The sequence below is a fragment of the Actinosynnema sp. NPDC020468 genome (assembly GCF_040642015.1).
Lineage (GTDB): Bacteria > Actinomycetota > Actinomycetes > Mycobacteriales > Pseudonocardiaceae > Actinosynnema.
The window spans coordinates 1-54,947 of the sequence record NZ_JBFAEO010000051.1 but is presented as its reverse complement, the minus strand read 5'-3'; the positions used below and the strand labels follow the sequence as shown (position 1 = coordinate 54,947).

General features: G+C 73.3%; 56 protein-coding genes. 28 read left to right on the top strand and 28 right to left on the bottom strand.

Annotated elements, in window-relative coordinates; all coding sequences use genetic code 11:
• Positions 1-48: 48 nt before the first annotated feature.
• Complete coding sequence (locus AB0G50_RS29400; RefSeq protein WP_360114806.1) at positions 49-480, bottom strand: hypothetical protein; 432 nt, start codon at positions 478-480, stop codon at positions 49-51.
• A gap of 381 nt (positions 481-861) precedes the next feature.
• On the opposite strand from AB0G50_RS29400, the gene AB0G50_RS29395 reads away from it, so the two are divergent.
• Together AB0G50_RS29395 and AB0G50_RS29390 are read left to right on the top strand one after the other, a co-directional pair.
• Entirely contained in the window at positions 862-1,605 is a 744-nt protein-coding gene (locus tag AB0G50_RS29395) for a hypothetical protein (RefSeq protein WP_360114803.1), read from the top strand.
• Positions 1,606-1,626: 21 nt separating this feature from the next.
• Entirely contained in the window at positions 1,627-3,051 is a 1,425-nt protein-coding gene (locus tag AB0G50_RS29390) for a polysaccharide biosynthesis tyrosine autokinase (protein WP_360114800.1), read from the top strand.
• Between the two features lie 196 nt (positions 3,052-3,247).
• On the opposite strand, the gene AB0G50_RS29385 is transcribed toward AB0G50_RS29390, so the two are convergent.
• Complete coding sequence (locus AB0G50_RS29385) at positions 3,248-4,606, bottom strand: sugar transferase (RefSeq protein WP_360114797.1); 1,359 nt, start codon at positions 4,604-4,606, stop codon at positions 3,248-3,250.
• Between the two features lie 129 nt (positions 4,607-4,735).
• Between AB0G50_RS29385 and AB0G50_RS29380 the strand changes: the two genes are divergently transcribed.
• Positions 4,736-5,680 carry an LCP family protein gene (locus AB0G50_RS29380; protein WP_360114794.1) on the top strand — a complete coding sequence of 315 codons (945 nt, stop codon included), beginning with the start codon at positions 4,736-4,738 and terminating at the stop codon, positions 5,678-5,680.
• 113 nt (positions 5,681-5,793) lie between these two features.
• Here the strand turns inward: AB0G50_RS29380 and AB0G50_RS29375 are convergent, their stop codons facing one another.
• The 3 genes from AB0G50_RS29375 to AB0G50_RS29365 are packed head-to-tail and all read right to left on the bottom strand — an operon-like array spanning position 5,794 to position 8,506.
• Positions 5,794-6,363, bottom strand: a complete 570-nt coding sequence (locus AB0G50_RS29375) for a hypothetical protein (RefSeq protein WP_360114791.1) — start codon at positions 6,361-6,363, stop codon at positions 5,794-5,796.
• Positions 6,360-7,592, bottom strand: coding sequence for a glycosyltransferase (locus tag AB0G50_RS29370; protein WP_360114788.1), 1,233 nt, complete (start codon positions 7,590-7,592; stop codon positions 6,360-6,362). Before AB0G50_RS29370 ends, AB0G50_RS29375 begins: the two co-directional genes overlap by 4 nt.
• Positions 7,589-8,506: a GDP-L-fucose synthase gene (locus AB0G50_RS29365; RefSeq protein ID WP_360114812.1), complete on the bottom strand. Its 918-nt coding sequence runs from the start codon at positions 8,504-8,506 to the stop codon at positions 7,589-7,591. The genes AB0G50_RS29370 and AB0G50_RS29365 overlap by 4 nt, the downstream gene beginning before the upstream one ends.
• Before the next feature lie 165 nt (positions 8,507-8,671).
• Here AB0G50_RS29365 and gmd point away from each other — a divergent pair, with 165 nt between their 5' ends.
• The 5 genes from gmd to AB0G50_RS29340 are packed head-to-tail and all read left to right on the top strand — an operon-like array spanning position 8,672 to position 13,542.
• The gene (gene gmd / locus AB0G50_RS29360; protein ID WP_360114785.1) at positions 8,672-9,709 is read left to right on the top strand and encodes a GDP-mannose 4,6-dehydratase; all 1,038 of its coding nucleotides are present in this window, start codon (positions 8,672-8,674) and stop codon (positions 9,707-9,709) included.
• Positions 9,703-10,824 (top strand): glycosyltransferase, encoded by a 1,122-nt coding sequence (locus tag AB0G50_RS29355; RefSeq protein ID WP_360114782.1) that lies wholly within the window; start codon positions 9,703-9,705, stop codon positions 10,822-10,824. Before gmd ends, AB0G50_RS29355 begins: the two co-directional genes overlap by 7 nt.
• Complete coding sequence (locus AB0G50_RS29350) at positions 10,818-11,606, top strand: glycosyltransferase (protein ID WP_360114779.1); 789 nt, start codon at positions 10,818-10,820, stop codon at positions 11,604-11,606. The genes AB0G50_RS29355 and AB0G50_RS29350 overlap by 7 nt, the downstream gene beginning before the upstream one ends.
• Entirely contained in the window at positions 11,603-12,250 is a 648-nt protein-coding gene (locus tag AB0G50_RS29345) for a hypothetical protein (protein WP_360114776.1), read from the top strand. Before AB0G50_RS29350 ends, AB0G50_RS29345 begins: the two co-directional genes overlap by 4 nt.
• Positions 12,247-13,542: a hypothetical protein gene (locus AB0G50_RS29340; RefSeq protein WP_360114773.1), complete on the top strand. Its 1,296-nt coding sequence runs from the start codon at positions 12,247-12,249 to the stop codon at positions 13,540-13,542. Before AB0G50_RS29345 ends, AB0G50_RS29340 begins: the two co-directional genes overlap by 4 nt.
• Here the strand turns inward: AB0G50_RS29340 and AB0G50_RS29335 are convergent.
• Positions 13,462-14,916, bottom strand: a complete 1,455-nt coding sequence (locus tag AB0G50_RS29335) for a lipopolysaccharide biosynthesis protein (protein WP_360114770.1) — start codon at positions 14,914-14,916, stop codon at positions 13,462-13,464. The two genes, AB0G50_RS29340 and AB0G50_RS29335, sit on opposite strands and share 81 nt — an antisense overlap.
• 147 nt (positions 14,917-15,063) lie before the next feature.
• Between AB0G50_RS29335 and AB0G50_RS29330 the strand changes: the two genes are divergently transcribed.
• Positions 15,064-15,810 (top strand): FkbM family methyltransferase, encoded by a 747-nt coding sequence (locus AB0G50_RS29330; RefSeq protein ID WP_360114809.1) that lies wholly within the window; start codon positions 15,064-15,066, stop codon positions 15,808-15,810.
• Positions 15,807-16,640 carry an FkbM family methyltransferase gene (locus tag AB0G50_RS29325; protein WP_360114767.1) on the top strand — a complete coding sequence of 278 codons (834 nt, stop codon included), beginning with the start codon at positions 15,807-15,809 and terminating at the stop codon, positions 16,638-16,640. The genes AB0G50_RS29330 and AB0G50_RS29325 overlap by 4 nt, the downstream gene beginning before the upstream one ends.
• On the opposite strand, the gene AB0G50_RS29320 is transcribed toward AB0G50_RS29325, so the two are convergent.
• Positions 16,630-17,157 carry a serine acetyltransferase gene (locus tag AB0G50_RS29320; RefSeq protein ID WP_360114764.1) on the bottom strand — a complete coding sequence of 176 codons (528 nt, stop codon included), beginning with the start codon at positions 17,155-17,157 and terminating at the stop codon, positions 16,630-16,632. The two genes, AB0G50_RS29325 and AB0G50_RS29320, sit on opposite strands and share 11 nt — an antisense overlap.
• A 78-nt stretch (positions 17,158-17,235) precedes the next feature.
• Here AB0G50_RS29320 and AB0G50_RS29315 point away from each other — a divergent pair, with 78 nt between their 5' ends.
• Positions 17,236-17,949, top strand: coding sequence for a methyltransferase domain-containing protein (locus AB0G50_RS29315; RefSeq protein WP_360114761.1), 714 nt, complete (start codon positions 17,236-17,238; stop codon positions 17,947-17,949).
• On the opposite strand, the gene AB0G50_RS29310 is transcribed toward AB0G50_RS29315, so the two are convergent.
• A complete protein-coding gene (locus AB0G50_RS29310) occupies positions 17,940-18,353 on the bottom strand; it encodes a nucleoside deaminase (protein ID WP_360114758.1) in 414 nt (137 codons plus the stop codon). The genes AB0G50_RS29315 and AB0G50_RS29310 overlap by 10 nt on opposite strands.
• On the bottom strand, positions 18,350-19,150 hold the full coding sequence (locus tag AB0G50_RS29305; protein ID WP_360114755.1) for an LLM class flavin-dependent oxidoreductase: 801 nt from the start codon (positions 19,148-19,150) through the stop codon (positions 18,350-18,352). The genes AB0G50_RS29310 and AB0G50_RS29305 overlap by 4 nt, the downstream gene beginning before the upstream one ends.
• Positions 19,151-19,243: 93 nt before the next feature.
• Here AB0G50_RS29305 and AB0G50_RS29300 point away from each other — a divergent pair, with 93 nt between their 5' ends.
• On the top strand, positions 19,244-19,702 hold the full coding sequence (locus tag AB0G50_RS29300) for an Lrp/AsnC family transcriptional regulator (RefSeq protein ID WP_360114752.1): 459 nt from the start codon (positions 19,244-19,246) through the stop codon (positions 19,700-19,702).
• Here the strand turns inward: AB0G50_RS29300 and AB0G50_RS29295 are convergent.
• On the bottom strand, positions 19,679-20,623 hold the full coding sequence (locus AB0G50_RS29295; RefSeq protein WP_360114749.1) for an EamA family transporter: 945 nt from the start codon (positions 20,621-20,623) through the stop codon (positions 19,679-19,681). The two genes, AB0G50_RS29300 and AB0G50_RS29295, sit on opposite strands and share 24 nt — an antisense overlap.
• A gap of 65 nt (positions 20,624-20,688) precedes the next feature.
• Between AB0G50_RS29295 and AB0G50_RS29290 the strand changes: the two genes are divergently transcribed.
• Positions 20,689-21,180 carry a MarR family transcriptional regulator gene (locus AB0G50_RS29290; RefSeq protein WP_360114746.1) on the top strand — a complete coding sequence of 164 codons (492 nt, stop codon included), beginning with the start codon at positions 20,689-20,691 and terminating at the stop codon, positions 21,178-21,180.
• Between the two features lie 242 nt (positions 21,181-21,422).
• Here AB0G50_RS29290 and AB0G50_RS29285 read toward each other — a convergent pair whose 3' ends face one another.
• The gene (locus AB0G50_RS29285; protein ID WP_360114743.1) at positions 21,423-22,574 is read right to left on the bottom strand and encodes a helix-turn-helix domain-containing protein; all 1,152 of its coding nucleotides are present in this window, start codon (positions 22,572-22,574) and stop codon (positions 21,423-21,425) included.
• A gap of 72 nt (positions 22,575-22,646) precedes the next feature.
• On the opposite strand from AB0G50_RS29285, the gene AB0G50_RS29280 reads away from it, so the two are divergent.
• Positions 22,647-23,810: a cytochrome P450 gene (locus AB0G50_RS29280; RefSeq protein WP_360114740.1), complete on the top strand. Its 1,164-nt coding sequence runs from the start codon at positions 22,647-22,649 to the stop codon at positions 23,808-23,810.
• 1,002 nt (positions 23,811-24,812) lie between these two features.
• Here the strand turns inward: AB0G50_RS29280 and AB0G50_RS29275 are convergent.
• Positions 24,813-25,760, bottom strand: coding sequence for an ankyrin repeat domain-containing protein (locus AB0G50_RS29275; protein ID WP_360114737.1), 948 nt, complete (start codon positions 25,758-25,760; stop codon positions 24,813-24,815).
• A 294-nt stretch (positions 25,761-26,054) separates the two neighbouring features.
• On the opposite strand from AB0G50_RS29275, the gene AB0G50_RS29270 reads away from it, so the two are divergent.
• Entirely contained in the window at positions 26,055-26,765 is a 711-nt protein-coding gene (locus tag AB0G50_RS29270) for an MHYT domain-containing protein (RefSeq protein WP_360114734.1), read from the top strand.
• A 3-nt stretch (positions 26,766-26,768) separates the two neighbouring features.
• Here the strand turns inward: AB0G50_RS29270 and AB0G50_RS29265 are convergent, their stop codons facing one another.
• Positions 26,769-26,987, bottom strand: coding sequence for a transcriptional regulator (locus tag AB0G50_RS29265; protein WP_360114731.1), 219 nt, complete (start codon positions 26,985-26,987; stop codon positions 26,769-26,771).
• A gap of 215 nt (positions 26,988-27,202) precedes the next feature.
• Here AB0G50_RS29265 and AB0G50_RS29260 point away from each other — a divergent pair, with 215 nt between their 5' ends.
• Positions 27,203-27,529 carry a helix-turn-helix transcriptional regulator gene (locus tag AB0G50_RS29260; protein ID WP_360114728.1) on the top strand — a complete coding sequence of 109 codons (327 nt, stop codon included), beginning with the start codon at positions 27,203-27,205 and terminating at the stop codon, positions 27,527-27,529.
• 15 nt (positions 27,530-27,544) lie between these two features.
• On the opposite strand, the gene AB0G50_RS29255 is transcribed toward AB0G50_RS29260, so the two are convergent.
• Genes AB0G50_RS29255 through AB0G50_RS29245 form a run of 3 tightly spaced genes read right to left on the bottom strand, consistent with a single transcriptional unit; the run spans position 27,545 to position 29,988 of the window.
• A complete protein-coding gene (locus AB0G50_RS29255; RefSeq protein WP_360114725.1) occupies positions 27,545-29,029 on the bottom strand; it encodes a DUF6636 domain-containing protein in 1,485 nt (494 codons plus the stop codon).
• Positions 29,026-29,442 carry a hypothetical protein gene (locus AB0G50_RS29250; RefSeq protein ID WP_360114722.1) on the bottom strand — a complete coding sequence of 139 codons (417 nt, stop codon included), beginning with the start codon at positions 29,440-29,442 and terminating at the stop codon, positions 29,026-29,028. Before AB0G50_RS29250 ends, AB0G50_RS29255 begins: the two co-directional genes overlap by 4 nt.
• A 54-nt stretch (positions 29,443-29,496) precedes the next feature.
• A complete protein-coding gene (locus AB0G50_RS29245) occupies positions 29,497-29,988 on the bottom strand; it encodes a hypothetical protein (RefSeq protein WP_360114719.1) in 492 nt (163 codons plus the stop codon).
• A 101-nt stretch (positions 29,989-30,089) separates the two neighbouring features.
• On the opposite strand from AB0G50_RS29245, the gene AB0G50_RS29240 reads away from it, so the two are divergent.
• Together AB0G50_RS29240 and AB0G50_RS29235 are read left to right on the top strand one after the other, a co-directional pair.
• Positions 30,090-30,449: an STAS domain-containing protein gene (locus AB0G50_RS29240; RefSeq protein ID WP_360114717.1), complete on the top strand. Its 360-nt coding sequence runs from the start codon at positions 30,090-30,092 to the stop codon at positions 30,447-30,449.
• Between the two features lie 28 nt (positions 30,450-30,477).
• Positions 30,478-30,828: a hypothetical protein gene (locus AB0G50_RS29235; RefSeq protein ID WP_360114714.1), complete on the top strand. Its 351-nt coding sequence runs from the start codon at positions 30,478-30,480 to the stop codon at positions 30,826-30,828.
• 219 nt (positions 30,829-31,047) lie between these two features.
• Here AB0G50_RS29235 and AB0G50_RS29230 read toward each other — a convergent pair whose 3' ends face one another.
• Positions 31,048-31,527, bottom strand: coding sequence for a hypothetical protein (locus AB0G50_RS29230; RefSeq protein ID WP_360114712.1), 480 nt, complete (start codon positions 31,525-31,527; stop codon positions 31,048-31,050).
• A gap of 295 nt (positions 31,528-31,822) precedes the next feature.
• Between AB0G50_RS29230 and AB0G50_RS29225 the strand changes: the two genes are divergently transcribed.
• The gene (locus tag AB0G50_RS29225; protein WP_360114710.1) at positions 31,823-32,515 is read left to right on the top strand and encodes a protein phosphatase 2C domain-containing protein; all 693 of its coding nucleotides are present in this window, start codon (positions 31,823-31,825) and stop codon (positions 32,513-32,515) included.
• Here the strand turns inward: AB0G50_RS29225 and AB0G50_RS29220 are convergent.
• Together AB0G50_RS29220 and AB0G50_RS29215 are read right to left on the bottom strand one after the other, a co-directional pair.
• Positions 32,512-34,020, bottom strand: coding sequence for a PQQ-binding-like beta-propeller repeat protein (locus AB0G50_RS29220; RefSeq protein ID WP_360114707.1), 1,509 nt, complete (start codon positions 34,018-34,020; stop codon positions 32,512-32,514). The two genes, AB0G50_RS29225 and AB0G50_RS29220, sit on opposite strands and share 4 nt — an antisense overlap.
• Before the next feature lie 219 nt (positions 34,021-34,239).
• Positions 34,240-34,563 (bottom strand): hypothetical protein, encoded by a 324-nt coding sequence (locus AB0G50_RS29215; protein WP_360114704.1) that lies wholly within the window; start codon positions 34,561-34,563, stop codon positions 34,240-34,242.
• Positions 34,564-35,039: 476 nt separating this feature from the next.
• Between AB0G50_RS29215 and AB0G50_RS29210 the strand changes: the two genes are divergently transcribed.
• The gene (locus AB0G50_RS29210; protein WP_360114701.1) at positions 35,040-35,252 is read left to right on the top strand and encodes a hypothetical protein; all 213 of its coding nucleotides are present in this window, start codon (positions 35,040-35,042) and stop codon (positions 35,250-35,252) included.
• A gap of 183 nt (positions 35,253-35,435) precedes the next feature.
• On the opposite strand, the gene AB0G50_RS29205 is transcribed toward AB0G50_RS29210, so the two are convergent.
• Complete coding sequence (locus AB0G50_RS29205; RefSeq protein ID WP_360114698.1) at positions 35,436-36,098, bottom strand: response regulator transcription factor; 663 nt, start codon at positions 36,096-36,098, stop codon at positions 35,436-35,438.
• Positions 36,095-37,207: a sensor histidine kinase gene (locus AB0G50_RS29200; RefSeq protein WP_360114695.1), complete on the bottom strand. Its 1,113-nt coding sequence runs from the start codon at positions 37,205-37,207 to the stop codon at positions 36,095-36,097. The genes AB0G50_RS29205 and AB0G50_RS29200 overlap by 4 nt, the downstream gene beginning before the upstream one ends.
• Positions 37,208-37,293: 86 nt before the next feature.
• Between AB0G50_RS29200 and AB0G50_RS29195 the strand changes: the two genes are divergently transcribed.
• Together AB0G50_RS29195 and AB0G50_RS29190 are read left to right on the top strand one after the other, a co-directional pair.
• Positions 37,294-38,703: a serine hydrolase domain-containing protein gene (locus tag AB0G50_RS29195; protein WP_360114692.1), complete on the top strand. Its 1,410-nt coding sequence runs from the start codon at positions 37,294-37,296 to the stop codon at positions 38,701-38,703.
• 217 nt (positions 38,704-38,920) lie between these two features.
• A complete protein-coding gene (locus AB0G50_RS29190; RefSeq protein ID WP_360114689.1) occupies positions 38,921-40,111 on the top strand; it encodes a hypothetical protein in 1,191 nt (396 codons plus the stop codon).
• Here the strand turns inward: AB0G50_RS29190 and AB0G50_RS29185 are convergent.
• On the bottom strand, positions 40,104-40,994 hold the full coding sequence (locus AB0G50_RS29185) for a hypothetical protein (RefSeq protein ID WP_360114686.1): 891 nt from the start codon (positions 40,992-40,994) through the stop codon (positions 40,104-40,106). The two genes, AB0G50_RS29190 and AB0G50_RS29185, sit on opposite strands and share 8 nt — an antisense overlap.
• A gap of 259 nt (positions 40,995-41,253) precedes the next feature.
• On the opposite strand from AB0G50_RS29185, the gene AB0G50_RS29180 reads away from it, so the two are divergent.
• Both AB0G50_RS29180 and AB0G50_RS29175 read left to right on the top strand, forming a co-directional pair.
• A complete protein-coding gene (locus AB0G50_RS29180; protein WP_360114683.1) occupies positions 41,254-43,128 on the top strand; it encodes a hypothetical protein in 1,875 nt (624 codons plus the stop codon).
• 18 nt (positions 43,129-43,146) lie between these two features.
• Positions 43,147-44,778 (top strand): hypothetical protein, encoded by a 1,632-nt coding sequence (locus tag AB0G50_RS29175; RefSeq protein WP_360114680.1) that lies wholly within the window; start codon positions 43,147-43,149, stop codon positions 44,776-44,778.
• 3 nt (positions 44,779-44,781) lie between these two features.
• Here AB0G50_RS29175 and AB0G50_RS29170 read toward each other — a convergent pair whose 3' ends face one another.
• From AB0G50_RS29170 to AB0G50_RS29155, 4 genes are all read right to left on the bottom strand, one after another.
• The gene (locus AB0G50_RS29170; RefSeq protein ID WP_360114677.1) at positions 44,782-45,201 is read right to left on the bottom strand and encodes a GtrA family protein; all 420 of its coding nucleotides are present in this window, start codon (positions 45,199-45,201) and stop codon (positions 44,782-44,784) included.
• Between the two features lie 106 nt (positions 45,202-45,307).
• Complete coding sequence (locus AB0G50_RS29165) at positions 45,308-45,883, bottom strand: hypothetical protein (RefSeq protein ID WP_360114674.1); 576 nt, start codon at positions 45,881-45,883, stop codon at positions 45,308-45,310.
• On the bottom strand, positions 45,880-46,686 hold the full coding sequence (locus AB0G50_RS29160; RefSeq protein ID WP_360114671.1) for a CHAP domain-containing protein: 807 nt from the start codon (positions 46,684-46,686) through the stop codon (positions 45,880-45,882). The genes AB0G50_RS29165 and AB0G50_RS29160 overlap by 4 nt, the downstream gene beginning before the upstream one ends.
• A 22-nt stretch (positions 46,687-46,708) precedes the next feature.
• Positions 46,709-47,383, bottom strand: coding sequence for a hypothetical protein (locus tag AB0G50_RS29155; RefSeq protein WP_360114668.1), 675 nt, complete (start codon positions 47,381-47,383; stop codon positions 46,709-46,711).
• A gap of 218 nt (positions 47,384-47,601) precedes the next feature.
• On the opposite strand from AB0G50_RS29155, the gene AB0G50_RS29150 reads away from it, so the two are divergent.
• Both AB0G50_RS29150 and ligD read left to right on the top strand, forming a co-directional pair.
• The gene (locus AB0G50_RS29150; protein WP_360114665.1) at positions 47,602-48,405 is read left to right on the top strand and encodes a helix-turn-helix transcriptional regulator; all 804 of its coding nucleotides are present in this window, start codon (positions 47,602-47,604) and stop codon (positions 48,403-48,405) included.
• 111 nt (positions 48,406-48,516) lie between these two features.
• Positions 48,517-49,440: a non-homologous end-joining DNA ligase gene (ligD, locus tag AB0G50_RS29145; protein ID WP_360114662.1), complete on the top strand. Its 924-nt coding sequence runs from the start codon at positions 48,517-48,519 to the stop codon at positions 49,438-49,440.
• On the opposite strand, the gene AB0G50_RS29140 is transcribed toward ligD, so the two are convergent.
• Positions 49,437-51,572: an MMPL family transporter gene (locus AB0G50_RS29140; RefSeq protein WP_360114659.1), complete on the bottom strand. Its 2,136-nt coding sequence runs from the start codon at positions 51,570-51,572 to the stop codon at positions 49,437-49,439. The genes ligD and AB0G50_RS29140 overlap by 4 nt on opposite strands.
• Before the next feature lie 114 nt (positions 51,573-51,686).
• Complete coding sequence (locus AB0G50_RS29135) at positions 51,687-52,439, bottom strand: class I SAM-dependent methyltransferase (protein ID WP_360114656.1); 753 nt, start codon at positions 52,437-52,439, stop codon at positions 51,687-51,689.
• 243 nt (positions 52,440-52,682) lie between these two features.
• On the opposite strand from AB0G50_RS29135, the gene AB0G50_RS29130 reads away from it, so the two are divergent.
• Together AB0G50_RS29130 and AB0G50_RS29125 are read left to right on the top strand one after the other, a co-directional pair.
• On the top strand, positions 52,683-53,327 hold the full coding sequence (locus AB0G50_RS29130) for a biliverdin-producing heme oxygenase (protein WP_360114653.1): 645 nt from the start codon (positions 52,683-52,685) through the stop codon (positions 53,325-53,327).
• A 180-nt stretch (positions 53,328-53,507) separates the two neighbouring features.
• Positions 53,508-54,839 carry an HtaA domain-containing protein gene (locus tag AB0G50_RS29125; protein ID WP_360114650.1) on the top strand — a complete coding sequence of 444 codons (1,332 nt, stop codon included), beginning with the start codon at positions 53,508-53,510 and terminating at the stop codon, positions 54,837-54,839.
• Positions 54,840-54,947: the final 108 nt, after the last annotated feature.

Below are 54,947 nucleotides of genomic sequence, written 5' to 3'. Positions count from 1 at the left end.
GGCCGGCGCGGGGGGGGGGGCCACACCCCACCCGCCGCGCCGGACGCGTCACGCCTTGAGGCAGCCGATGAGGCTCAGGTTGGAGATCTCGCCGCCGAACGCCTGCACCTCGGTGAACGCCTGGCCGGGGTTGGACGCGTAGGTCACGGCCGCCTTCAGGTGCGACTGCGCGGCGCTCGCGATCGCGGTGCACCCCAGGTTCTCCGACTTGATGCAGCCGCCCGAGAGCGCCGAGAACAGGGCCTTCACCGAGTTCAGCTTCGCGAGCGCGAGCACGTTGTTGTCCGTGGCGATCGCCTGGGACAACGACCGCGTTGCGTCGATCAGATCGACCGCCGTGGTCGTGCAGTCGACGACGGCGACGCTCGGCGCGGCCGGCGGCGCCTCCGTCGCGGTCGCGGCGCCGGCGAACCCGGCGAACGCGATCATCGCGGACGCTCCGGCCACGAGCACGGAGGCGATACGGGTGGGACGCGACATACGAACCTCCACAATGGACTTTCAGGCGCCGGGACGGTGCCGCACCTCACCAAACCCGCGTTCACCCAGGTCGGCAATTCGACTCACCCTTGTGCGCCCAGGAGAACGCGTTGGTGGGTCCACTCGCGACCGACCGTGCGGCGGACCGCGTTGACCTGGGGTGACGTGATCACCCGCTCGGTGCGGGCGCGGGGGGCCGCCCGGCCCGGCGGCGACTGTGCGCGATCCCGCGCGGCCGTTCACCCGCGTTTCGCGCGTCTCCTCGAACAGGTGATCTTTTCCCTCTTTCAGGCTGTGCGCCGTCCTCCACCCGGCCCGCCGGCCCGCTGATCACAAAACTGGGGCGATCGGCGGAGCGAATCGAGACCGGAGGTGCAGGACGTGGACATCGAAGCCGTGGACACCGCGCTGGCGAAGGACGACGTGCCGAAGTTCGGGGTCGTCGTGCGCGGGTACGACCGCAGGCAGGTGGACGAGTACGTGCACGCGCTCGCCGAGCGCGCGCGGCGGGACGCGGCGGCGCTGGAGGCGGCGGAGCGCGACCTCGCGCGACTGCGCGCCCGCGAGCCGGTCGCCGCGCCGGCGCTCGCCACGACCGCGCCCGAACCGGTGGTCGTCACCGCGCCGAGCCACTTCGGCGAGCGGGTGGCCGAGATCGTCGCCTACGCCGAGCAGCAGGCCGAGGCCGTGGTGCGCGAGGCGAAGGACCAGGCCGAGAAGCTGCGCCAGGACGCCGAGCGGCACGCGAGCGTGCTGATGCGCGACGCCAACGCGCAGGCCTCCGACATCCGCCGCGGCGCCGAGCAGGAGGCCGAGCAGGTCGCCGCCGACCTGCGCAGCCGCAAGGTGCAGGCCGAGGCCGAGGCGGTCCGCGTGGAGCGCGCGGCACGGCAGCGCGCGGACGACGTGATCGCCCAGGCGGTCGGCAGGCTCCGGGTCGTGCTCGACGCCCAGTCCGCGATCGTGGACGGCCTGAAGCAGGTCGGCGACCTGGTCGGCGCGGCGAAGTCCACCGCGGACACCGCCCTGCCCGCCGAGCTCACCACCGCCGAGTGGGAGATCCCGCCGAGTCGGACGGCACCGAGGGCGGGCGACCGCAACCACGAGAACGCCGTCGTCAGCTGATCCACCGGCAGAAGAGGACAGATGGACTTCGGTTCGTATCTGAGAGCGCTGCGGCGCAACTGGTTGCTCGTCACCTTGTCGGTCGTGCTCGGGGTGATCGCCTCGGCCGGATACCTGATGGTGGCCGCACCGAGGTACGAGGCGACGACGAAGCTCTTCGTGTCCACCACCGGGTCCGACGACCCGGCCGAGCTGTACCAGGGCGGCACGTTCTCCCAGCAGCGGGTGAAGTCGTACGCCGACCTCGTCACCACCTCGCGGGTGCTCGACCCCGCCGCCGAGGAGGTGGGCGGCGGGGTCACGGCCGACCAGCTCCGCGCGCGGGCGACCGTGACCGCGCCGCTGGACACGGTGCTGATCTCGATCAGCGTCCGGGACACCGACCGGGAGCGGGCCGCGCGGTCCGCGAACGCGCTGGCGGCCAAGCTGGTGGACGCGGTCGGCGCGATCGAGCGCCCGGTGGCGGGCGGTGACTCCCCGGTGCGGGTGAGCGTGGTGCAGGAGGCGTCGGTGCCCGCCGCGCCGGTCGCGCCGTCCCGGCCGCTGTCGCTGCTCGGCGGGTTCGCCTTCGGCCTGCTCGCGGGCGTCGTGCTGGCGCTGGTGCGCACGTCGCTGGACACCACCGTGCACGACGAGTCGGACCTGCGCGCCGCCACCGGGGCGGTGCTGCTCGGCGAGGTGCCGCGGGACCGGTCGGCGAACCGGGTGCCCGCGCTGGTGGGCAACGAGGAGGGGCCGCGCGCCGAGGCGTTCCGCCAGCTGCGCACCAGCCTCCAGTTCGTGGACGCCGCGCACGGGGTCAAGTCGGTCGTGATCACCTCCGCGGTGTCGGCCGAGGGCAAGAGCACGACGGCGACCAACCTGGCGCTGTCGCTGGTGCACGAGGGCCGCAAGGTCGCGCTGGTCGACGCCGACCTGCGCTGCCCGCGCCTCGCGCACTACCTGGGTCTGGTCGACTCGGTGGGCCTCACCACGGTGCTGCTGGGCCGGGTCAAGCTCGGCGAGGCGATGCAGCGCTGGGGCGGCACCGGGTTGCGCGTGCTGACCGCGGGCGACGTGCCGCCGAACCCGAGCGAGCTGCTGAACTCCGAGTCGATGCGCGCGGTGCTGCGCGAGCTGGAACGCGATTTCGACATCGTGATCGTGGACGCGCCGCCGGTGCTGCCGGTGACCGACGCGGTGGTGCTCGGCAAGCACGTGACGGGCACCGTGGTGGTTGTCAAGGAGCGCAGCACCAAGCGCTCCGAGGTCCAGCGCACGCTCCGGCAGCTGGAATCGGTCGGCAACTCGGTGCTCGGCATGGTCCTGAACCAAACCCGCGCCGTGCACCGCGACGCCCAGGGCTACTACCGGTACTGGTCGCGCCACCAGGTGGTCGAGGAGGCACCGGACTCGACGGGCCTGTTCAAGTGGGGTCGGCGCCGGGTGGCGGCGACCAACGACTGACGGCCCGGGTGGGCGGGACCCGACGAGGGGTCCCGCCCATCCGCCTGTCGGTGGCCGGGTAACCGCTGCGGGCAGCGTCCGCGCGGGCGACGGAGCCGGAGCGGTGCCCGGCCGGAACCGCCGGGGTGCGGGCGGAGCGGGATCGGCGCGTGCCGAGCCCGGCGCGACCGCCGGTGCGGCGCGTGCCGGACCGCGGTCAGTACGCGCCGTCGCCGTCCAGGACGGCCCGGGCGGTGCGGAACAGGATGGTCGCGTCGAGCAGCAGGGACCAGTTCTCCACGTAGTAGAAGTCCAGCCGCAGGCCTTCCTCCCAGCTGAGGTTGGACCGGCCGCCGACCTGCCACAGGCCCGTCATGCCCGGTTTCACCAGCAGCCGCCGGTGCAGCAGCCGGGTGTAGCCCAGCACCTCGTCGGCCAGCGGCGGTCGGGGGCCGACCAGGCTCATGTCGCCCACCAGCACGTTCCACAGCTGCGGCAGCTCGTCCAGCGACCATCGGCGCAGGAACCGGCCCACCGTCGTCACGCGCGGGTCGTCGAACAGCTTGAACAGCAACCCGTCCGCGTCGTTGCGGTGCGCCAGCACGTCCCGCAGCCGGTCCGCGCCCGCGATCATGGACCGGAACTTGACCATCGCGAACGGCCGGCCCGCCCGGCCGATGCGCTGCTGCCGGTACAGCGCCGGGCCGCCGTCGCGCCGCACGGCCACCGCGATCACCGCGAGCAGCGGCGAGAACAGCGTCAGCAGCACCGCCGACGCCAGCACGTCCACCAGCCGCTTGGTCACCCGGGCGGGGCCGCTGAACCGGGGTTCGGCCACGGAGAGCATCGGAAGCCCGGCCACCGTCGTGCTGCGCAACCTGCTCATGGTGACCGCGCTGATCGGCGGCACGACCGCCAGGTGCACCCCGGTGCCCTCCAGCTCCCAGCGCAGCCGGCGCGCGGTCTCGAAGTCGAGCGTCGGGCACGCGGTCACCAGCACCGCGTCGGCCTGCCGGCGCCGCACCACGTCGATGATCTCGGCCACCACGTCCTGGCCCTGGCGCGGCTCCCGGTCCAGCGCGAGCCTGCCGACCACCACGTACACCGGGTCCGGACTGCGCTCGATCTCCTCGCACAGCACGGTCGCGTGGTCCTCCTCGCCGACCACCACGGTCCGCGCCCGCTGCGCGCCCAGCACCCGCTCGGTGCGCAGCCAGTGGCACCACAGGGTCCGCGACGCGAGCAGCGCCAGGCACCCCACGGGCAGCCCGACGAGCAGGTACGGCCGCGCCCACTCCACCCGCAGCAGGCTGACCACGACCACCGCCACCACGCACACCTGCGCGGAGGCGTTGAGCACGCGGCCCACCTCGACCCGGCTGGGCAGCGGGCCGACGCGGCCGAGTTCCAGCCTGGCGAGCACCAGCCACCAGCACGCGAACACCGCCGCGGTGACCGGGTACGGCGGTCCGCCGCCCGTCAGGTGCACCAGCGCGAGCGCCCACGCCAGCACCACGAGGTCGGTCAGCAGGATCAGCCAGCGGTGGGGGACGCGCCGGGGGTACGGGGTCGACACGGGCAGCCTCCTGGTCGTGCGTGCCCACAGCGTTCCCACTCGGTCCACAGTGGCGCGAGTCCTCGGCGCGATCTCGTCCTTTCGTGTGACGGCAAAGCCTTTCGGCGGTGGCGCTGCCACGATGGGTGGATGACGGTGTTGCGAGCCTCCATCCGCGCCGCGGTCGTCCTCGCCGCGGTCGTCGTGCTCGTGTCCTCTTGGTACGCCTGGGATCTGGCCCGGTCCGCGGATCTCGGCATCCGCCGGATCCCCGGCGCGGTGCGGGCGCCGTCGGTGCTCGCACCGGGCAGCGGCTCGACGTTCCTGGTGATCGGCTCGGACGTGCGGCTCGGCGCGGACGAGGGCGGCGGCGTCGAGGGCGAGCGGTCCGACGCGCTGATGCTGGTCCGCGTCACGCCCGGCGACGGCGCGGTGAACGTGCTGTCCATCCCGCGCGACGCGTGGGTCGAGGTGCCCGGGCACGGCGAGGCGAAGATCAACGCGGCGCTGGCCTGGGGCGGCGTGCCGCTGGCCGTGCGCACCGTCGAGGCGGTGGCCGGCATCGCGGTCGACCACGTGGTGGAGATCGGGTTCGGCGCGCTGCGCGACCTGACCACGCTGCTCGGCGGCGTGCGGGTGGTGCTGCCCGAGGAGTCGACGGATCCGTTGACCCGCACCACGTTCGACGCCGGCGAGAACGTGCTGGAGGGCGACCGGGCGCTGACGTTCGTCCGCCAGCGCTACGGCCTGCCGCGCGGCGACCTGGACCGGATCGCGCGGCAGCACCAGCTGCTGACCGCGCTGCTCGCCCGGATCGGCGAGGTCGACCCGCTGCGGCACCCCGTGCTGCTGGACCGGCTGACCGAGGCGGCGGCCTCCGGCGTGGCGATCGACGAGGCGCTGACCGTGCCGGAGCTGATCACCCTGGCCGACCGGCTCAGCGCACTGCGGCCAGGGTTGATCAGGTACGCCACCGCGGCCGTCGGGTCAGTCGGTGGCAGTCCGGACGGGCAGTCCGTCGTCCACCTCGACGGCCAGGCGTTCGCCGTCCAGTGCGCCGCGTTGGCCGGGGACCGCCCGGTCCCCGAGGGCTGAGGACCGCTCCTCGGGCCGGGTGTGGTTGTACCGGGCCAGCAGCACCCCGACGACCAGCAGCGCCAACCCGACCGCGGCCCACAGCGCGAGCGGGAGGCCGACCGCGTCCGCGGTCACCGCACACCACCGGCCAGCGGCGCCCGGTCCAGCAGGGTCGACGCGATGTCGTCCACCCGCTCGGCGATCATCGCCACCACGTCGGTGCGCCGGCGCTCGGGCATCAGCCGCGGGTCCGGCACGTCGTCGTCGTGCACCGCGCCGCCGCGCAGGTCCGTCGCGGTGTGCACGAGGGCGAGCAGCCGGTCGGCGAACGCGACCGGCAGCGGCGGCGGCGTCATCGACCAGCGGGCCAGCTCGCCCAGCGTCACGGTCCGGGCCAGCGCGCGGGGCACGAGCCGCAGCACCTCGCTGCGCTGCGCGGCGGTCAGCGTGATCACCACGTCGCTGGTCTGCACCAGGTCCGCGGTGAGCCGGCGCGGTGGTCTCATCCCGGCCACCACGCAGCCGAGGTCCCGCAGCCTGGTCCGCACGCACGGCGGTACCGGCTCGCCGGAGGCCGCCCTGGTGCCCGCGCTGCCGATGTCGACCGGCGCGCCCGCGAGCCGCAGCCGCAACAACTCCTCGGTCACCCTCGACCGGTAGACGTTCGCCGTGCAGACCACCAGCACCCGCACCGCCCTCACCGCGCACCTCCCAGGTCGTGCAGCCAACGGTCGTAGGCGGCCAGCGCGCGCTCCTGGCCCAGCTCCTCGTGCGCGTACCGCAACCCGGCGCGGGCGAGCTCCGCCGCGCGCACCGGGTCGCCGCCCAGGTCGACCACGGCCCGCAGCAGCGCCAGCGGGTCCCCGGGTTCGACCAGGCAGCCGCCCCGGGAGGCGGCCAGCTCGGCGGCGGTGGACGAGTCGCGGTGCGCGGCGGCGACCACCGGCCTGCCCGCGCAGAAGTACGAGGTCAGCTTGCTGGGCAGGGACATGCCCAGCATGCCCGGCCGCTCGTTGACCACCAGCACGTCCGCCGCGCCCAGCGCCGTGGGCAGCAGCTCGCGGGTCACCGGCCCCACCACCGACACGTGCGTGAGCCCCGCCGCCCGCCGCGCCACCTCGGGTCGGGTCGCGCCGTCGCCCATCAGCACGAAGTGCACCGGCTCGTGCCGGTGCTGGGCGATCCTGGCCGCCTCGACCACGTTCACCAGGTCCTGCTTCACGCCCATGTTCCCGGCGTGCAGCGCGACGATGCCCCCGGTCGGCCACCCCAGCTCGACCCGCGCGTCCCGCTGGTCGACCGACGGCGACCCGCCGACGTGCACCCAGTTGCGGATCACCGTCGTCCGCTCCGGCGGTATCCCGTAGACCTCCGCCAGGTGGTCGCGGAACGACTCGTGGATCACCGCGACGCCGTCCGCGCGCGCCAGCAGCGCCCGTTCCGCCGCGGCGACCCGACCGCCGCCGACCGCGCCCGCCTCGCTGGTGCTGCGCCCGTACAGGTCGTGCACCACGACGCCCAGCGGCACCTTCGCGCGGCTCGCCCACAGCCGGGCGGCGCCCAGCGACAGCAGCGACGGGCTGACCCCGACCACCACGTCCGGCCGCGCGTCGTCCAGGAACGCCCGCACGGCGGCGTGCACGGCGAACGACGCCTCGTGCACCACCCGGCCGACGCCGGTCGACCGCCGCGGCACGTGGTGCCACAGCCGGGTGACGTCGACGCCCTCCTCCCGCTCGGTGTGCGCGAGACCCCGGCGGAACCGGCGGTAGGACTCGGGCAGCCGCCAGCGCGGGTAGTAGGGGAACCCGGTGAGCAGCCGCACCCGGTGCCCGCGCGCGGCGAGGCCGCGGGCCAGTCCGGTGGAGTAGGGCGCCACGCCGTGCTCGTCCGGCGCGTAGTTCAGGCTCACGATCGCGACCGACGTCACCGGCGTGCCACCTCCCGGTGCTCGGCGAACCACCGGTAGGTCTCGGCGACACCGCGCTCGAGCGGGATCCGCGCCCGCCAGCCGAGGTCGTGCAGCAGGCCGACGTCGAGCACCTTGCGCGGCGCGCCGTCGGGCATGGTCGGGTCGAACGCGAGGTCGCCGCGGAACCCGGCCACGGCGGCGACCAGCTCGGCCAGCTCGCGGATCGTGGTCTCCACGCCGGTGCCGACGTTGATCGCCTCCGGCGCGTCGTAGTGCCGCAGCAGGTGGACGCACGCCTCGCCCAGGTCGTCGGCGTGCAGGAACTCCCGGCGCGGGGTGCCGGTGCCCCACAGCGCGACGGTGTCCGCGCCCCCGGCCACCGCCTCGTGGAACCGGCGCACCAGCGCGGGGAGCACGTGCGAGTCGCGGGCGTGGAAGTTGTCGCCCGGACCGTAGAGGTTGGTGGGCATGGCGGAGATCCAGGCCCGGCCGTCCTGCCTGCGCACCGCCTGGACCTGGAGCACGCCCGCGATCTTGGCGATCGCGTAGCCGTCGTTGGTCGGCTCGAGCGGGCCGGACAGCAGCGCGGACTCGCGCATCGGCTGCGCCGCGTCCCTCGGGTAGGCGCACGAGCTGCCCAGGAACAGCAGCCGGCGCACGCCGACCTCGCGCGCCGCGTCCATCACGTTCAGCTGCATGCGGAGGTTGTCGGACAGGAAGTCGGCCGGCGCCGCGTCGTTCGCCGCGATGCCGCCGACCCTGGCGGCGGCGAGCACGATCGCGTCCGGGCGGGTCCGGTGCAGGAAGGTCGTGACGGCGGAGCGGTCGAGAAGATCTAGTTCGCTCGATCGAGGTTCGATCAATCGTGTGAAGCTGTGACGACGTAGCGCGCGGCTGATCGCGGATCCGGCCAGGCCACCCGCGCCGGCCACGAATACCACGTCCTCAATGGACAGTCTTTCGGCCACAAATCCCTCCCGTTCGGGTGATTCCGCGTCACCCGGTGACGAAGTGCTCGCTCGCGAGACGGGTCCTATCGTTGCCTCCGAACGGCTGGAGCGCTAGCCGGCGGTAACCGTCCGATGTGGAGGCACGCGTTGTCGAAACGAGCGTTGATCACCGGGGTCACCGGCCAGGACGGGAGCTACCTCGCCGAACTGCTCATCGACAGGGGTTACCAGGTGCACGGCGTGATCCGGCGCGCGAGCACGTTCAACACCAGCCGCGTCGACCACCTCTACCGGGACCCGCACGACGGCGACCCGAGCCTGGTGCTGCACCACGGCGAGATCACCGACGGCAGCAGGCTGACCAGCCTGCTCGCCCAGATCCGACCCGACGAGGTCTACCACCTGGCCGCGCAGAGCCACGTGCGCGTGAGCTTCGACGAGCCGGTGTACACCTCGGACGTCACGGGCCTGGGCACCGTGCGGCTGCTGGAGGCGATCCGCGGCGCGGGCGTCGACTGCCGCTTCTACCAGGCGTCCAGCTCCGAGATGTTCGGCGCCGCGCCGCCGCCGCAGAGCGAGACCACGCCGTTCCACCCGCGCTCGCCCTACGCCGCGGCCAAGGCCTACGGCTACTGGATCACCCGCAACTACCGCGAGTCCTACGGCCTGTACGCGGTCAACGGCATCCTGTTCAACCACGAGTCGCCGCGCCGGGGCTCGACGTTCGTCACCCGCAAGATCGCGATCGCGGCGGTCCGGATCAAGCTCGGCCTCCAGGACTCGGTGCACCTGGGCAACCTGGACGCGGTGCGGGACTGGGGCTACGCGCCGGAGTACGTCGAGGCGATGTGGCGGATGCTCCAGCAGGACGAGCCCGACGACTACGTGGTCGCCACCGGCACCGCGCTGTCGGTGCGCCGGTTCGCCGAGTACGCCTTCGAGCGGGTCGGCCTCGACTGGCGCGAGCACGTCCGGTTCGACCCGCGCTACGTGCGGCCGACCGAGGTGGACGCGCTGGTCGGCGACGCGACCAAGGCCCGCGAGAAGCTCGGCTGGACGGCTCGGGTGCACGGCCGCGAGCTGGCGAACATCATGGTCGACGCCGAGCTGTCCGCGCTGCGCGGCGGTCTGGTGGAGCAGCGGCGGCCGAGCGAGCCGGTGACCGCGGGCGTGACCGAGTGGTGAAGGTCCTGCACTTCGTCGCGAGCGTCGGCGACTCCTACGGCGGCGTGTCCACGGCCGTCGCCGGGCTCGGCGCGGTCGAGCGCCACCTGGGCCACACGCCCGCGCTGGTCACCGTGGACCGGCCCGAGCAGGGCACCGACACGCTGCGCGCGGCCGTGCGGTCGTTCGACGTGCACCTGCTCGCGCCGCACCCGGTCGGCGGCCGGTTCCACTTCGGCCGCGAGCTGATCCCCACCGCGCGCGACCTCGTGGCCCGGCACGACGTCGTGGTGGTGCACGGCGTGTTCGACGCGGTCGCGCAGGCGGGCTGGCTCGCGGCGCGCGCGGCGGGCAAGCCGTACCTGGTGTGGCCGCACGGCAGCCTGGACGACTACGACCTGCGCAAGCACCGGCTGGCCAAGTTCGCCCTCGCCCCGCTGTGGCGGACCATGCTGGCCGGCGCGAGCGGCGTCGTCTGCACGACCAGGCGGGAGGCCGAGCGGGTCCGCCGGTTCGGCGCGAGCACCCGGACCGCGGTCGTGCCGCTGACCACCAGCCTGCCGCCGGTGATCCCGCGACCGCGCGTCACGGCCGAAGGCCGCACGGTGCTGTTCCTCGGCCGGGTCGACCACAAGAAGGGCCTGCCGCTGCTGCTGGAGGCGTTCGACCGGGCCGCCCGGCCGGGCGACGAACTGGTGATCGCGGGCGGCGGCGACGCCGAGCTGGAGTCGTTGCTGCGCCGCCGGGCCGGCTTGATCGTCGGCGACCGCACGGTGTACTTCGCCGGGTGGGCCGACGAGGCGGCCCGGCGCGACCTGCTCGCCTCGGCGGACGTGTTCGCGCTGCTCAGCGACAACGAGAACTTCGGCCTGGCGGTCGCCGAGGCGTTGGAGTCCGGGTTGCCGGTGCTGCTGAGCGACCAGGTGTACCTGGGCGACGAGCTGGCCGAGCGCGGCGCGGCCGTGGTGTGCGAGCGCACGCCCGAGTCGGCCGCCGCCGCGTTGCGCCGGCTGCTCGACGACCCCGCGCTGCGCGCCCGGTGCGCGGAGCGGGGCAAAGCCTACGCGCGGGAGGCGTTCGCGGTCGGCGCGGTCGCCGGCGCGTACCGGACCGCACTGGACGGCTGCCGTTGCTGAGCCTGCTCATGCCGTGCCTGAATCCGGGCCGGTACCTGGGGGAGTGCCTGGACAGCGCGCTGCCACAACTGTCCGAAGTGGACGAACTGGTGGTGCAGGACGGCGGCTCGACCGACGGCAGCCTGGAGGTGCTGGCCGCGCTCGCCGCCCGGGACCGCCGGGTCCGGCTGGTCAGCGCCCGCGACTCCGGCCAGTCCGACGCGCTCAACCGGGCGCTGCGCCGGGCGCGCGGCGACCTCGTCGGGTTCCTCAACGCCGACGACCTGCTGCTGCCCGGCGCGCTCGACGCGGTGCGCGCGGCGGTCGGGACCCGGGTGCCGGAGGTGGTGGTCGGCGGCTGGCGGTTCGTGCAGGCCGACGGCACGCCGATCCGCGAGTTCCCGGCCCGCGAGCTGCGCACGAACCCGTTGCTGCTGCTGGGGTGCTACGCGTTCACCGGCGGCCTGTACGTGCGCCGCGACCTGCTCGCCGACGGCTTCGGCACGGCGCTGCACTACGTCATGGACTTCGACCTGATGCTCCGGCTGGCCGAGCGGGTCACGGACCAGGTCCTCGTGCACCACCCGGTGGCGGCGCTGCGCTACCACCGGGACAGCAAGTCCGGCGCGCTCGGGCGCAGGTTCTGGTTCGAGGGCACCGCGGTGCGCCGGGCGAGGGCACGCGGTCCGGTGCAGGTCGGCGTCGCCCTGGCGGGCGCCGCGCTGCACAGCGTGACGGTGGCGACCGCGTGGTTGCGCGCGAGTCCCGGGTACCGCGAACTGAGGAGGCTGGTGACCCGATGACCGGGGTCCTGCGCATGCTCGTCTGGCTGCTTCCGCCCTCGCGGGCGAAGAACGCGCTGCTGCGGGCGTTGGGCCACCGCGTGCACCCGACCGCGCGGGTGGGGATCAACCTGCTGCTCGGCGTGGGCGCGGTCGAGGTCGGCGCGGCGTCGTTCGTGGGGCACGGCAACGTGTTCCGCGGCCTGCGGTCGATCCGGATCGGTCGTGAGGTGATCGTCGGCCAGTTCAACTGGATCACCGTCGCGCCGTCGCTGACCTCGGTGGCGCAGGCGCGGATGGAGCTGGGCGACCACACCGTGCTGACCAACCGGCACTACGTGGACTGCTCGGGCGGGTTGCTGTGCGACCCGTACTCGACCATCGGCGGCGTGCGGTCGGTCGTGCTGTCGCACAGCGTGGACCTGGGCTCGGGCAAGCAGACCCTCGCGCCGGTGGTGATGAAGCGGCACGCGTTCGTGGCGACGTGCTGCACCGTGCTGCCGGGCGTGGTGCTCAACGAGCGCGCGGTGCTCGCGGCGGGCGCGGTGACCGTGCCGGGCGCGACCTACGACGCCGAGACGCTCTACGGCGGCGTGCCGGCCAAGCCGATCGGCGCGATCGACGGCGGCTACTTCCACCGCACCCGCACGTGGATCGGTCTGTGACCGCGCTCGACCGGACCCGCTCGGACCCGCTCCTGCTCGCCGCCGCGCCGCTGGCCGTCGGTGTCGGGCTGTGGCTGTTCCTGCGGGTGGGCGGTCGGATGTCGGCGACCGAGCTGGTGGCGCTGGCGCTCGCGCCGCCCGCCGTGCTGGTGCTCGCCCGGCTGCCGCGCGGCAGGTCCCTGCTGTTGTTGGCCCTGTTGTGGTTGCTGGGCTTGACGTTCGCGACGCTGGCCAACGGCGGCGAGCCGATGCTGGTGGCGCGCAACGTGGCCAACGTGGTGGTGCTGGTGGCGACGGTGGCGCTGCTGGTGGCCGTGCTGCGGGTGCCCGCCGTGCGCGAGGGGTGGTCGCGGGACGTGCTGATCGCCGGGTTCGGCGTCGGCGAGCTGGTCGGACTGGTGCTCACCCCGCCCGAGGCGACCGAGCTGGGGCTGTGGAAGTTCGGCGCGGGCCAGGCGCTCACCGTGTGCGTCTTCGTCGCCGCGCAACACCTCCGGGTCGACCGGACCCGGCTGGTGCTGCCGCTGATCGCGCTCGGGTTGTGCGGCCTGCACCTGGCGCTGGGCGCGCGGAGCCTCGCGCTGCTGACGCTCGTGCTCGCGGTGGCGGGCGCGGTGGTGCCGACGACGCCGAGGCCCGGTTCCGGGCGGCGGCTGCTGCTGGTGGTCGTGCTGGGGTTCACCGCGATCGCCGCGTACGCGTTGCAGCGGGCCTACTCCTCGCTCGCGGTGCGCGGGCTGCTCGGCCTGACCGAGCAGATGAAGATCGGGTTCCAGGACGGCGACTTCGGCGTGCTCGTGGGCGGGCGCAAGGACTTCGTTTTCCTGGTGTCCGCGGTGTGGCGCAACCCGATCACCGGGTGGGGACCGGGCGCGGTCGTGCCGTCGGACGTGAAGTCGGCGGCGGTGATGTGGTTGCAGGGCCACGGATACCCGGTGCGCGGCTACGACTGGATCACCTTCGTCATGCCGGACTCGCTGTACCTGCACTCGACGTTGCTCGGCGCGTGGGTGACGGCGGGCGTGCTCGCGGTGCCGTTCGTGCTGCTGTGCGTGGGAATCTGCGCCAAGGGCCTGGTGTCCGCGCTGCGCCGGCGGTCGTTCGCCGAGGCCTACGTGGTGCTGGCCGCGTTGTGGCACCTGTTCTTCTCGCCGCTGGGCGACAGCTCGCGCGGGCACATCGCGTTCGCCGTGGCACTGGGTCTGGTCGCGCTAGCGGCGGGCCAGCCGAAGCACCGCGCACACGGCCGCCGAAGCCGCGCAATAGCCGATCGCGCCACCGGTCGCCGCTGAGAGACCGGCCGTCGGCGCCACGAGCGCGCCGACGGCCGTCGCGGCCAACCCGGAGAACACGCCGACCGGCAGCACCCGGCTGACGAACACCTCGCGGCCCGCCGCCTGGAGCGCGGTGGCCTGGAGGTGCGCGACCGCCACGAACGCGAAGGCCAGGCAGTACACTCGGACCGGCGCCACCGCCGCCAGGTACTCCGGCCCGAGCACCATCGGCACCAGTTCCGGCGCGGCGAACCACAGCAGCGCCAGCAGCACCCCGCTCAGCACCAGCACGACCCGGACCAGCCTGGTCGACTCGCCGCGCCGGTGCCGCGAGCCCAGCACCACCGTCGCCGCCGCGCCGATCAGCACCAGCAGCGGACCGAGCAGCCGCGACCCGGCCGCGAAGTACCCGGCCTGCTCCGCGCCCGCGACCGCGCCGACCACCACCGTGTCCAGCATGGCGAGGTTGCCCGCGATCGACGCGCCCGCGAAGTGCCTGCCGAACGCCAACCCCGGCCGCAACCGCGCCCAGCCCGGCCCGGCCAGCTCGCGCACCGCCGCGGTCAGCGGCACGACACCGGTCGCCAGCACGCCGACCACCATGGCCACCGGCACGAGCACCAGCACCGGCACGTGGGCCAGCGCCAGCAGCCACCCGACCGCCAGCGCCACCAACCGCTCGCCGAACACCATCGCCGCGCTCACCGCGAACCGCCCGGACGCCTGCCACCGCGACTGCACCACCAGCGCCGCCACCCGCAACCCGGTGTAACACCAGCCCGCGAGCACCAGCCACCCCGCGCCCGGCACCGCGAACGCGATCACGCAGCTGACCACCGCGAGCCCGCCGAGCGCCGCGGACTTGGCGCCGTAGAGCGACCTCAGCACGTCGTCGTCACCGCCGTCGCGCACCAACCGCGTGGACACCCCGAAATCCAGCGCCACCACCGCGCCGGTGACGGCCGCGTACCAGATCGCGACCAGCCCGAACGAGTGCGGCTCCCCGACCCGGGCCGCGATCACCAGCAGCAGCGCGGACGCGATCTGCGCCCCGGCCTGCCCGGTCGCGAGCACCGCGGCGGACCCGAGCAGCGACCCCCGCACCCGAACCCGCTCGCCGACGGGCGTGTCCGACGGCAACTCGGTGCGCGGCAACGGCAACGGACCCAGCCGGCGGGCCGGACCCAGTGCCGGCGCCTCCTCCTGCCCGGTGGGGGAGTCCACGTCGCCCCGCGAGCGGTGCCGGGAACCCCGCGCGGGCGGGGCGTCGTCCTCGCGCCTGGCCCGCGGCACCGGATCCGGTTCGCCGGTGGCTTCCCCGTGGTCCGGACGTCGGGTGCCGCGGCGCGGCCGGTCGGTTCCGCCGGTGCGCGCGCTGTTCGGTCGGTCCACCGGTCCAGTATGGAGAGACCGTCGGCCCGCGAGCCGCCGCGCGCGCCACGCGTTCGGGTGCAATCGGTGCGCGGCAGCCTGAACCCGGGCGCCGCCGGTCCAGTATGGACACCGTCCTTGAGCCGACACGAGGAGTCACCCTTGTCCGTGGACCTAGCCAGGCACGTCCCGCCCGCCGTGCGCGCCAGGATCCGCAAAGCGGCGACCAGGGCGGGCATCGCGATCACCCGCAACCCGTTCCCGCACCGGCTGGTCCGGCTCACCGGGCTGCTCGGCGTGACGACGGTGCTGGACGTCGGCGCGAACTCCGGCCAGTACGCCGCCCTGCTCCGCGAGTCCGGGTACACCGGCGCGCTGGTCTCGTGCGAACCGCTGGCCGCGCCGTTCGCCGACCTGCGCCAGGCCTGCGCCCGGGACCGGCTGTGGTCGGCGCACCGGGTGGCGCTCGGCGAGCGCGAGGGCGAGGTGCGGATCAACGTGGCGGCGAACCAGGGCGCGTCCTCGTCGGTGCTCGACATGCTGCCCGCGCACGCGGGCGCCGCGCCCGAGGCCCGGTTCACCGGCGTCGAGACGGCGCGGATGACGACGGTGGACAAGCTGGTCGGGGAACTGCGGCTGCCGGCCGAGCGCACGCTGCTCAAGGTCGACGTGCAGGGGTACGAGGCGCACGTGCTGGCCGGCGCGCAGCGGTCGCTGAAGTCGCTGGCCGCCGTGCAGCTGGAGCTGTCGCTGGTCGAGCTGTACCAGGGGCAGCTGTTGATGGACGAGCTGGTGGACGCCCTGGCGGGTCACGACTTCGCGCTGTGGGGCCTGGAACCGGGGTTCAGCGATCCGCGCACCGGCCGGATGCTCCAGTGCGACGGCGTGTTCGTCCGGAACGGACTCGTGTCGTGACGGTGCCGCGCAGCGCGATCCCGCGTCCCCGCTTGGAAGTCGAGCGCACCGACCTCGGCGTGTGGTGCCGGGTGCACGCCGTCCGCGGGTTGGCCGCCGCGCACGCCGCGGTGACCGGTGGCGTGCTGAACCACTCCGTGCTGCGGCTGCTGGACCGGGCGCTGCCGCGCACCGGGGTGCCGGCGGTCAAGGCGTCCGTGTCGCCCGGTGTGTCGCTGCGGCTCGACGGCGGCGGCGCGCTGGCCAGGATGGCCGTGGTCAGCGCCGGGTACGAGCACGCCGAGGGCGAGGTCCTGGCCGGCGCGACGAAGGCGGGCGGCGTGTTCGTCGACGTCGGCGCGAACATCGGCTGGTTCTCCCTGCTGGTGGCCGCGCACCGGCCGTTCAGCGAGGTGTGGGCGTTCGAGCCGATCCCGGACACCGCGCGCCGGCTGCGCAACGCGATCGGCGCGGCCGGGTTGTCCAACGTCGTGGTGCACCAGCTGGGTTTGGGCGACCACGCCGCCGACGTGCCGTTCCAGGTCACCCGGGACAACGCGTTCACCCACCGCGCCGAGAGCGGCGTGCCGCTGCCCGTGCGCACGCTGGACAGCCTGTGGGAACGCGCCGGCCGGCCGCGGGTGGACTGCGTGAAGGTCGACGTCGAGGGCGACGAGCCGGCGGTGCTGCGCGGCGCGTCCGGGCTGCTGGCCGAGTGGCGGCCGCTGCTGCTGGTGGAAACGCCGACCGAGGCGTCCCGCGCGGCCGTGCTGGCGACCGTCCGCGAGCACGGCTACCAGGAGCGCGTGTGCCCGGGGTTGTTGCCGTACAACACGGTGCTCACGGTATGAGCCGAGCGGGGTTGCCGACGGCGGTCGCGCCGGCCGGCACGTCGTGCAGCACCACCGCGCCCGCGCCGATCCGCGCGCCGTCGCCGATGCGCACCCCGCCGAGCACGGTCGCGCCCGCGCCCAGGAACACGTCGTCGCCGACCACCGGGTACGCGGGCTCGCCGCGCCCGAGCCGTTCGCCCAACGTCACCCGCTGGCAGATGAAAGCGCCGCGCCCCACCACGGCGCCGCACCCGATCACCACGCCGTTCGGGTGCTCCAGCCGCACGCCGGGCCCGAGCACGCACCCCGGCGAGAGGTCCGCGCCGGTGAGGAAGTGGTTGACCGACCGCAGCAGGTGCGAGACGTGCCGGGCGCGCCGGTCGGTGCGCTGTTGCAGGCGGGCGATCCGCAGCGCGAGCAGGCCCGGTCGGGTGGCCAGCAACCAGAGTTCCCGGAGCGGGCCCGGCGCGGTGACGCCGTGCGCGGCGAGGTCGGCGGCCCAGGCGTCGTCCGGTCGGCGGAGCAGGAGGAACACGTGACATCCCGGTTCTCGTCGGTCTACTCCGCAGGGTATGACTACCTCCCCGGCTCGCCCCACCTGAAACACGCGGTCTTGCGCGAACGGGTGAAGGCGGCGTTGCAGGACGTGGTCGGCGAGGTGCTCGACGCGTCGGGGCGCTGCGCGGTGCTGGAGGTCGGCGCCGGGCACGGCCCGTTCACCGACCACCTGGTGGCGCTGGGCGCGCGGGTCGAGGTGACGGAGATGAGCCGGGCCAGCGCGGACGTGCTGGCGAGCCGGTACCGGCACAACCCGGCGGTGACGGTGGTGCACGACGAGAGCGGGCGGGCGGGGCTCGCCGGACCACCCGTCGACGTGGTGGTGTGCGTGTCCGTGCTGCACCACATCCCGGACTACCTCGGTGCGGTGCGGGGGTTTCTGGCTCGGGTTCGGCCGGGCGGCGCGTTCGTGTCGTTCCAAGACCCGCTGTTCTACCCCCGGCAGAGCAGGGCCGCGCGGCTCGCCGACCGCGGCTCGTACCTGGCGTGGCGGGTGGGGCAGGGCGAGCTGGCGCGCGGGCTGCGGACGGTCGGGCGCCGGCTCGCCGGGCGGTACGAGGACGACAACCCGTCGGACACCGTGGAGTACCACGTGGTGCGCCAGGGGGTGGACGAGCACGCGCTGCTCTCCGTGGCGCGCGCCCGGTTCGCCCGCGCCGAGGTGCTGCCGTACTGGTCGACGCAGAGCTCCGTGCTCCAGGTGTTGGGCGGGAAGTCGTTCCCGCCCAACACCTTCGGCCTCGTCGCGCGGGACCGGGCTCAGGTGTAGTAGCCCGCGACGGCCGCGCTCGCCGCGTCGTAGTGGCTCGGACCCTCCTGCGGCACGGGCGGGAACCCGCCGCCGGGCTTGAGCCCGTTCAGCTGCTCGGCCGACAGCGCGAACACGACCTTGCCGAGCCCGGACCGGGCGATCGCGCCCTCGCACATGCCGCACGGCTGGCAGCTGGTGAACATCGTGGTGCCGGCCGCGACCTCCGGCGTCAGCTCGCGCGCCGCCCAGCGGGCCAGCTTCAGCTCGGGGTGGGCCGAGATGTCCTGTTCGGACACCGTGGTGTTGCGCTCCTCCTTCAGCACCAACCCGTCCGGGCCGACGAGCAGCGAGCCGAACGGCGGGTTGCCGGACTCGCGCGCCTCGCGGGCCAGCACGATCGCGCGGGTGAGGTGGTCGATCACCGGAACTCCTTTCGCACGGTGGCCAGCGCCTGCCAGGCCACCTCGGGGTGCCGCGTCTCGTCGGGGTCGCCGAGGAACGGGTCCAGCACGGTCGTGTCCGCGCCGAGGTCGCGCAACCACGCCAGGTCGTCCAACACCTGGTCCAGGGTGCCCTCGCCGAGCCGCCGCCGCTCCAGGGGCCGTTCGGTGAGCCGCAACGCGATCCGCGGCGCCAACGCGGGACCGTCGAGCGCCGCCCACCCCTCGGCGAGCTGCTCGCGGCTCAGGTGCAGCGGGTGCCACGCGTCGCCGTGCTCGGTGACGCGGCGCAGCGCGGCGGGCGAGTGGCCGCCCACCCAGATCGGCAGGTGGTCGACCTCGTAGCCGGGGTCGGCCCAGGCTTCCCGGACCACCCGCAGCGCGTCGTCGGTGAGCGCGCCGCGGCGGGAGTACGACACCCCCAACGCCTCGTACTCCCGTCGCGCCCACCCGACGCCGACACCCAGCACGAACCGGCCGCCGGACAGCCGGTGCAGGTTGGCCGCCATCCGGGCCAGTGCCAGCGGGTGCCGGTAGGGGACCACGACGACCGTGGTGCCGAGCGTGATCCCCTCGGTCACGCCGGCGAGCCACGACAGCGTCGTGAAGGGCTCGTAGAACGGCGCGGGGTACTGCGCCGCCACGTCGTCGGTGACCACCAGGTGGTCCGACACCATCAGCAGGTCGAAACCCAGCCCCTCCACCGTCCGCGCCCAGGACCTGAGCACGTCGGGCGAGGTGCCGGGCCCGAAGTTGGGCACGTTCACACCGATCCGCACCTGATCAAGGCTAGGGCGGCGCGGGTCGGTGGTGAAGGCCCGCCTTGCGGCGTTGTGGGCCGTCCGCCGGGAAATCCACGGTAGTTTCCGGGTGTGACCGGGAATCTGGATTCGACGGACTGGGCGATCCTCGGCGAGTTGCAACGCGACGGCCGGCTCGCGCTCACCGAGTTGGGCCGGCGGGTCAACCTGAGCGCGTCGGCGGTGACCGAGCGGGTCAAGCGGCTGGAGTCCGACGGCGTGATCACCGGCTACCGCGCGGACGTCGACCTCGGCAAGCTCGGGTACGCGGTGCTCGCCGTGGTGCGGCTGAAGTACCCCGGCAACCGGCACGAGCCGCTGCACGCGCTGCTGGCCGAGCGCGGTGAGGTGCTGGAGTGCCTGCGCACCACCGGTGAGGACTGCTACACGCTCAAGGTCGCCGCGACCTCCATGGCGCACCTGGAGAAGGTGGTGAACGACCTGACCGCGTTCGGCAGCACCACCACGAACATCGTCTACACCGAGACGCTGCCCTACCGGGGTCCGTCACTGCCGACGTCGGCCGGGTAGGTCCCGTCCCCGGAGGGCGTCGAACCGGACGCGCCCGGTCGCCTCGCGGTCGGCGCGGGGCAGTCGGTCGGGTGCGCCGGCCCCGACGGTGCCGCCGCGGGTGTGCCACACGAGTGCCGCGACGACGACCAGCGCGCCGAGCAGTTGCCACGCCGTGAGGTCCTGGCCCAGGGCGGCCCAGCCCACGACCGTGGCCACGAGCGGGCTCAGCAGACCGAGGAACGACACCGTCGTCGCGGGCAGCAGCGTGATTCCCCGAAACCACAACGCGTACGCCGCGGCCGCGCCGACGAGCGTCAGGTACGCGTATCCGCCGACATTCGCGCCGGAAAGCCGATCGGGAAATCCCTCCGCGAAGAACGTGACCGGCAACAACAGCAGACCGCCTGCCACCAATTGCCAGCCGGTGGTCGCGAGCAGCGGCGCGGGCGAGGTCCAGCGCTTGCTCAGCACCACGCCCAACGCCATCACGACCGCGCCCCCGAGCGCCGCGAGCACTCCCACCGCGTCCAACCGCGCGCCCGCGCGCAACACCAGCAGACTCACGCCGACGACTCCGGCGATCCCGGCGAGAACGGTGCGCGCGCGCAACCTCGTGCCGAGGAGCGCGGTCGACAGCCCGGCGACGATCAGCGGCTGCACGGCGCCCACGGTCGCGGCCACGCCGCCGGGCAGCCGGTAGGCGGCGACGAACAGCAGCGGGAAGAACGCCCCGATGTTCAGCGCGCCCAGCACCAGCGACCGCCACCACCACACGCCGGACGGGAGCCTGCGGGTCCAGAGGACGAGCAGCAGCCCGGCGGGCAGGGCGCGCAGGAGGCTCGCGAGCAGCGGGCGGTCCGGTGGCAGGAACTCCGTGGTCACGTAGTACGTCGTGCCCCACACGGCCGGGGCGAGCGCGGTGAGCAGGTAGGTGAGCACCCGGCCAAAGTAGCTTATCGCTAAGCTAACTGACCGGTGAACTAGCTCACCACTAAGCTAACGGGATGGACCACGTCGACCTCGTGCTCAGCCAGTGGCACGCCCGCCGCCCGGACCTGGACGTCTCGCCGATGGCGGTGGTGGGCAGGCTGAGCAGGCTCGCGAAACACGTCGACGCGGAGCTGAAGGCCACCTTCGCCCGCCACGACCTGGACCGCGCGAGCTTCGACGTCCTCGCCACCCTGCGCCGCAGCGCCCCGCCGCACCACCTCACCCCGACGGAGCTGATGCGCGCCTCGATGGTCACCTCGGGCGCGATCACCCAACGCCTGGACCGCCTGGAATCCCGAGGCCTGGTCACCAGAACCCCCAACACCGAGGACGGCCGAGGCGTCCTGGTCTCCCTGACCCCGACCGGCCTCGCCCTGGTCGACCGGGTCCTGCCCGACCACCTGGCCACCGAGCACCGTCTCCTGGCCGCCCTGACCCCGGCCGAGCGCACCACCCTGGCCGACACCCTCCGCACCGTCCTGACCAGCCTCGGCGACCAGGCCTGACCACCCCGAAACCCCGCCCCACCACCACATCCGCCCAGCCCCCGTCGCCCGGTCCCGCCGACCCGACCGCCCCGCCGAGCCGTCACTCGGGTCCGACGACCCAACGCCCCGCCAGCCCCGTCACCCGGTCCCGACAACCCGGCCGCCCCGCCGAGCCCCTGTCGCCCGGTCCCGACAACCCGACCGCCCCGCCGAGCCCGCGGCACCCGGGTCCCACGACCCAGCCGGGCCGACACCCGCCGTCACACCTCGGTGGTGTCGTCCTCCCGCGCCTCCCGGCGCACGCCCTCCCGACTCGCACCCTCCCGCGCGCTCGCCGCTCCACCGCCCCGCCCGTCTTCCGGCTCGCCGCCCCCCGCCGTCCGCTTCGCGACGCGGAGCGTGCCGACCGCGTGCCCCGCCCCGCGGCCCTCGGCACGCGCCACCACCCGACCACCGCGAACCCGGACCGCGACCTCGGTTTCGCCGTCCGGGTGCCGCACCCCTGCCCGGGCCGCGAGCGCGCCGCCGTCGTCCACCACCACCCGCAGCCGGGGCCAGATCGACCGCGGGAACGCCCCGCGCAGGTGGACCGCCACGTCCGCCACCGCCAACCGGGCCAGCGGGTTGAGCTCGGCCGGCACGTCGGTCACCACCACGACCGTCGTCGGCAACCCCAGCCGCACCGGCTGCTCGGCCGACGCCAACCAGCGCGTTCCGAGCACCGACACCACCCCGTCGTCGCCCAGTTCGACCGGCTCACCGGTCACCAGGTCGACCCCCTGACCCGCCGCCCACGGCTCGTCCACCGCGAACGCCTCGGCCACGATCGGCACCGGACCCCACTCGTCGCCCAGGTCCAGGTCGACCAGCTGCTCGCACGCGCGCACCACGTTGAACGGCTCGCCGAAGCCCGGCGCCGCCGCGGCGAGCGTGCTCGCGCCGTGCAACGTCGTCAGCGCCGCCTCCGCGACCCGCACCGCCCGACCCGGCCCGAACCCCTCCAGCGCCAACCCCAGCAGGATCGCGCCCAGGTGCGTCAACGGCCCGAACGCCCGCCGCGTCACCTCGTCGGACAGCACCTCGGGCACCAGGTCGGCGGCGAGCCACCGCCGGTCGTCGGTGGACAGCGGCAGCCGCGACACCCACGACCGCGCGAACGCGCCCATCGCCTCCCTGGCGGACAACCCGGGCTCGCCGACCCCGCCCACCACCGCCTCCTCGGCCAGCACGGCGAAGTACAGCGCCCGCTTGCCGGGGAAGTTCGAGTAGACCGCGCCCCGCGTCAGCTCGGCCCGCTCGGCGATCGCGTCCACCTTCGCCTCGCGGAAGCCGCGCTCGGCGAACTCCTCGCGCGCCGCCGCCAGCACCTTCGCCCGGTTCCGGTCCTGCGCCTGCGCCCTGCTGAGCCTCATGAGCCCAAGATATGGCTATCATTCAGATGCTCACAACACATGTTCTCATCATCTGAATGCGAGGCATCGCCCGTGACCAGCGACTTCGACCTGACCGACCCGAACGTGCTGCTCGATCCCCTCGCCGCCTACGCCCGTGCCCGCGAGCAGGGCCCGGTGACCACCGTGCGCGCACCCGGCCTCGGCGCGATGGTCGCGGTGACCCGGCACGACGACGTGCGGGCAGTGCTGACCGACCCCCGGTTCGAGGTCAACTCCGCCAGCTTCCTGCGCCCGCCCGGCATCCCGGAGCACTGCCTGCGCTACCTGCGCACGATGTCCGAACTCGACGGACCCGAGCACCTGCGGTTGCGCCGACTGGTGTCACCCGCCTTCACCGCCCGCCGCGCGCAGGAGTACCGCCCGCGGATCGAACCGCTGGTCGACGCCCTGCTGGACGACCTCCCGAACGAGGTCGACCTGCTGGACGCCTTCGCCCGACCGCTGCCGGTCGACGTGATCTGCGAACTGGTGGGCGTCCCGTCCGCCGACCGCGCCCACTGGCGCCACTACGGCCGCGCGATCTCCTCGGGTGACGGCAAGGCCTTCATCGAGGCGATCCCGGCGATCGTCGACGCCGCCCGCGACCTCGTCGCCCGCAAGCGCGTCGAGCCGGGCGACGACGTCGTGTCCGACCTGATCGCGGTCGAGGGCGAGAAGCTGGACGAGACCGAATTGGTCACCCTCGTCTGGCACCTGGTCCTCGCGGGCCAGACCCCGGCCAACCTGATCGGCAACTCGGTCGCCGCCCTGCTGGCGAACCCCGACCAACTGGCCACCCTCAGGTCCACCCCGTCCCTGTGGCCCCGAGCGGTCGAGGAACTGAGCCGCTTCACCGGCCCGACCCTGCTCACCGTCCCGAGGTACGCCCGCGAGGACGCCGACGTCGCCGGCGTGCCGGTGAAGAAGGGCGACGCGGTCCTGGCGGCGGTCGCCTCGGCCTGCCACGACCCCCGAGCCTTCCCGAACCCGGACACCCTCGACGTGACCCGCCAGGAACGCACCCAGCTCAACTTCGGCCACGGCCCCCACTTCTGCCTGGGAGCCTCGGTGGCCCTGGTCGAAACCGAAGTTGCCCTGACCCGCCTCTTCACCCGCTACCCGAACCTGACCACCACCACCCCACCCCAGCCCGCAGCCGACCCGGGCACCTGGCGCCTGTCCTCCCTTCCCGTGCGGTTGAACCCGATTCCCTGATCCGCCACGCACCCACAGCCCGGCACGTCCCACCTCCCCGCCCACAGCCGCGACGGTCACAGCCACAATCCACAGCCATGCCTGTGCCCCTGTGACCCACAACCGCGATGCACGACCGCGCCTGCGATGCACGACTGCGACTGCGACCCGCGGCCGGCGATCGGTGGGCACCCGTTGGCGGACACCGGGCGGCCAGCCTGAGTCGGGCGAGTGGTTTCGGGACCGGTTGTTCCGTCCGCTCGTCCGGCTCATGAGGGCAGGACTCGGCCGACCTCTGTGTGATGGCCGCCTGGTGATCGCCGCCGGTGTGTCAGGCGCGTCGGCGGGCTTTCGGTCGGGGGGCCGGTGACTTCGCGCGTCGAGTCGACCGGCGCCCCTACCGGGGTGTGACGTGCCGAGTGGGGCGGCAGGTGTCGGTTTGGTCGGATTGACTCCTTTCGTCGGGTTGTGTGAGGGGTTGGGGAAGGGCGGCGCGTTGCCTGTGGGCAACGTTCCGAAATGGCCTCGCGGTGGGTTTTCCGGGGCGGTGGGAGTGCTTGTCGGAGGTGATGTCGGATATCGGCCGGCGGCGGGTCGGAGGGGTGGATCGCACCCTTGTGCGACTGGTCCGCCGGGTCGGCCAAGAGCGACTACGGCCGGGATCGCGGTGGTGTCGGGCGGGTTGGTTTCGGCGGGTGGGTGGTCGGCTTCGGCCGGGTGACGGGTCCGGACGAATTCGGATCGATCTTCTTCGGCAATCTCCTCCTCTTGGTCGAACTGCATTTCGGGTGTCGGCTCCGCGGCGAGTAACCGCGAGGACGGCAACCCGGCGAACGAGGTGCGGATGCCGGCCGCTCCGCTTCTCGGTCATCGGTGTCGCCCGCCGACAGGGCGATCACGCCGGGAGTCGGTGGTGTGCGTTTCGGGATGGCGATCGGGTGATCGGAATGCCGGTCGCCGGAACGGGTTCGTGGTGTTGGTGACGGTGTTCTTCGCCGATTCGGTGTGCGGGCTCGGTGGACGTCACCTCCTCGGCGGCGGTAGGCGCAGCCACGCGTCCGGCGGGCCGGTGAGCGAGCGGGGGTCTGTCGGGCGCAGGCCGGCGAAGCCGCACGCGTACGCGGCCGTGCCCTCCGGGACCAGGTAGGACATCAGCACCTCGCGCGCCGTCGAGCCCTGCCACGGCTCGTCGCACGGCGTGCGGTCGTGGTGGGTCTCCCGGCCGTCGACCGCGATCCGGCCCCGGTCGCCGCTCGCCGGGTTGGCGTAGATCGCGTAGCACACCGTCCCGACCGACAGCGGCTCCACGACCTCCGTCGTCGACGGCGCGTACCCCCACGGCTGGGTCAGCACGCACCCGCCCGGCACGTCCGTGACGCCCACGACGGCGCCCTCGCCGTACCGCGGGTGGTCCCAGACGTCCGGTGGCACGCCGGAGCCGGACGACACCTCCGGCAGCACCTCGGCGCCCAGTCGGCGGATCGCGCCGGCCGCCGTGACCCCGGACACGCAGGCCAGCCCGGTGCCCTCGAGCCAGACGTCGGCCAGCGCGGAGACCAACCCCGGCGCGGCGCGCGCCGCCGACTCCTCCTCGTAGGTCAGCCGCACGTCCGGCGGGGCCGGGCCGAAGAGGTCCGGTATCACTCCGACGAGGTTCAGCCGACCGGGTGACCAGCCGGCGAACACCTCGCGCCACGGATCCGCGCCCGCACGCCACAGCGCCCGCGCCATCGCGGTGTCGCCGAGGAACACCGCCGTCCACAGCGGCGTCGCGCCCTCGTGCGGCACGTCGACGTCCGGCACCCGCGCCGCGAGTTCGGCCACGACCTCGGTGCTGCCGTACCGCACCGCCACGTGCAGCGGCGGCACGCCGCGCTCCGCGTCCCACTGCGCGTCCGCGCCCGCGTCGAGCAGCGCGCGCAGCTCGGCCGCGTCCTCCCACCCGGCCCACTCCGCGTCCGGCCACTCCATGTCCGACCTCCCGTGCTCGTCGTTCGGCCCGGTGCTGGTCCGGGCTCGTGCGGACGAGGTTGCCGGCGGGGTACGACAATTCCGGGTCGGGTGAAATCGTTCGGTGCCCTAATGAACGCACAGAGTCACCAACGAAGTGGAATAAGTCTCAAGTAGGTGAACTCACCTGGACTAACCCTGGCAAATCTGGTGACAGCGGGTTAGTAAAGATCGCCGCAAACATCAACCCCAGGGATCGGTGCCGCCGTGAACCACGCCCAGATGCAACACTTCTCGTCCGGTCCGTGGACACTGGTGATCGCCTTCGCCATCGCGGTGATCGGTTCCCTGATCGGGTTGTCCTGCATGGCGCGGGCGCGTGCCGAGAAGACGATCAAGGCGAAGCTGCTCTGGACCGTGTTCGGCGCGTTCGCGATCGGCGGCATCGCGATCTGGCTGATGCACTTCATCGCGATGCTCGGCTTCGACATCCCCGGCGCGGTGATCAAGTACGACGCGGGCCTCACGCTGCTGTCCGCCGTGATCGCGGTCGTCGTGGTCGGCATCGGCCTGTCGCTGGTCACCCTGTGGGAGTTCAGCAAGACCCGGCTGGTCATCGCCGGCGTGCTCGCGGGCGTCGGTGTGGCGGGCATGCACTACATGGGCATGTCCGCGATCCGGTTCAAGGGCGAGATCGCCTACAGCCAGCCGCTGGTGATCGCCTCGGTGGTCATCGCGATCGTGGCGGCCACCGCCGCGTTCTGGTTCACCCTGGTCGTCAAGACCAACGGCGCCGGCGTCGCGGCCGGGTTGATCATGGGCGTCGCGGTCACCGGCATGCACTACGCCGGCATGGCGGCCGTGCACGTCAACGGCGACGCGAACATGACCGCGCCACAGGGCATGACGGTGTTCGACCTGGTCTTCCCGGTGTTCGTGACCAGCGGCCTGGTCGTGGCGGTGCTGCTGTGGATGCTCTTCACGTCCTCCAACGACCCGTTCACCGAGAAGGCCGAAGCCGCCTGAGGCTCAGACCACCTCGAAGAGGTCGTCGAACTGCATCGGCGCCAGCGCGGTGAGCGCGCCGCCGATGAACGCGGGGCCCGGTTGGAGTTCGCCGCCGCGGACGCGCGTGACGGTCGAGCGGTTGAGGTCCATCGCCTTGGCGAGCGCGTAGTCGGAGCTGAAGCCCGCGAGCCGTGCCGCTTTGGCGAACGCGACGGCACGGAGCCGAATGGTGTGTGGCATGGCCCGCCTCGTGCTGTGTGGGGGTCCGGCGACTTTCTTTTGTTCGGGCGGAGAGTAGGCCGGCGGGTGTGCGCACGCAACATTAGTTGTGGGCACACGACATTATTGTTGCGCCGGCACGGCCATGCTTTCGGGTGAAAGTAGATAGCCCATCTGCGGTAAATTAGAGCGGTGTGCCTGACAAACGTTGCGCGGGCGCACGTAACATCAGCGCCGTGACGGAAGCCGAGAACACACCCTCGACGTGGTGGGACTACATCGAGAAGAACCTCGAGTACCGCGGCATCTCGACCGGCGAGCTGGCCCGCCGGGCGGGGATCGACCGCAGCCGCTTCACCGACTGGCGCAAGGGCAAGTCGGCGTCCCTGGAAGCCGCCAGGGCCATCGCCGGCGTGTTCGACGCCAGTCCGCTCGAGGTGATGGTCGCGGCGGGGTTGATCACCGAGCAGGAGGCGCGGCAGACGCGCACCCGGCCGGACCCGGGCGAGTTGAGCGACGACGAACTGGTGGCCGAGCTGACCAGGCGGCTGCGGCGGGGCTGATCCGGCGGACCGGGTTCAGAACCGCTCGTGGGACTCGGCCGCGATCCGGAACCCGTGGCCCGTCGTGTCGTGCGAGCAGCGCACACCGTCCTCGCGCGACACGCAGGTGAACCCCAGGGCGCTCAACTGCGCCCCGTACGGCAGCACCTTCGCCTCGCCGCCGTCGGAGTACACCGCGCCACCGCCGCAGAGGAAGTCGACCGCGCCCGCGGCGTCGACCGACAGCCCCTTGCCCCACTCGACGTCCGCCGCGCACGAGCTCGGGCGCGGCGGGGTGGGCGCGGTGTCGCCACGGCACCCCGCGGAGAGGGGTTGGGCGACGACGCCGCAGGCGAACCGGCCCGACGGCGAGCGGAAGAAGTACTGCTCGACGGTCGAGTCGGAGCGGTAGTCCGCCGGGGTCGCGCCCGTCGGGCCGCGCAGGTCGTCGGCCGCCGCCGACACGGCGTCGCCGACCTGTGCCAGCACCTTGTCGTCGGCCATCTGACGGGCCTGGGAGCAGGACGCCGTCCGGGTGGCCGCGACGAGGAGGTCGCCGACCGCCGGCGTGATCGGGACGGCGGTCGCGCCCTTGCCCGGCACCTGGTCCAAGCCCAGGGCCGCGGCCGTTCCGCGCTGTTCGCGCACGTCCTCGAACAGCGCGGCGTAGTCCACCCGGCACCGGTGGACCGACGTGGTCACCACGACCCCGGAGGTCTCGCCCGGTCCCGAGGTGGGGTACCCGTGCGCGGAGGTCACCGGGACCATCCCGTCGCCGCCGAGGTCGAGCGAGTACAGCCCGACCCCGAACAGCGTCCGGTCAACGGTGACGTCCGCGGCGATCTGGTGCAGGCCGGTGCCGGCGGGCAGCCAGGGCGGCAGGTCGCCGCAGCCCTGGGGCAGCGCGCCACCCTTGTCGTGCGGGGCCAGGCAGCGGGCGCCGTCCGCGGTCGACGGTGGTGTGCGGCCTCGGGCGTTGGCCTGCTGCCAGGCGGTGGCCAGTCCGGTGCCGCCCCACGGCGTGCCCAGGTCCGGCGCGCCGACGGTGATCACCCGGGGCACGTCGCGGGCTTGGCCGCGCAGGGCGTAGCGGACGGCCTCCGCGCCGGTCGAGTGCGCGACGACGACCACCTGCCCGTCGCCCCTGGTGTCGCGGTGGAGCTTCGAGACGGCGGCCAGGTAGCCCGCCAGGCAGTCGGCGACGTCCGACGCCCAGGCGAGCGATCGGGCGCCGTAGTCGAACTCGTAGGTGGTGACGCGGTCGCCCAGTCGTTGCCGGAGCACGGTGGCGGCGCGGGAGAGCGGGTCGCCGAGCCAGCCGTGCACCAGCACGACGGGGCGGCGGGACGCGTCCTGGCCGTCGGTGAGGACGGGCGTGCAGCCGTCCGGCGCGGCCGAGACGGGTGGCGTCGGCGTGCCCGCGCACAGGGCGGTCACGAGCAGGGCGACCACGGGTAAGGCCACCGCGGGTGACCCGGCCGCGGGCAGGCCGCCGGACGGGCTGGTCGGCCGCCGGGTCACCGGACCGGCTCCGTGCCGCTGACCTTCCAGCGGCCGGCGTCGGACACCAGGCGCACGGTCCACGGTCGGCCGCCGACCTCGGCGGTGATCCGGGCGGTGCCGTTCGCGTCGTCGTGGAACGTGCCCACGTCGAACAGAACCGGCGCCAGCGCCTTCAGCCCGGTGACCGCGCCGTCGTCGAGCGGCTGGTCCACGGGCACCGCGAGGGCGGTCCGGACGCGGGTGAGGTCACCGCTGGTGAGGTCGTTGGCCAGGGACTTGGCGGCGGACTCGGTCAGCGGCGGCGTGTACCCGCCGGGCGCGGCCAGCGCGCGGCCGGCCAGCGGTTCCGGTTCGGCGGACACCACCACCCCGACCACGGCTGCCCCGAACCCGAAGGCCAGGACCAGGATCCCCCACCACCGACGAGACACGTGGACTTGTCGACCATGGACGGGTGCGCGTTACGGCTTCGGCGAAGGGGCGGATCAGCGCTGCGGCCACATGGAGTAGACGAGGTTGTCCTCGTCCGCGCACACCACCTGGGGCAGCTGTCCCTCCGCGACCTGGTTGCAGGACAACGTTCCCACCATGATCGGCGGCAGCCCGGTCCGGGGCTCGGAGCGCTGGGCGTAGTAGTCGAACAGCACCGCGCCGGCCTGGTCGCACGTCAGTCGCCCGGCCGGCGTCTCGACCACCACGGCGAGCATCTCCTTGCCCAGCGCGCCGGTGAACGGCCGGTCGCAGTACCGGGCGGGCGCGCTCTCGTCGATCGACGGCGGCGCGGCCGACCGCGCGGTCGTGGACGTGGTCGGGGCGGCGGTGGTCGTGCCGGTGGTCGGCGCCGCGGTCGTGCCGGTCGTGGTGCGTGCCGCGGCGGTCGTCGTCCGGGTTCCCGAACCGGATCCGGCACCCGTGACGGTGGTCGTGCAGGCGGTCAGCAGGAGGACCGCCGACAGGGCCGCGAGCAGGGGTTTCATGCTCCGGAGGTCGATCTTCGCACCGCCGGCGTTACACCCCTACGCGAGCCACCGTCATGTTCTGTCGTGTCGAACGCACCGCCGCGCGGCATCATGGTCGGGTGACGCAACCGAACACCCCAGGACTGACCGCGGAGCACGTCGACGGCATCGCCGTGCTCGTGGTGGTCGGCGAAATCGACATGTCCAACAGCGACGACCTGCGCACCGCCGCCGTCGACCTGCTCGACTCCTCCACCGGCCTGGTCCTCGACCTGTCGGGCGTGACCTTCTTCGCCTCGTCCGGCATCGCCGCCCTGGCCCGCCTGCGCGAGCACCGCGCGTCGACCGACGGCCCGCCGGTGCACCTGGTGTCCGGGTCGAGCGTGCGGCGATCGCTGGAGGTCACCGCGATGGACAAGCTCCTGCCGTTGCACGACACCCGCGAGCAGGCGGTGAAGGCGGTCCGCGCGGAGGACTGACCGAGGTCCGGCGGGGGTATCCGGCGGCATGGCCGACGACAAGTTGGGCGTGCCGCCGAGCAGCGCCGAGGACCTGGACGAGGATCGCCTCAAGCTCGACCCCCTGGAGGCGGGCATGGACCCGCCCGAGCACTGGACGGCGGCGGACAAGTACGGCACGACCCCGTACGAGCAGGCGCACGCCCGCACCCTGGACGAGCGGCTCGCCGAGGAGCAGCCCGAGGACGACCGGCCCGTGCCGCCGGACGACGGCGTGACGACCCCGGAGTCGGTGCCCGAGGTGGACGAGCGGGCGCGGTCCGAGGCCGTCGCACGAGGTCAGTCCGCGGACGAGGCGGGCGGCTCGGTGGCGGGCGCGATCCGGAACCCCGAGGACTGAGCGGACGTGCCGACACCCGGCCGGGGGTGATCTTCTCCGGTCGGGTGGGTATTCCCCCGAAGAGCGGTCGGTCCGACGGTCGACCCGAAGGCAAGTGCAGGTCGCACGGGGTTTCACCGGCACGGCCCAGCCGTGACGCCGGAAGCAGAGATCGGGTGGACCCGCCTGCCGCCGTCGGACCGGCCCTCCGCCCGGGAGCGCGAGGGCTCGCCGCCCGGCTCAGCCCGCGTTGGGCAGCGGTTCCTGGAAGAGCACGCCCGGGATCGCGGGTCGCGGGCGGTCGACGCGCTCGATGACCGCGGTCTGCTCGGCCGGCTGCTCCACGCGGTGCGTGAACGGCTGGTCGAACGCCCGCTCGGAGTGCTGCTCCACGACGCGCTCGATGACCAGCGTCTGCTCGGCGGGCTCGGGCTCCGCGGGCTCCTCGCGCACGACCGGCTTCGGCGGCGCGGTGAGGTGCTGCTGGGCGCGGGTGATCCACAACAGCCACATGGCCTCGTCGCGGTGGCCCCGGAACTCCGCCTTGAGCCCCGACAGCGCGCCCCTGACCCTGGCCGCGAGCACCGGGTCGACGCACACCGCGGCCCAGACCGCCCGCGAGTCGCCGTCACCGGCCTTGACCAGCAGTCGGACCTGCTCGGTCAAGCCTCGCGCGTCCAACCCGGCCCACGCCGCCGCGATCCTCTGCCCCTTGGTCACGCCGCCATCCTCTCCCACCCGTGCCCGTGTACCACGTCGGACACGGGTTCGACACGGGGTGGTCCCCATCTCGTTTCCCACCGGTGAACGGCGGGAAACCCCCGACTTCCGCACAGCGGCCGTCCACCCTGGACGATACGGAACAACCCGCCGGAAGCGACGCGCGACGGCGGAAATCACCGGGCAATCGTCATGACGGCCGTTCTGCGGGACCACTTGACATGCTACCCGTGACCATCCCCGTCTTCGAGGTCCGCGGCACGGGAGTTCCCGCGTCGGCTGCCACAATTCCGGGATGGGCGTGACGGTTTCCGCTGCGGCGGGCAGTGCGGTGGGGCGGCGGTACGCCGAGAACTACGACGTGGTGCACCTCGGGCTCGAGCCGCTGGTGGCGGTCGTCGCGGACGGGATGGGCGACGGGCTCGGCAGCAGGCGGGCCGGGCGCACGGCGGTGGACGCGTTCGTCGCCCGCTGTCCGTCCACTGTGGACGGTGTGGCCGAGGCGCAGCGGCTCGTCGGCGCCATCGGCGGGGAACTCGGGATGTTGGCCGGCTGCACGTTGACCGCGCTCATCCAAGTGCTGCAAGGGTTTCGGATCGTCCACATCGGAGACTCGCGGGTGTACCGGCTGCGCCGCGGGCTGCTGGAGCTGCTGACGGTCGACCACACCATGGCGTGGCTCGGCGCGGTGCACGGCTGGTACCCGTTCGACTCGCCGCAGGCCGCCTCCGCGCGGTACCACCTGACCCGCTACGTCGGTCACCCCGACCGGCCCGAGCCGGACGTGCTGGAGGTGGTCCCGGCGGTGGGCGACGTGTTCCTGCTGTGCACCGACGGCGTCGCGGAACAGGTGTCCTACCAGCGGTTGCACGACGTCCTGGGCAGCGGCGCGGCGCCGCGCCGGATGGTGGACGAGCTGCTCGCGTCCGCCGACGAGGGCGGCCTCGACAACGCGACGGCCCTCGTCGTGCGGTTCGACCGGGCCTAGCGGGCCAGTCCGACCACCGGCAGCACGACGCCGTCGGTCCCGAACCCGGTCACCACGACCGCGCCCGGCGTCGCCGCGACCTGCGCGACCACGCCGTGCTCCCGCTCCAGTTCCGGCACCCTGGTCCCGGTGGTCGTGCCGTCGACCCCGTCCGTGCGCACCTCGAGGCGCTCCCCGTCGTGGCACACGCGCAGCAGCGTGCGCGTCCCGGTGGCGGCGGTGTTGAAGATCTTGCAGTCGTCCTGGACGTCCCGCACCACGCCGGACACCGGGTCGATCAGCCGGATCGGGTCCCGGAGGTTCTCCGACCTCGGCACCACGATCGGCAGCGCGCCGACGTCGAGGCGGTACATGCCGGGATAGGACGCCTCGGTCACCTTGCCGGTGAGGGTGTCGAGCACGGCGGTGTCGCCCACGCCCGGCGGCCGGTCGCCGGACCGCTCGACCAGCACCGCGCCGCCGGTCGGGGTGGCCTTGGCCCGGGTGCTCGGCCGCCGCGGGAGGTCCAGTCCCGGCGCGAACGGCGTCAGGGTGCTCCACACGACGTCGCCGGTGTCCTCGGAGAGCCCGACCAGGCCGTCGCGGTCGGTGCATCCGGGGCGCACTACGGCGACCGTGCGTCCGACGCCGGCCAGGTCGGCGGTGCGGCAGCCCTCCACCGAGTCCCGCCGCCACCGGACGTCCCCGCTCACCACGTCGTACGCGGTCACGGTGCCGGCCTCGGCCTCGATCAGGGATCGGGTGCCGGCCCACAGCCGGGGCGAGCGGACCGGCCGTTGGAACCGCACCGCGCCGGTGTCCGCGTCGAGCACGACCACCAGGGTGTTCTCGTCGTTCGCGGCGCCGCGGAACGCGACCACCAGCGTCCGCAGGTCCGCCGACGTCCGCACGTCCGCGACGTCCGCGCCCGACCGCGCGTAGGTCCACTCGGCGCGGCCGTCGACCACCCCGGTGATCACGCCCCACGTGGTCACCACGGCGACCCCGTGCCCGGCGGGGACCAGCCGCAGCACCCGTCCCGGCGGCTGCCACGTCCACCGGCGGTCGCCCGGCGTCTCGGCGACCGGCGCGGCCGGTTCCGCCCAGGCTTCCCGCACGTGCGAGCGCACGGCCGCGTGGTCGGCGAGCGCGGGCGCGACCAGGGCCAGTCCGACGACCGGCACGACGGCGAGCGCGCCGAGCGCGGTGGGGCGCCACGTCGTGCCCCACCACCCCGCTCCGACGGCCACCGCGAGCGCGCCGACCGCGAGCACCGGCACGTCCGGCGCCGGCAGGCCGTGGCCCACGTCGACGACGAGCGCGATGCCGACACCGACCAGGACGGCGCCGCCGCACAGCACCGCGGCGGCCCGGAACCCGGCGCGCGCGAGCGCAACGGCGGCCGCCAGCCCGGCCACCCAGACCGCGAGGGGGATGTCGAGACCCTCCGGTCGCGGGTGTGCCACGGGCAGGAACAACGAGACCAGGGCGCACCCGGCGCCGGCGAGCATCACGTAGCGCAGCATCACCGGTTGCGACGCCGAGAACGGGCCGGCCGTTCCGCGGAATGGGCGGCGCGCGGCCGCAACCATTACGGACCAACGCCATTGCTCCGTTGGGCTGACGTTGCCCGCCGAAGCCGTCGGAATGCGGAAGAGTTGCGAGCGAGGTGTGCGTGGAAAGGCATCCGGAGTAACACCCGAAGGCGGTTCGACCGATGTTCCGAGTTGAACCGGGGTGCTGCGCTAGAACCGCCGGCTTTCGCCGCCGCGGTACCGGCCGACACCGACCAGAGAGGTGGAGATGACGCCCAGCGCCAGGTTCAGCGCCGTGCCGTCGATGCCGAGCGCGGTGGTCGTGAGCAGGCCGGTCAACGTCACGAACAACGCGACGACCAGCGCGATCGTGGGCATTCCGGGTGAACCGAGCCGTTCCCGGCGGACCAACGGCTCGTCCACCGACTCGAGGTCCTCGAGGATTTCCCGCCGGTGCCTGCCGGTCCGCCGCCGTTCGGTCGCCGGTTCCACTTCGGACGCACGGGGTTCGTCGTCGCCCCCGCGCAGTCGCACGAACATCCCGCGCGCCGACGCGCCCGGCCGCGGCCGCGGGAATCCGGTGTGCCGCCCGTCGACCCGGTGTCGCGCGGATTCGGGGGAACGTCGCCGGTCGCGCGCGGAGTGCGGACGGGGAGGTAAGCCGTTCACTGGTTCTCCTTGTTGCACACGACCGCGTTCGGCCGTGCGGGATGAAGAGGTGTCCACTCTAGCCGGCAAGTGCGTGGGATATGCCAGTGAAAGACGCATCTTTCCCACACGAAACACACCATTGGAGCAACACGACGACTACGCCGAACAGTCCCGGAAAAAGGCGTACGAGCGTCCGGTGATGCCTGCCCGGATGTCATACTGATCATGGAAGGCGCCCGGGACCCGGTCACACCCGGTGGACGCCTGCTCACCTGGAGGAGGAGGACCGCGTGCCGACCCGCGCAGCAGGTGGAGCAGATCGCAGAGGCAAGCCCAACCCGGAGGAAGCGGGCCAACCGGTGGCGGACAAGCCGACCCGGCTCAGCGTCAACATCAGCCCGGCGACCGAGGAAGCCCTCCAGATGATCGTCGACCGCGAGGGCGTCACGGTCACCGAGGCACTACGCCGCCTGGTGGGCTACGGAAGGGTCCTCTACGAGGCGACCGCCGTGGACGGCGACGAACTCCTGATCCGCCGCGGCGACCAGACGGAACGCATCATCATCCTCTGACAGCGTTGTCGAGCGTATGTGTCGCATGTGCACATTATGCGCCCAATGTGCGCATTGAAAGTCGTACCTCACGCACCGGTCACTCCAATGGACCGGCCCGATGTAGCTCGGGATAATCGGGCCACGAGCCGACACGACCACTGGTCCGCGTGGAAATTCCGCTCACCGTCGTGGCGGCCCTGATCACCGCTCGGGGGCCGGGGAGCCGGCCAGACCTGCCTCGTAGCCCGCGATCACCAGGTGGACCCGGTCGCGGGCGGGGAGTTTGGTGAGCAGGTGGGTGATGTGGGTTTTCACCGTGTGGCGGCTTACCTGGAGGGTGTCGGCGATTTCCGCGTTCGACAAGCCCTTTGTGATGAGGGTGAGGACCTCGCGTTCGCGGGTGGTGAGGGTGGGTAGGGGGCGGGGTGGGCGGTGGGTGTGGCGGAAGTCGGTGATCAGTCTGCGGGTCGCGGTGGGGGACAGGAGGGCTTCGCCGGTGGCGATGGTGTGGACTGCTTGCAGGAGTTGGGTGGGTGGGGCGTCTTTGAGCAGGAAGCCGCTTGCGCCTGCGTGCAGGGCGTTGCGGACCGCTTCGTCCAGGTCGAAGGTCGTGAGGATCAGGACCTTCGGCGGGGTTGGCAGGGCGGTGAGGTGGGCGGTGGCCGAGATGCCGTCCTCGTCGGGCATGCGGACGTCCATCAGGACCACGTCCGGGCGGTGTTCCGCGGCACGGGTTCGGGCTTCGCGGCCGGTGGCCGCCTCGGCCACGACCCGCACGCCCGGATCGGCGTCGAGCAGGGTTCGGATGGTGGCGCGGTAGCGGGGGTCGTCGTCGGCCAGGAGCACGCGGGTCGGTGCGGTCACGGGTTCGGCTCGGGAGTGAAGGGAAGTCGGGCTTCCACGGTGTAGCCGCCGGAGGGGTGGAGTCCGAAGTGGACGGTGCCGCCGTGCAGGGACGCGCGCTCCCGCATGCCCAGTTGGCCGTGGCCCGGAGTACCGGGCGCGGTGGGGTGGCCCTCGTCGGTCACGGTCACGGTGAGGAGGCCGGGGCGGGTGGTGGTGGTCAGGTGGCAGCGGGGTGGGTGGGCGTGGCGGCGGACGTTGGTCAGGGCTTCCTGGGCTATCCGGTAGGCCGCGACGCGGATCGGTGGTGGCACGGTGGTCAGGTCGGCGGCGGTCACCTCCACCTGCACGCCGGCCTCGCGGGCGTCGTGCACCAGGCGGTCCAGGTCGATCGGGGCGGACGGTTCGCGCACCGCGTCCAGGACGGTGCGGACGTCGTCCAGGGCGGCGCGGCCGACCTGTTCGATGGTGCGCAGGGCGGCGTCGCGGTCGTCCGGGGCGCCGGTCGCCAGGTGGGTGGCGACGGCGGCTTTCATGGTGATCAGGCTCAGGTTGTGGCCCACCACGTCGTGGATGTCCCTGGCCATGCGCAGGCGTTCCTCGGCCACGGCGCGGGCGGTGCGGAGGTCGGCCAGCTCGGCGGCACGTCGGCGGCGGGCGCGGATCGTCGTTGCCACCAGCCAGGTTCCGGTGAGCACGACGGTGCTGAACAGCAACGCGGACAACGGTGTGGTGGCGAAGGACTCCTCGTTCGGCCGGGTGGGGATCAGGGGCAGCGCCGGCACGGCGACCACCAGCAGGCCGGCCGCCGCGATGCCCGCCAGCGCCGCGATCGTCGGGCGGATCCCGGTGCCGGGCGACGACGTCACCACCGGGTAGAGGGCCAGGGCGGTGGCCAGGGCGACCGCGTCGGTGCCGGTGCCGATCACGACGCCGAGCGCGCCCACCGACACCACGGCGGTGAGCACCGCCGCCGGATGTCGTTGTGGGGCAAGGGGAAGACCCACGAAGGGCAGGGCGAGGAGGATTGCGAACAGCCACCCGGACGCGTCCGGGCGCGGTGCGCGCAACGCCGCGTACAGCGCGACGGCGAGGGCCGTCGTCGTGCCGTGCCACCGGAAGCGGGTCATGGGGGAACGGTAGGGGGTGGGAGGGTCGGGGTACATCGGACCGCGGTCCGATGCCCGGAGCCGGACGCGGGTCCGACACTGCGGTGGTGATCACCACGATGCTCACCGCGCTGCTCCTCGTCGCACCCGTCGCGCCGGCCGCCGCGGTCACGGCCGCCGACGTCGACGCCGTGGTCGAGCGGTACCGGGCGGAGGTGGTGGTGCCGGGCGTGGCGGTCGCCGTCACGCGAGGCGGCACGGTCGTGCGCACGGCCGGGTACGGAGTCACGGGCGACGGCGAGCCGGTGACCGACCGGACCACGATGGCGGTCGGGTCGGTCGGCAAGTCGTTCACCGCGTTGGCCGTGCTCAAGCTGGTCGAGGACGGTCGGCTCGGCCTGGACGACCGGGTGCGCGACCGGCTCCCCGAGTTCACCACGGCCGACCCGCGTTCCGCCGCGATCACCGTGCGGCAGTTGCTCGCCCAGACCTCGGGCCTGGCCGACACCGGGTTCCGCGCGTTCAGCGGGCCGCAGCCGACCGACCTGCGGGGCGCGGTGGCGGCGATGCGCGACGCCCGGCTCGTCGCCGACCCCGGCACGGCCTGGCACTACCACAACCCGAACTACCAGGTCGCGGCCCGGTTGGTGGAGGTGGTCGCGGGCCGGCCGTTCGCGACCTACCTGCGGGAGGTCGTGCTCGGGCCGCTGGGGATGACCGACAGCCGTGCCGTGGACCGCGAGTACGAACTGCCGCCCAGCGCGCGCGGGCACGTCGAGGTCCTGGGGACGGCGTTCGCGGCGCCGGAACCGGCCGGGTTCGGCGGTGGGTCGGGCGGGGTGCTGAGCTCGGCGCGCGACCTCGCGTCCTGGCTGATCGCGCACCGCGACGGACGTGGTCCCGACGGCACCGCGATCGTCTCGCCGGCCACCGTCGCGCTCGCGCACACCGAGGTGGCGGACGGTTACGCGCTCGGCTGGTTCGCGCACCGCACGCCGTCCGGCGCGCGCCTGGTCGACCACGGCGGCGACCTGTTCACCGCCACCGCCTACCAGGCGTTGCTGCCCGACTCCGGGTACGGCGTCGCGGTGCTGGCCAACACCGGCCTCCAGTACCGGGCCGCGCAGTCCGTCGGGGACCGGTTGATCGCCCTGCTCGAAGGCCGCACGTCGCCGCCGCCGTCCGACCCGACGCCGCTGGTCGACGGGGTGCTGCTGGCATTGACGGCGGCGGTCGTCGTGCCGGTGGCGCGCGGTGTGCGACGGGCCCGGAGGTGGGTGGTCGGTCGCCGGGTGCCGGTGGTCCGCCTGCTCCCGCTGCTGCTGCCCGCCGTGCTGCTCGGCACGGTGCACCGGGTGGTCGGCCACCTCTACCGCGGCCGGGACGTGGCGTGGCGGCAGATCCCGTACCTGTACCCGACGTTCACCGTGCTGCTCGGGACGACCGCGCTCGGGTGCGCGGTGGTGCTCGTGGCCCGGGTGGTGGCACTGGGTCGTCGGAGGTTCTCCGAAGAGTGAACATTCGAAAGGGAATCAAACCCTGAGTAGAGTTTCGGCCGTATTAGGGCGGGCGCATTAGCCTGTTCCGCAGGTCGGGACGTATTCGCACCTGCGCGGATCCGGGAAGTCCGCCGACGGGTGGTCATCGCCTTTTCGGCCTAGTCGCAACTGTGCGACCGCCTCCGGAAAGGTGTACTCATTGTCGAATTACTTCACTTCGTGCCACGCTGCGGCCATGAGTACCCGACCGGTCCCGGCGGGGAAGTGGTTACCGGCCCCCGACGTACCGGGTGTTCCCGAGGAACGTCGTCGGGAAGGTGCCCACCTCCCCCGTCCGCTGCCCTCCGACCTCGACCTGCCGGCCGCCACCTACCGGCTGGCCGCCGAGACCGAGCACGTGCTCGGTCGGCTGGACGAGGCCGCGTCCCGGTTCGCGCCCGGCCGCGCGCTGGTCCGGGCCACGCAGTTGCGCGACGCCCACGCGTCCCTCTCGCTGGCCGGCTCGGACCTCGGGTTGATCGAGGCGCTGGCGTCGGACCTCCTCGCCTCCCAGCAGGAGCAGACCTCCGCCCGGACCGGGCACGCCAACCTGCTCAAACCGCACGTCGACGCGTGCGAGCACGGGCTCGCGCACGTCCGCAAGGGGTGGCCGGTCGGCATCGACGTGGTGGCGCAGATGTGCGGCATCGCGACCGGGCGGCCCGGCGCCGGGCGCGCGGAACTGCTGCGCGAGGGCGTGGGGTGGCTCGGGCGCGACCCGGCCGACGCCTACCTGCTCACCCCGCCCGGCGCGCACCTGGTGGCCGGGCTCGAGCAGTGGTCCATCTCCGCGCGGGACGCCACCGACCAACCCCGGATCGTGAAACTGGCCCTGCTGCACTACCAACTCGAGGTGCTGCAACCGTTCCCGACGGCCAACGGCTACGTCGCGCGCCGGTACTCGATGCTGGGCCTGGTGGAGTGCGGGCTGCTGCGCGACCAGTACCTGCCGCTGTCGGTGGCGCTGGACGACGGGTTGGACGAGTACCGGCGGCAGGTCCGGGCGATGGTCGACACCCGGTTGCCGCACCGGTGGGTCGAGTTCTACGCCGAGGGCGTGCGGGACCAGGCGTGCTCGCAGCTGGCGCTGGTCACCTCGTTGGCGCGCAAGCGGGAGGAGTTCGCGGAGCTGCTGCGCCAGGGCGGTGTGGTGGCGAAGGTGGCCGCCGACCTGACCGCGTTGCCGGTGGTCAACAACCGGGCGATCCAGGAGCGGTACGGCGTCACCAAGAAGTTCGCCACCCTCGTGACCCGGCGGCTGGTCGACGTCGGCATCCTGTCCAGCTGGGAATCCCGGGACTACAGCCGGGTTTTCGTCTGCTACCCGGTGCTGGACCTGCTCACCATGCACGCCGCCGCGCACGCGCAGCCCGACCGGCTCACGTGACGTCCAGGTGCGGGCCTACGGGTTCCACCACCGGTGTCACCGGCGGTGGCAGATCGCCCACCACGTCGAGCAACGCGCGCGTCCGATCGGCCCGCGAGCCCGACAACCCCTCCGCGGCCCGGCGGAACTGCCGGCGCGCGGCCGACTGCTGCCCGGCGGCCCACAGCGCCCGACCCCACAGCTCCCGGTTCGCCGCCACCAGGTCCGCCGGCGCGTCCGGGACCTCGCGGTACGCCCGGTCCGCGCGGTCCGCGTAGTCGGCCGCGGCGTCCGGCCGGCCCGTCTCCAGCATGAGACTTCCCAGGTACGCCAACGAGCCCGCCGCGCCGAGCCGGTGGTCCTGGCGCAGGTGGACCTTGAGGTACTGGTCCGCGCAGTCGATCACCCGGTTCGTCCGGCCCCGGTCCCGGAACAGCGCCGTCAACCAGCGCAGCGCGTCCAGCAGCGCGCGCGGCTCGCCGAGCCGGTCCCTGATCTCCCACTCCCGCATGGCTTCCAGCTCCGCGCTGCGGAACGCGCCCCGCGCCCGGAACACGCCGGCACTGCGCCGGAACGCCTCGGCCAGCGCCGCGGACCCCGGTAAGTGCCCGGCCAGCACCACGCCCCGGTCGCGCAACCGCAGGCACCACGCCTCGTCCGCGTCCGGCGGCACGACCGCCCACAGGTGCCCGAGCAGCACGGCGGCACCCTCGCCCTCGCCCGCCCGCTCCACCGCGACGGCCACCGCGTCCAGCCGGTGCGCGAACCACGGCCACACCGCGGCGGGCCCGGTGAACGGGTGCGGACCCGGTGGCGCGTCGACGGCGTGCCCGAGCGCGCGCCGGGCGTGGAGCAGGAGGCGCAGCAGGTCGTCCGGCCCGATACCGTCCTCCGCGTCGCCCACCCGCACCCTCTCCCGAAGCGCTCGTCCGGCCGTCCGGCGCGCCGGCCACCGGGGTGATCATCCCCCGACGACGGCGGCGAGTGAAGCCCACCCGCCCGTCGCTCAACCGGTCGGCGAATGTATTCCCCCAGTTATTCCGCAGCACGAAGGAATAGGCACCCGTTAATTCACTCGAACGGCCCACGGGATCGCCTCGTCGTTTGTCTGCGGTCCACACCCCGGTAATGGCACGCTACGCCGAGGAGATGAAGGGGGTGCCGTGGCCCATCCGCTCTTCGGTCGCGCGACGGAGCGCAAACTCGTCCGCCGGTTGTTGGTCCGCCCCGACGACGGGGTGACGCCCAGGCTGCCGGTCCTGGTCCTGGAATCGGGTTCGTCCGGTGGCCGGACGGCGCTGCTCGGCCAACTCGCCACCGGCTGGGCGGGCAAGCTGCCGTGCTCCTACGTCGACGTCGCGGCCGTGGAGCGGGAACTCGGCGAGCGCGCGGTGCCCCAACTGCTCGCGGCCATCGCCGCGCAGCTGGCGCGCCGGTCGGGCCGGTACGGCTCGCTGCGGTTCGACCGGCTGGTGATCGGCCTGGAGGTCATGCGCCTCGACCTCGGCGACGTGGACCCGGCGACGCAGCGCGGCAAGATCGAGACCTTGCTCGACCGGCGGCGCGACCTCGGCACGCTCAAGCGGGTGCTCGGCGACGTGGCGCAGGAGGTGCTGAACCTGGTGCCCAGCCCCGTGCCGGCGCCCGCGAGCCTCACCGGCGCGCTGGTCGGCGCGGGTGTGGACAGCCTGGGCGGGCGGCTGCTCAGCCGGGACGCGACGGGTCGGGCCCGGGCGTGGTGGGGTCACCAGGACCAGGACGACGCGTTGGACCCCGTGGCACGGCTGACCGATCTCAACTGGGCCCGGACCAACCCGACGCTGGCGCAGCCCGACGCCCAGGTCGACGCGCCGTTGTGCGCCGCCTTCGTGGCCGACCTGCGGGACGACTTCCGGCCCGGCGGCCGGCGCGACGAGTACCCGATGCACTGCCTCCTGCTGCTGGACAACGCGGACTGCGCGCTCGGCCGGACGTTCCTGGACCACCTGGTCGCCGCGCGCGAGCCCGTCGACGGCGCGGACCTGCCCGAGGCGCCGCTGGTCGTCGTGGCCGCCAGCACCGGCGTGCTGCTGGACGGGTTGGTGCCCACCGAGCGCGAGCGGGTGGTCGACGTGGCGCAGGTGCGCGACGTGACACCCGGCGCTCCGGCGCGGTGGGCCCGCCGCGTGCTGCCCGCGTTGACCGAGGTGGACCTGGCGAGCATGGCGGACGGCCGGCTCGACAACTACCACAGGGCCAACCCGGTTGCCGGCCTGCACCTGATGACCGCCGGGCACCCCGGCGCGCTCGCGGTGCTGCTGAAGGCGGTCGAGGCCCGCAGGCCGGCCGACGTCGAGCCGGAAACGCTGCTGAGCCTGGACGACGGCGCCGTCGAGGCCGATCTCGTCGACCGGCTGCTGCCGGACGTGACGAACGAGGACCTGGAGGTGCTCGTCACCTGCTCGGCCGCGCGCGACCGGGCCGAGGGGCTGCGCCGGTTCCGGCAGCTCGTCGGCGCGAAAGCCGTTCCGCCCCGGGCGCTCTGGGCTCCCGGCACGCACCGGACGCTGATCCGGGCGCTGCTGCTGCGCCGGCTCGCCGCGCGCGGGGAGGACCACCCGTGGAGCCGCAACGCCGCGCACGCCGCCCTGGTGTCCGCGCCCCGAGCGCCCATCGGACCGAAGCGCGGCGCGGACCTGCACCACATGCTCGCCATGGGGTGGTTCGTGGACGTGGTGAACGAACTGGTCTTCGCGCTGAAGGCGGTGCCGCTGGCGGAGTGGTTGGCGATCGCCCAGGTGGTGGTGACCGCGCCGCGCAAGGACCTGTCCGACCAGACCTGCGGCTCGTTCCTGGAGCCGCTCGTGCTGCGCTGGCAGAAGGTGTCGGACCCGCTGGTCGAGGGCGACGCGCGCAGCGCGCTGCACGACCGGGTCGCCGCCGGCCTGATCGAGGTGGCCAACCACGTGGACGACACGTGCGTCGAACTGCTGGACCTGGTGGCCTACCACCAGAACGAGGCCCGGCGCTGGCGCCGTCCGATCAACCGCCACCACTAGAACCCGGGGGACACCTTGGTGGACAAGGACTTCTCGACGCCCGTCACCTCGGCGGGGACGAGGCGCCGGCGCCGCAGGCTCGCGGTGCTGGTCGCGGTCGTCGTGCTGGTGGCGGGTGGCGCCGGGTGGTGGGCGGTGCGGCACTTCGCGGAGGCGGCGACCCACTGCGCCGGGGTGGACTCCGCCTCCGGTACCGGCTACGAGCTGCTGCGCGGCCCCGACGGCGAGTGCCTCGGTTGGACGGTCGACCTGGACCACGCGTTCGGCACGACCGACGCCGCGGCGGCGGACGTCGTGCACCGGATCGTCGAGGCCAACCGCGAGGTCGCGAAGTCGAAGAACTACGTGCGGCTGGCCGTGATGATGCCGATGAAGGCGGACGATTCGTCCAAATTGGACGGAGCGTCGCTGCGGCACGCGTTGCAGGGCGCGCTGACCGCCCAGCGCGCGGTGAACCACGGTCCCCGGCACGGCGACCAGGCGCTCGGGGTCCAGCTGGTGCTCGCGAACATCGGCGTCGACCAGCAGTCGTGGGCACCGGTGGTGGCGCGGTTGGGCGCGCTGAAGTCCGGCGAGCACCCGCTGGTCGCGGTGACCGGTCTCGGGGTGAGCGTGCCGGAAACCCGTGCCGCGGCGGACAAGTTGTACGACGACTGGGGCATCCCGAGCATGGGCGCGGTGCTCTCCGCGGACGACATGACGACGCGCTCGACCGCGCCGGACAGTCGCGCGCCCGGGTTGTTCAAGACCTCGCCGTCGAACCACGACTACGCCAAGGCGCTGGAGGCCGAGTTCGCCCGGCTCGGCCTCGGGAGCGGTTTCCTGGTCCGGGACCGCAACGACGACAACTTCGTCAAGAGCCTCGGCAACGCGTTCATCGACGTGTTCGGCGGGTTCGACCTGCGGCGGCGGCAGGTGTCGTTCACCGGCAGCACCACCGACACCGACCAGACCGCGAACCTGTTCACCCCGGCGGTCGACGCGATCTCGCGGGAGAAGCCCGCGGTGGTGCTGTACGCGGGCCGGGACGCCGACCTGCCGACGTTCGTGCGCCGGCTCGGCAGCCGCACCCGCGAGCGCAGCGACCCGAACCTGGTGCTGGCGACCGGGATGACGGGGCTGATCGTGCTGGACCAGCCGGACCCGACCGGGAAGTTGTTGAGTGCGGCGGACCTGGCCGAGGCGGGGGTGACGCTGCTGGCCGCGTCCTCGACCGACGTCGCCGCCTGGGAGCAGGGCGTCCGCCGGCCGTCGGGCTACCCGGAGTTCCGCGCGCTGTTCACCGGCGAGTTCGGCTTCCCGGTGACCGACATGCTCGACGGGTACGCGGTGATGCACTACGACGCCGTGGCGGTGACCGCGGAGGCGGCGCGCAAGTCGTACTCGGAGACCAACCGGCTGCCGTCGCCGCAGGACGTGCGCAACAACCTGTACTCGTTCGGCGAGAACCCGCCCCTGATCGGCGCGTCCGGCTCCTACCGCTGGGTGGAGGAGCCGCGCAACGACGCCTGGCCGGTGGGCAAGATCGTGCCGATCCTGACGTACCCGCGCGGCGCGCCGCAGCAGGACGACTACCGGACCGACTGCCACCTGTTGCGCAACCCGGACAACCTGGACGACTACGAGAGCCTGCCGTGCTACCCGAAGTAGCCCTCAGCGGCCGAATACCCAGTGCCGCATCAGCACGAACCGCGCCGACCCGGCCACGGCACTGGCCACGACGAGTACCAGCACCTCGCCGGCGGCGCTCCCGCTGCCGACCAGGTCCACCGCGCCGGTGGTGATCGCCAGTCCCAGCACGGTCACCACCAGGCTCTTGGCGTGCCGGCGCACCCCGACCGGGCCGGTGACCCGGAACGTCACGCGGCCGTTGGCGCTGGTGCCCGCGATGGTGGTGAGCACGGTCGCCAGCACGTTGGCCACGACGACCGGCAGCACCGTCCGGAACGCCAGGTAGAGCAGCAGGAACACGCCGGTGTTGACCACACCGACCGCCGCGAACCGCACCAGGTCGCGGGACACCGCCGGCAGTGCGAGCCGGGGGAACGTGGGGCGGGGCGCGAGGACGACCATGGCCCAAGGGTGCGCCCCGAACCTCGCCCCGGGCTGTGCCTTCCCTGTGCGGGTCCTGTGCGTCCGGCCCGGAACCCCGCGCGGGGTTCCGGGCCGGGTCACGCGGTCACTTCGTGGTGACGAACCTCGCCCAGTCCGGGTGGCTGCTCCACGTGCCGTCGACCTTGACGAGGTTCGGCAGCCGCACGTTCTTGCTCTTCCCGGGCTTCTTCTGGTGGTGCACGGTGAACGTGATCGCCAGGCTGATCGACCGCAGTGACATCGGGGCGACCGCGAGCAGCGGGACGTTCGGCGTCTTCTGGGTCAGCTTCGCGACGCCCTTGTAGTGCGCCGTCGCCGACGTCCTGCTGTTGTTGCCCACGTGGTCGAGCCGGATGTCCAGGCCCTGCAACACCCACCCCACGTTGTCGCCCGTGGCGTTGCTCGACGGCGCGCTGACGCCGGTGTCCCAGGAACCGGGGTGCTCGTCCCCGCACGGCCGCACCCGGAACGGCACCGCGGCGATCCGGTCGCCGCCGCTCTCGATGTAGGTGAAGAGCATGACGTCCTTGCAGGACAGGGCGGACGCCGCGGCGACGGGCCGGGTGTCGACGGTCTGCGGTCGGTCGACGGCGAACGTGCCGACGCCTACCAGGGCGGCGACCGCCAGTGCGGCGCCGAGCAGTTTCGCGGTGTGCTTCATGGTGTTTCTCCTTCGGTTGCGCCGCGGAACGCGGGTGCTTCGGGTTCGGGCAGGACGATCTCGATCGGCGCCTCGGGCGTCGTCGGGGTCGCGGTCTTCTTCGGGGTGGGTTCGGCGGTCTTCCCGCCGGTCCCGGACTTGGCGGGCTTCTCGGCCTTCGTCGGCACGGGTGCGGCGAACCCGCTGACCCGCACGTCTCCCGGCCGTTTGTCCTCGAGGAGCGAGACCTGCTCGCCGCCGGCTCCGCTGTTGCCGGAAATGGCGCTGAAGGTGCCGTGCTCCAGGTCGACTTCCGTGACGACGCCGACGTGGTCGTTGTCGGGATTCCCGTCGTCGAGCCGGTAGCCCACGACGTCACCGGGCTTGACGCCCTTGAGGCTCGTGCCCTTGCGCCAGGTGTGGTGTCCCCGGCCGTAGCCGCGGAAGCTCGCGGCGAGCGAGTTCACGCCGGACGTTTTCGCGCCCGCCTCGTCCCACACGTACCGGGCGAAGTCGGCGCACCATTCCTGTGCGCGCATGCCGTTGCCGCACGGCGTGCCACGACCGGCTTTCCCGCTGTAGTAGTTGCAGTTCTTCGTCGCGCCCTTCTCGCTGTTGTGCGACTTGTCCTTCAGCTCGGCCTTCGCGGCGGCGACGATCCGGTCCCGCAGGGCTTGGTCGGCGGGGTCCGGCTTCTTTGCCGCGACCAGGTGGACGGTGGGGAGGGCGGTGTCGTGGGCGAGGTTCGCGCCGAGGACGGCGATGCCCAGTGCCGCCGCGATCAGGACCGCGGCGCGGCCCCACCGACTGGCGATGGTGATCAAGGAAGGTCCCTTCGGTGGTCGTTCAGCTGTGGATCCGGATGTGCGGACCGGTCTCCTGGCCGGGTGAGGAGGGCTCGACGGGCGTGCGGACGGTCGTCCCGGTCGTCGTTCGGGTCGTCGTCCGGGCCGGGGGTTCGGGCTCGGGTGCGGACAGGTCGTCCGGGACGCCGTACGTGCTGGTCAGGGCGTTGGCGGGGGAGGGGTCCGGTGCCGTGGCGAGGTGGACCTCCGCCGGCGCGTCGTCGGCTTCGGGCGCGGGCTCGGGCCGCGGCTCGACGGGCCGGGTCACGAGCTCGACCACGACCGGCGGCTCCAGGCGCACCGCGGGCACGGGCTCGGTCGCGTCGTCCTCGTCGGTCGGCGCCGGCGTCTCGTCCGCGCCGTCGTCCACGACCGGTCGCGCGGTCACGTCCTCCCGGACCTCGGGCTCCGCCACCTCGACGTCGGGGGTTTCGGCGTCCGGGACCTCGACCTCCGGGACCTCGACCTCCGGGACCTCGAACTCGGGGGTCTCGTCGTCCGGCGCCTCCGGCAGGGGCGCGTGGGTGCCCTGGTCGGAGGCACCCGGCGCGGTGTCGTTTCCCAGGTGGGCGCCCAGCAGGAAGGCGCCCACGAGCAGCAGGAGGAACGCGGCCGTCAGCGCCCAGCGGGATTCGGGCGAGGCGCTTCGTCCGGCGGGACGTGATCGGCGTGGCATCGGGTGTCTCCTCGGTCGGTGCCGGAGTGCGTTGCGATGACGACGCAATCCGTCCGAAGAGGTGTCCGACAACGGTCCGGGGGTGTCCCGTACGCGTCCCGTACGTCCGACCCCCGTCCCACCCGAAAACCGGTGCGGGCCCACTCGCCCGCTGCCATCCTGGGTGCCGCCGATCGGCAATCCGGCATCGAGCCGTCCACGACCGGGGGACATGGGAATTGGACAAGGAATCCTGGTGGAATCCGCCTGCCACCGCGGACCCGGCCGAGTTCGTCCGGGCGATGCGCGACCTGCGCCACCGACTCGGCCTGAGCTACCGCGTCCTGGAGCGCCGCGCGACGGCGGTGGGCGAGGTCCTGCCCACGTCCACGCTGAACACGGCCCTGACCCGCGACACCCTGCCGACCGAGCAGGTCCTGGTCGCCTTCCTCCGGGCCTGCGGCGCGGACCAGGCCACCGTCACCGCCTGGACCACCGCCCGCGACGCGCCGGGCGCGGACCCGTCACCGACACCCGATCCGGTTCCGGAGCCGACCCCGGTGCCCGAACCCGCTCGGGAAGCCGCGGTCGTCCCGCCACCGCCCCGGACGTCCACTCGCCGCCGACTCGCCCTCGTCGTCCCGGCGGCCGCGGTCCTGGTCCTGTCCGCGGTGCTGATCGCCTCCACCCCCGGCACCGTCCCGGACACCCCGCCGACCAGCGCGGACGCCGTCCCCCGCACCCCGGACCCGACTGCCGCCGCCGTGCCCACCACCGCGCCCGCCGAGGCCGCCGGCAACCAGGTCCCGCCCGCGCCGACGGCGTCCGCACCCACCACGTCCACCGCGCCGGACGTCCCGACCACCACCCCCGCGGCGACCACCACACCGGAGCCGACGCCGACCTGGCCGCAGCCGCAGATCTACACCCCGCCGCCCACCGGCACCGCGCCCACGACCACGACCGTCGGTGGCGGCGCGACACGGCCGGCACCGGGCGGTTCGACCTGCAACCCCGCGGCACACGAGATCTGCTCCGGCTGAACCGGGCGTGCGCGGGCGTCGTGCGCGTCGCAGACTGGCGGACCAGACCGTCCACTCGGGACGGACCGACCGCGCGGGGTGGTGCCGGTGTTCCCCGATCCGGTACGCCCGATGCTCGCGACGCCGGGGCCGTTGCCCTCCGGCGCGGGGTGGGCGTACGAGTTCAAGTGGGACGGGGTGCGGTTGGTCGTCTACGTGCGGGGTGGTGCGGTTCGGGCGTTGACGCGCAACGACATCGACGTGACCGGTGCGTACCCGGAGTTGGGGGTGCTGGCCGGGGCGTTGGGCGGCCGTGACGCGGTGCTCGACGGGGAGGTCGTCGCGGTGGACGCCGGTGGGAGGCCGGATTTCGCCCGGCTCCAGTCGCGGATGCACGTGCGGGAGCCGGGTGAGGCGCTCCGGGCGGCGGTTCCGGTCGCGTACTACGTGTTCGACCTGCTGCACCTCGGGACTCCGCTGCTCGCGCTGCCCTACGCCGAGCGGCGCGCCCGGTTGGCGGGGTGCGGGCTGACCGGGCACCGGGAGGTGCTCGTGCCGCCGCACTTCACCGGGGTCGACGGTCGGGACGTGTTGGGCGCCGCGGTCGAGCACGGGTTGGAGGGCGTGGTCGCGAAGCGGGTGGACTCCCGGTACGAACCGGGTCGGCGTTCCGCGGCGTGGGTCAAGGTGCCGTTGCTGCACACCCGCGAGGTGCTGATCGGTGGTTGGCGGCCGGGGGAGGGGCGGCGGGCCGGCACGATCGGCTCGCTGCTGCTGGGGGTGCCGACGCCGGACGGCCTGCACTACGCGGGCAAGGTGGGCACCGGGTTCACCCACGCCGCCCTGATCACGCTGCACGACCTCCTGCGCCCGCTGGAACAGCCGCGTTCCCCGTTCGCGTCCGCCGTACCGCCCCGCGAGGCCGCCCACGCGCACTGGACCGCCCCGCTGCTGGTGGCCGAGGTGGAGTTCCGCACCCGGACGCCCGAGGGTCGGCTGCGGCACGCCTCCTGGCGGGGACTGCGGCCCGACCGCACCCCGGACGACATCGGCTAGGCCCGCGCGCCGACGGCGGCCTTCTCCAGCGCCGAACCCTCGACGTCGAGCACCGGCAGCCAGGTCAGCCAACGGGGCAGCCACCAGGCGTGCCGGCCGAGCAGCGCCAGGGCGGCGGGCACCAGGACCATGCGGACGACGAAGGCGTCCACCAGGATGCCGACGGCCAGGGCGAACGCGATCGACTTGATGGTGGCCTCGCCGGTCGGCACGAAGGCCGCGAACACCGAGAACATGATCAGCGCGGCGGCGACCACGACGGGCGCGGCCTGGCGGAAGCCGGTGGTGATGGCGGTCAGCGGCGGGGCGCCGTGGCTGTGCGCCTCGTGCATGCGGGACACCAGGAACACCTGGTAGTCCATCGCCAGGCCGAACAGGATGCCGATCACGATGATCGGGGTGAGGCTGATCAGCGGGCCGCTGCCGTCGGAGTTGACCGCGGCGGCCAGCCAGCCCCACTGGAACACGGCCACGGTCGCGCCCAGGGACGTGCCGATGGTCAGCAGGAACCCCAGCACGCCCACCAGCGGCACGAGCAGCGAGCGGAACACCAGGACCAGCAGCACCAGGGCCAGACCCACGACCACCGCCAGGTACACCGGCAGCGCGAGGTTCAGGGTCGCGGCCACGTCGACGCTCACCGCCGTGGCGCCGGTGACGTAGGTGGTCGCGCCGGCGAGCCCGGCCAGCCGGTCGCGCAGGTCGACCACCAGCTTGTCGGTGTCGGCGCTCGCCGGGTCGGACTTCGGGATCACGGTGAGCAGCGCCGCCGTGCCCGCCTGGTTCGGGGTGGGTTGCGTGACCAGGGCGACGTCACCCACCCCCTCGATGGTGGAGATCGTCGCGGCGGCGGTCGTGGCGGCGTTCGCGCCCTCGAACAGGACCAGCAGCGGGCCGTTGAAACCGGGGCCGAACGCGTCGGCGAGGAGTTTCTCCGCGCGGGCCTGGGTGGAGCCCTCCACGGGCCGCGGCACGAGCGTGGTCTCCATGGAGGCCACCGGGATCGAGATGACGCCCAGCGCGATCACCGCCAGCAGCAGCGCCACCACCCGCTGCCCGGTCACCGCGCCGACCCAGCCGCGGAAGAACCCGCGTTCGCGCGTCGTGCCGTCCCTTCGCCCACGCGGGAGCGCGCGGCGGCCGACGAAACCCAGGACGGCCGGCACCAGCGTGACCGCGATGAGCACGGCGACCACGATCGTGAGGGCCGCGGCGATTCCCATCTGGGTGAGGAACGGGATTCCGGCCACGGAGAGTCCGGCCAGCGCGATGACCACCGTGAGCCCGGCGGTGACCACGGCCGACCCCGCGGTGCCCACGGCCGTGCCGATCGCGACCCCGACCTCCGCGCCGCCCCGGAGTTCCTGCCGGAAGCGGTTGATGATGAACAGGGCGTAGTCGATGCCCACGGCCAGCCCGAGCATGGTGGCCAGGATCGGCGTGGTGGCCTGCAACTCCATGAACCCGGTCGCGATCGTGACGCCCAGCGCGCCGATCGCCACCCCGACCACCGCGGTCAGCAGGTTCATCCCGGCGGTGACGAGCGAGCCGTAGGTCAGCGCCAGGATCGCCAGCGCGATGACCACGCCCAACCCCTCGACCACGCCCCCGATGCCCGGCGTGTTCTGGGTCGCCTCGCCGGACGCCTCCACGGTGAGGCCGCCGGCGCGCGCGTCGTCCATGACGGAGGCGAGCGAGTCCTTCTGCGCCGTCGTGACGTTGCCGGGCGTGGCGGTGTAGGTGACGGTGCTGTAGGCGGTGGTCTTCCCGGCGTCGACCGCGGGGGTTTTCGGGGCGAGCGGGTCGGTCGCCGAGGTGACACCGTCCATTGTGGCCAGTGCGCCGACCAGCTTCGCGACCTTCGCGGCGTTGTCGGGCGAGGTGATCAGCTGCCCGTCCGGCGCCTTCACCACGACCCGCGCGGTCGCGCCGCCACCGGACCCGAACTCGGACTTGATCCGGTCCAGCGCGATCGTGGACTCCTGGCCGGGGATGGAGAACGAGTTCTGCGTGCTCCCGGCCAGCGTTACCGCGCCGACCGCCGTGCCGATGAGAACCACCAGCCACACCAGGACGACGACCCTCCGGTGCCGCTGCGCGCCGAACCCGAGTCGGTAGAGCAGGCGAGCCATGGGAATCAGACCTCCACCCGGGTGGATTCCGACGACAGGGGGTTCGCCCCAGCGTGACCGAGCCCCTCGGTCCTCGCCGCCACGAACCCCCGACGCCACCCGGTCGTGGGTCGGTCAGCCCGCCTTGACCGCCTCGATCAGGTACCGGGTGGTGGTCGCGGTGAACGGCCCGTCCCGCTCGATCCGCTCGTGCAGCGCGCGCAACCGCGGCAGGTACCGCGCGACGCCGAAGTCGGGCACCATCCAGATCACCTTGCGCAGGAAGTAGACCACCGCGCCCACGTCGCGGAACTCGGTGTACAGCGACTCGGCCCGCAGGTCCACCACGCGCAACCCCGCCGCCTCCGCCGCCGCGCGGGCCTGCTCGGGCCGCCGCCGGTCGCGCGCCTCCGGCTGCGGGCCCAGGAAGTACTCGTACAACTCGGCGACGCTCGCCGGACCGACGTGCTGGGAGTAGTAGGCGCCACCGGGCCGCAACACCCGAGCGATCTCGTCCCACCGCGTCCGCACCGGGTGCCGGCTCACGACGAGGTCGAACACCCCGTCGGCACAGGGCAACTCGTCCCCCGCTGCCACCACCTGCACCCCGCGCGGCCCCAACCGCGCGGCGGCCCTGGTCACGTTCGGCGCCCACGACTCGGTGGCCACCATCACCGCCGGCAGCACCTCCGCCTCGGCCAACACCTCCCCACCCCCGGTCTGCACGTCCAGAGCCGCGCTCACACCGGCCAACCGCGCCGCCATCCCCCGCGCGTACCCCCAGGACGGCCGCTGCTCGACGGCCCGCCCGTCCAACCAGGAGAAGTCCCACCCGTCCACCGACACCGAGTCCGCCTCGGCCACCAGGTCCTCGAACGATCGCGCCACGCACCCACTGTGACAGGGCACCCCCCGATCCCTCGATCGGTTTACCGGCGCGTGGATGTCGTGGGCATGACTACCCAGCGTGGCGACCTCGGTGCTGCTCCGTTCGCGCACTCACCAGCGCAACACGGGTGCCTCCCGAAGCTTGATCACACACCGTATTCGGACAGTGCGGGAAATCGGGCTGGTTTCACTCAAGCGGGTGACCTAGGTTTTAGGTTAGGCAACCCTATTGAATGGTGGGCGATGACTGCGGTGGACGAGGGGTTCGCGGCACGGTTGCGGCTCGGGACGCGGGCCGAGCACGAGCGGGCCGAGCGGTCGGTGTTCGTGGAGGCGCTGCTGGAAGGGCGGCTCGGGCGGGACGCGTACGCCGGGTTGCTCGGGCAGAGCCACCTGTTCTACGACGTGCTGGAGAACGCCGGCGAGTCCTGGCGGGGTGATCCGGTGGTCGGCGGGTTCGTCGACGACGGGCTGCTGCGGCGGGACGCGCTGGCGGCGGACCTGGCGTACCTGCTCGGTGCCGGGTGGCGGGAGCAGGTCGAGGCGCTGCCCGCCACGCGGGCCTACGTCGACCGGCTGGCCGAGGTGTGCTTCACCAGTCGGGCCGCGTTCGTCGCGCACCACTACACGCGGTACCTCGGCGACCTGTCCGGCGGGCAGATCATCCGGCGGCGGATGCGCGAGGTCTACGGGTTCGAGGACGACGGCGTGCGCTTCTACGTGTTCGACGCGGTCGCCAAGCCCAAGCCGTTCCGGGACCACTACCGCGCGCTGCTCGACGGTGCCCCGTGGACCGAGGACGACCGCGACCTCCTGGTCGAGGAGGCGAACCTCGCGTTCCGGTTGAACCGCGCGGTTTTCACAGATCTGTCCACTGTGTACTGCTAGGTGCACGTTGCGTGACAAGGGTTTCGCATCGGCGGGACCCTTGTTCCACCCTGCCCGGAATCCACAGTGGACGGTGTGTCGGGCGTCGCTCTTGCCAAGTGATCCTCCTGCTAATTAGGTTAGCTTTACCTAATCAGGACCGGATGGGGGTCGCGGTCCAATGCAGGAGGAAAACGCACCATGACAAGACCACAAGCGGCCAGGGCGGTCGCCGTCGGCGCGGCGGCCGTGCTCGCCGTCTCCGTGCTCGGCGCCCCGTCCGCGTCGGCGGCCACCTCGTCCGTCACCGACGCGACGTTCGTGTGGGGCCTCAGCGGGTACGCCCAGGTCGGCGTGTTCGGCGCCTGGACGTTCAAGGACCTGACCGGCAACGCCTCGGTGCTCACCGGGACGACGTCCGGCGGCTCCCAGACCGAGTACGTCGTCGGCCCGGTGCCGGCCACCTCGATGCCCGTGTCCTCGCCGCAGAAGACCCCCAACGCGGTGAAGTTCACCGGCGGCACCGGCACCGTCGACCCGGCCACCGGCGCGGGCAGGCTGTCGTTCACCGGCAGCTACACCGTCAACGCCTACCCGGCCCAGTTCAAGGCGCCCAACGAGGTCTACAAGAACCCGGAGGTGACGGTCGCGGCCGACGGCTCCGGCACGCTGACCGCCGAGTTCAGCCTCGGCGCGGGCGTCGACGTCTCCGGCAACCCGACCCAGGCGCAGGACTTCGGCCGGCTCACGCTGGTCACCTACGACGCCGGCTCGCTGAGCGGCCTGAGCGCCACCGGCTACCGGGTCACCCCGGACTACCAGGGCGTGGAGATCACCCCGACCGACGGCACGGCGCAGGTCCGCAGCTGCCCGGCCGGCACCGGCTGGTGGGGCTCGTGGTCCCCGCAGTTCGTCAACACCGTGCCGTCCTCGATCCGGCCGCACTTCTACTCCACCGGCTGCGGCGGCACCCAGGACTACAAGCCGCCGCTGCCCTTCGACGTGCACTACACCGCCGCCACCACGCCGGAGGTGCCGCAGCAGCCGTCCTCCGACGAGCAGGACGTCCGCGTGACGGTGCCGGAGAAGGTCGAGCCGGGCCAGTTCGTCTGGACGATCGACGGCACCAACGGCCTGGTCGACCTCGGCACCGCGACCGCCGCCGGTGACCACTACACCGCCACCGGCCGGATCAACCCGGTCCGGGTGACCGACACCCGCGCGGGCAAGCCCTCGTGGTCGGTGTCGGCCCAGGTCAGCGACTTCTCCGCGGCCGGGAAGTCGTTCGACGGCAAGTACCTCGGCTGGACGCCCGCCGCCACCGAGAACACCGGTGGCGCGGTCGCGGGCGCCGCGGTGGCGTCGGGCTTCGACAGCGGCACCGGCCTCAAGCAGCCGGCGACGCTGGGCAGCGCCGCGCTCGACCATGCGTCCGGTTCCGTGCTGCTGGGCGCGAACCTCGAGCTGAAGGTGCCGGCGAGCGTGGGTGCGGGGACCTACGACGCGACCCTCACCCTCACCGCGCTGAGCTGATCCCCAGGTCGTGGGGGGGGGCGGGGACGGCGCCCCCCCCCCCCCCCCGAGCCCCCGCCGCCCCCACCAGAACCCGCCCCCCCGCCCCCCCCCGCCCCCCCCCCCAGA

What these genes read in the sequence shown, in the direction of transcription:
- AB0G50_RS29400 (WP_360114806.1), bottom strand. Translation starts at nt 480, where the DNA reads ATGTCGCGTCCCACCCGTATCGCCTCCGTGCTCGTGGCCGGAGCGTCC.
- AB0G50_RS29390 (WP_360114800.1), top strand. Translation starts at nt 1,627, where the DNA reads ATGGACTTCGGTTCGTATCTGAGAGCGCTGCGGCGCAACTGGTTGCTC.
- AB0G50_RS29380 (WP_360114794.1), top strand. Translation starts at nt 4,736, where the DNA reads ATGACGGTGTTGCGAGCCTCCATCCGCGCCGCGGTCGTCCTCGCCGCG.
- AB0G50_RS29345 (WP_360114776.1), top strand. Translation starts at nt 11,603, where the DNA reads ATGACCGGGGTCCTGCGCATGCTCGTCTGGCTGCTTCCGCCCTCGCGG.
- AB0G50_RS29290 (WP_360114746.1), top strand. Translation starts at nt 20,689, where the DNA reads ATGGACCACGTCGACCTCGTGCTCAGCCAGTGGCACGCCCGCCGCCCG.
- AB0G50_RS29285 (WP_360114743.1), bottom strand. Translation starts at nt 22,574, where the DNA reads ATGAGGCTCAGCAGGGCGCAGGCGCAGGACCGGAACCGGGCGAAGGTG.
- AB0G50_RS29275 (WP_360114737.1), bottom strand. Translation starts at nt 25,760, where the DNA reads ATGGAGTGGCCGGACGCGGAGTGGGCCGGGTGGGAGGACGCGGCCGAG.
- AB0G50_RS29265 (WP_360114731.1), bottom strand. Translation starts at nt 26,987, where the DNA reads ATGCCACACACCATTCGGCTCCGTGCCGTCGCGTTCGCCAAAGCGGCA.
- AB0G50_RS29245 (WP_360114719.1), bottom strand. Translation starts at nt 29,988, where the DNA reads ATGAAACCCCTGCTCGCGGCCCTGTCGGCGGTCCTCCTGCTGACCGCC.
- AB0G50_RS29235 (WP_360114714.1), top strand. Translation starts at nt 30,478, where the DNA reads ATGGCCGACGACAAGTTGGGCGTGCCGCCGAGCAGCGCCGAGGACCTG.
- AB0G50_RS29225 (WP_360114710.1), top strand. Translation starts at nt 31,823, where the DNA reads ATGGGCGTGACGGTTTCCGCTGCGGCGGGCAGTGCGGTGGGGCGGCGG.
- AB0G50_RS29220 (WP_360114707.1), bottom strand. Translation starts at nt 34,020, where the DNA reads ATGCTGCGCTACGTGATGCTCGCCGGCGCCGGGTGCGCCCTGGTCTCG.
- AB0G50_RS29200 (WP_360114695.1), bottom strand. Translation starts at nt 37,207, where the DNA reads ATGACCCGCTTCCGGTGGCACGGCACGACGACGGCCCTCGCCGTCGCG.
- AB0G50_RS29190 (WP_360114689.1), top strand. Translation starts at nt 38,921, where the DNA reads ATGAGTACCCGACCGGTCCCGGCGGGGAAGTGGTTACCGGCCCCCGAC.
- AB0G50_RS29170 (WP_360114677.1), bottom strand. Translation starts at nt 45,201, where the DNA reads ATGGTCGTCCTCGCGCCCCGCCCCACGTTCCCCCGGCTCGCACTGCCG.
- AB0G50_RS29165 (WP_360114674.1), bottom strand. Translation starts at nt 45,883, where the DNA reads ATGAAGCACACCGCGAAACTGCTCGGCGCCGCACTGGCGGTCGCCGCC.
- AB0G50_RS29155 (WP_360114668.1), bottom strand. Translation starts at nt 47,383, where the DNA reads ATGCCACGCCGATCACGTCCCGCCGGACGAAGCGCCTCGCCCGAATCC.
- ligD (WP_360114662.1), top strand. Translation starts at nt 48,517, where the DNA reads ATGCTCGCGACGCCGGGGCCGTTGCCCTCCGGCGCGGGGTGGGCGTAC.
- AB0G50_RS29140 (WP_360114659.1), bottom strand. Translation starts at nt 51,572, where the DNA reads ATGGCTCGCCTGCTCTACCGACTCGGGTTCGGCGCGCAGCGGCACCGG.
- AB0G50_RS29130 (WP_360114653.1), top strand. Translation starts at nt 52,683, where the DNA reads ATGACTGCGGTGGACGAGGGGTTCGCGGCACGGTTGCGGCTCGGGACG.
- AB0G50_RS29125 (WP_360114650.1), top strand. Translation starts at nt 53,508, where the DNA reads ATGACAAGACCACAAGCGGCCAGGGCGGTCGCCGTCGGCGCGGCGGCC.